Annotated in this window: 61 protein-coding genes and 1 pseudogene (2 of these 62 cut by a window edge); 43 read left to right on the top strand and 19 right to left on the bottom strand. The window is 59.0% G+C overall.

What is annotated here, in order from left to right; translation table 11 throughout:
• The 3 genes from RR_RS01750 to RR_RS01760 all read right to left on the bottom strand — a co-directional run.
• Nucleotides 1-100, bottom strand: partial view of a disulfide bond formation protein B gene (locus RR_RS01750; RefSeq protein WP_049909643.1) — the 5' portion only. The gene continues 317 nt to the left of window position 1, outside the view; the window shows 100 of its 417 coding nt (coding positions 1-100); the start codon lies at nt 98-100; its stop codon lies beyond the left edge, outside the window.
• A gap of 7 nt (nt 101-107) precedes the next feature.
• Nucleotides 108-1,094, bottom strand: coding sequence for a thioredoxin domain-containing protein (locus RR_RS01755; protein WP_004594568.1), 987 nt, complete (start codon nt 1,092-1,094; stop codon nt 108-110).
• A 104-nt stretch (nt 1,095-1,198) separates the two neighbouring features.
• On the bottom strand, nt 1,199-1,816 hold the full coding sequence (locus tag RR_RS01760; RefSeq protein ID WP_011222430.1) for a COX15/CtaA family protein: 618 nt from the start codon (nt 1,814-1,816) through the stop codon (nt 1,199-1,201).
• 70 nt (nt 1,817-1,886) lie between these two features.
• Between RR_RS01760 and RR_RS01765 the strand changes: the two genes are divergently transcribed.
• From RR_RS01765 to RR_RS01785, 5 genes are all read left to right on the top strand, one after another.
• Entirely contained in the window at nt 1,887-2,849 is a 963-nt protein-coding gene (locus RR_RS01765; RefSeq protein ID WP_004594566.1) for a transcription initiation factor IIB, read from the top strand.
• 60 nt (nt 2,850-2,909) lie between these two features.
• Nucleotides 2,910-3,137: a hypothetical protein gene (locus RR_RS01770; RefSeq protein ID WP_004594565.1), complete on the top strand. Its 228-nt coding sequence runs from the start codon at nt 2,910-2,912 to the stop codon at nt 3,135-3,137.
• 140 nt (nt 3,138-3,277) lie between these two features.
• Entirely contained in the window at nt 3,278-3,655 is a 378-nt protein-coding gene (locus RR_RS01775) for a winged helix-turn-helix domain-containing protein (RefSeq protein WP_004594564.1), read from the top strand.
• Nucleotides 3,652-3,930 (top strand): DUF7521 family protein, encoded by a 279-nt coding sequence (locus RR_RS01780; RefSeq protein WP_004594563.1) that lies wholly within the window; start codon nt 3,652-3,654, stop codon nt 3,928-3,930. The genes RR_RS01775 and RR_RS01780 overlap by 4 nt, the downstream gene beginning before the upstream one ends.
• Nucleotides 3,927-5,249, top strand: coding sequence for an arylsulfotransferase family protein (locus tag RR_RS01785; RefSeq protein ID WP_004594562.1), 1,323 nt, complete (start codon nt 3,927-3,929; stop codon nt 5,247-5,249). Before RR_RS01780 ends, RR_RS01785 begins: the two co-directional genes overlap by 4 nt.
• Here RR_RS01785 and RR_RS01790 read toward each other — a convergent pair.
• The 6 genes from RR_RS01790 to RR_RS01815 all read right to left on the bottom strand — a co-directional run bounded on the left by RR_RS01790 (nt 5,246) and on the right by RR_RS01815 (nt 10,476).
• Entirely contained in the window at nt 5,246-5,629 is a 384-nt protein-coding gene (locus RR_RS01790) for an STAS/SEC14 domain-containing protein (RefSeq protein WP_004594561.1), read from the bottom strand. The genes RR_RS01785 and RR_RS01790 overlap by 4 nt on opposite strands.
• A gap of 26 nt (nt 5,630-5,655) precedes the next feature.
• The gene (locus tag RR_RS01795; RefSeq protein WP_004594560.1) at nt 5,656-6,591 is read right to left on the bottom strand and encodes a cation diffusion facilitator family transporter; all 936 of its coding nucleotides are present in this window, start codon (nt 6,589-6,591) and stop codon (nt 5,656-5,658) included.
• Between the two features lie 21 nt (nt 6,592-6,612).
• On the bottom strand, nt 6,613-7,050 hold the full coding sequence (locus tag RR_RS01800) for a hypothetical protein (protein ID WP_004594559.1): 438 nt from the start codon (nt 7,048-7,050) through the stop codon (nt 6,613-6,615).
• A 1-nt stretch (nt 7,051) separates the two neighbouring features.
• Nucleotides 7,052-9,736: a heavy metal translocating P-type ATPase gene (locus RR_RS01805; RefSeq protein ID WP_004594558.1), complete on the bottom strand. Its 2,685-nt coding sequence runs from the start codon at nt 9,734-9,736 to the stop codon at nt 7,052-7,054.
• A gap of 126 nt (nt 9,737-9,862) precedes the next feature.
• Nucleotides 9,863-10,051, bottom strand: coding sequence for a DUF7333 family protein (locus RR_RS01810; RefSeq protein WP_004594557.1), 189 nt, complete (start codon nt 10,049-10,051; stop codon nt 9,863-9,865).
• Nucleotides 10,052-10,071: 20 nt separating this feature from the next.
• Nucleotides 10,072-10,476, bottom strand: a complete 405-nt coding sequence (locus tag RR_RS01815) for a DUF7541 family protein (RefSeq protein WP_004594556.1) — start codon at nt 10,474-10,476, stop codon at nt 10,072-10,074.
• A 481-nt stretch (nt 10,477-10,957) separates the two neighbouring features.
• On the opposite strand from RR_RS01815, the gene RR_RS01820 reads away from it, so the two are divergent.
• Complete coding sequence (locus RR_RS01820; RefSeq protein ID WP_004594555.1) at nt 10,958-11,224, top strand: hypothetical protein; 267 nt, start codon at nt 10,958-10,960, stop codon at nt 11,222-11,224.
• Complete coding sequence (locus tag RR_RS01825) at nt 11,208-12,719, top strand: hypothetical protein (protein ID WP_004594554.1); 1,512 nt, start codon at nt 11,208-11,210, stop codon at nt 12,717-12,719. The genes RR_RS01820 and RR_RS01825 overlap by 17 nt, the downstream gene beginning before the upstream one ends.
• 60 nt (nt 12,720-12,779) lie before the next feature.
• On the opposite strand, the gene RR_RS01830 is transcribed toward RR_RS01825, so the two are convergent.
• The 4 genes from RR_RS01830 to RR_RS01845 all read right to left on the bottom strand — a co-directional run bounded on the left by RR_RS01830 (nt 12,780) and on the right by RR_RS01845 (nt 17,099).
• Nucleotides 12,780-13,850 carry an iron transporter gene (locus RR_RS01830; RefSeq protein ID WP_011222433.1) on the bottom strand — a complete coding sequence of 357 codons (1,071 nt, stop codon included), beginning with the start codon at nt 13,848-13,850 and terminating at the stop codon, nt 12,780-12,782.
• 229 nt (nt 13,851-14,079) lie between these two features.
• Nucleotides 14,080-15,141, bottom strand: a complete 1,062-nt coding sequence (locus RR_RS01835; RefSeq protein ID WP_004594552.1) for an iron transporter — start codon at nt 15,139-15,141, stop codon at nt 14,080-14,082.
• The gene (locus tag RR_RS01840) at nt 15,128-16,435 is read right to left on the bottom strand and encodes a twin-arginine translocation signal domain-containing protein (protein ID WP_011222434.1); all 1,308 of its coding nucleotides are present in this window, start codon (nt 16,433-16,435) and stop codon (nt 15,128-15,130) included. Before RR_RS01840 ends, RR_RS01835 begins: the two co-directional genes overlap by 14 nt.
• 76 nt (nt 16,436-16,511) lie before the next feature.
• Nucleotides 16,512-17,099, bottom strand: a complete 588-nt coding sequence (locus RR_RS01845) for a methyltransferase family protein (RefSeq protein WP_004594550.1) — start codon at nt 17,097-17,099, stop codon at nt 16,512-16,514.
• Nucleotides 17,100-17,329: 230 nt separating this feature from the next.
• On the opposite strand from RR_RS01845, the gene RR_RS01850 reads away from it, so the two are divergent.
• Nucleotides 17,330-17,608: a DUF7471 family protein gene (locus RR_RS01850; protein ID WP_225935279.1), complete on the top strand. Its 279-nt coding sequence runs from the start codon at nt 17,330-17,332 to the stop codon at nt 17,606-17,608.
• The gene (locus RR_RS01855; RefSeq protein WP_004594548.1) at nt 17,605-18,123 is read left to right on the top strand and encodes a winged helix-turn-helix transcriptional regulator; all 519 of its coding nucleotides are present in this window, start codon (nt 17,605-17,607) and stop codon (nt 18,121-18,123) included. Before RR_RS01850 ends, RR_RS01855 begins: the two co-directional genes overlap by 4 nt.
• Before the next feature lie 71 nt (nt 18,124-18,194).
• Here the strand turns inward: RR_RS01855 and RR_RS01860 are convergent, their stop codons facing one another.
• Nucleotides 18,195-18,488: a PadR family transcriptional regulator gene (locus RR_RS01860; RefSeq protein WP_004594547.1), complete on the bottom strand. Its 294-nt coding sequence runs from the start codon at nt 18,486-18,488 to the stop codon at nt 18,195-18,197.
• Nucleotides 18,489-18,621: 133 nt separating this feature from the next.
• Between RR_RS01860 and RR_RS01865 the strand changes: the two genes are divergently transcribed.
• The 4 genes from RR_RS01865 (at nt 18,622) to RR_RS01885 (ending at nt 21,033) form a co-directional block, all read left to right on the top strand.
• Entirely contained in the window at nt 18,622-18,789 is a 168-nt protein-coding gene (locus tag RR_RS01865; protein WP_004594546.1) for a DNA-binding protein, read from the top strand.
• 75 nt (nt 18,790-18,864) lie between these two features.
• Nucleotides 18,865-19,917: an exodeoxyribonuclease VII large subunit gene (xseA, locus tag RR_RS01870; RefSeq protein ID WP_004594545.1), complete on the top strand. Its 1,053-nt coding sequence runs from the start codon at nt 18,865-18,867 to the stop codon at nt 19,915-19,917.
• Nucleotides 19,918-19,920: 3 nt separating this feature from the next.
• Nucleotides 19,921-20,103: an exodeoxyribonuclease VII small subunit gene (gene xseB / locus RR_RS01875; RefSeq protein ID WP_011222436.1), complete on the top strand. Its 183-nt coding sequence runs from the start codon at nt 19,921-19,923 to the stop codon at nt 20,101-20,103.
• Between the two features lie 645 nt (nt 20,104-20,748).
• Nucleotides 20,749-21,033: a hypothetical protein gene (locus tag RR_RS01885; protein ID WP_049909612.1), complete on the top strand. Its 285-nt coding sequence runs from the start codon at nt 20,749-20,751 to the stop codon at nt 21,031-21,033.
• Nucleotides 21,034-21,053: 20 nt separating this feature from the next.
• Here RR_RS01885 and RR_RS01890 read toward each other — a convergent pair whose 3' ends face one another.
• Complete coding sequence (locus RR_RS01890) at nt 21,054-21,257, bottom strand: hypothetical protein (RefSeq protein ID WP_004594541.1); 204 nt, start codon at nt 21,255-21,257, stop codon at nt 21,054-21,056.
• Nucleotides 21,258-21,396: 139 nt separating this feature from the next.
• On the opposite strand from RR_RS01890, the gene RR_RS01895 reads away from it, so the two are divergent.
• The 8 genes from RR_RS01895 to RR_RS01930 all read left to right on the top strand — a co-directional run bounded on the left by RR_RS01895 (nt 21,397) and on the right by RR_RS01930 (nt 35,287).
• On the top strand, nt 21,397-21,819 hold the full coding sequence (locus RR_RS01895; protein ID WP_004594540.1) for a hypothetical protein: 423 nt from the start codon (nt 21,397-21,399) through the stop codon (nt 21,817-21,819).
• The gene (locus RR_RS01900; protein WP_004594539.1) at nt 21,809-23,500 is read left to right on the top strand and encodes a hypothetical protein; all 1,692 of its coding nucleotides are present in this window, start codon (nt 21,809-21,811) and stop codon (nt 23,498-23,500) included. Before RR_RS01895 ends, RR_RS01900 begins: the two co-directional genes overlap by 11 nt.
• 224 nt (nt 23,501-23,724) lie before the next feature.
• Nucleotides 23,725-24,402, top strand: a complete 678-nt coding sequence (locus RR_RS01905; protein ID WP_232508509.1) for a hypothetical protein — start codon at nt 23,725-23,727, stop codon at nt 24,400-24,402.
• Nucleotides 24,395-25,768, top strand: coding sequence for a hypothetical protein (locus RR_RS01910; protein ID WP_004594537.1), 1,374 nt, complete (start codon nt 24,395-24,397; stop codon nt 25,766-25,768). The genes RR_RS01905 and RR_RS01910 overlap by 8 nt, the downstream gene beginning before the upstream one ends.
• Before the next feature lie 6 nt (nt 25,769-25,774).
• Complete coding sequence (locus tag RR_RS01915) at nt 25,775-26,788, top strand: hypothetical protein (RefSeq protein ID WP_004594536.1); 1,014 nt, start codon at nt 25,775-25,777, stop codon at nt 26,786-26,788.
• Nucleotides 26,785-28,869 carry a VirB4 family type IV secretion system protein gene (locus RR_RS01920; protein ID WP_004594535.1) on the top strand — a complete coding sequence of 695 codons (2,085 nt, stop codon included), beginning with the start codon at nt 26,785-26,787 and terminating at the stop codon, nt 28,867-28,869. Before RR_RS01915 ends, RR_RS01920 begins: the two co-directional genes overlap by 4 nt.
• Nucleotides 28,862-33,232: a type IV secretory system conjugative DNA transfer family protein gene (locus RR_RS01925; protein WP_004594534.1), complete on the top strand. Its 4,371-nt coding sequence runs from the start codon at nt 28,862-28,864 to the stop codon at nt 33,230-33,232. Before RR_RS01920 ends, RR_RS01925 begins: the two co-directional genes overlap by 8 nt.
• Before the next feature lie 39 nt (nt 33,233-33,271).
• Nucleotides 33,272-35,287, top strand: a complete 2,016-nt coding sequence (locus tag RR_RS01930; RefSeq protein ID WP_011222440.1) for a hypothetical protein — start codon at nt 33,272-33,274, stop codon at nt 35,285-35,287.
• Nucleotides 35,288-35,330: 43 nt separating this feature from the next.
• Here RR_RS01930 and RR_RS01935 read toward each other — a convergent pair whose 3' ends face one another.
• Complete coding sequence (locus RR_RS01935) at nt 35,331-37,310, bottom strand: hypothetical protein (protein ID WP_004594522.1); 1,980 nt, start codon at nt 37,308-37,310, stop codon at nt 35,331-35,333.
• A 525-nt stretch (nt 37,311-37,835) separates the two neighbouring features.
• Here RR_RS01935 and RR_RS01940 point away from each other — a divergent pair.
• From RR_RS01940 to RR_RS21395, 7 genes are all read left to right on the top strand, one after another.
• A complete protein-coding gene (locus tag RR_RS01940; RefSeq protein ID WP_004594521.1) occupies nt 37,836-38,126 on the top strand; it encodes a hypothetical protein in 291 nt (96 codons plus the stop codon).
• Nucleotides 38,126-38,452: a DUF7558 family protein gene (locus RR_RS01945; protein ID WP_011222441.1), complete on the top strand. Its 327-nt coding sequence runs from the start codon at nt 38,126-38,128 to the stop codon at nt 38,450-38,452. Before RR_RS01940 ends, RR_RS01945 begins: the two co-directional genes overlap by 1 nt.
• Before the next feature lie 156 nt (nt 38,453-38,608).
• Nucleotides 38,609-38,959, top strand: a complete 351-nt coding sequence (locus RR_RS01950; RefSeq protein WP_004594520.1) for a hypothetical protein — start codon at nt 38,609-38,611, stop codon at nt 38,957-38,959.
• A gap of 6 nt (nt 38,960-38,965) precedes the next feature.
• The gene (locus RR_RS01955; RefSeq protein ID WP_004594519.1) at nt 38,966-39,295 is read left to right on the top strand and encodes a hypothetical protein; all 330 of its coding nucleotides are present in this window, start codon (nt 38,966-38,968) and stop codon (nt 39,293-39,295) included.
• 84 nt (nt 39,296-39,379) lie between these two features.
• A complete protein-coding gene (locus RR_RS01960; RefSeq protein ID WP_004594518.1) occupies nt 39,380-39,637 on the top strand; it encodes a HalOD1 output domain-containing protein in 258 nt (85 codons plus the stop codon).
• Between the two features lie 587 nt (nt 39,638-40,224).
• Nucleotides 40,225-41,085 (top strand): hypothetical protein, encoded by an 861-nt coding sequence (locus RR_RS01965; protein ID WP_004594516.1) that lies wholly within the window; start codon nt 40,225-40,227, stop codon nt 41,083-41,085.
• A gap of 231 nt (nt 41,086-41,316) precedes the next feature.
• Nucleotides 41,317-42,654 carry an AlbA family DNA-binding domain-containing protein gene (locus tag RR_RS21395; RefSeq protein WP_011222445.1) on the top strand — a complete coding sequence of 446 codons (1,338 nt, stop codon included), beginning with the start codon at nt 41,317-41,319 and terminating at the stop codon, nt 42,652-42,654.
• 5 nt (nt 42,655-42,659) lie between these two features.
• Here RR_RS21395 and RR_RS22015 read toward each other — a convergent pair whose 3' ends face one another.
• On the bottom strand, nt 42,660-43,409 hold the full coding sequence (locus tag RR_RS22015; protein ID WP_011222446.1) for a hypothetical protein: 750 nt from the start codon (nt 43,407-43,409) through the stop codon (nt 42,660-42,662).
• 221 nt (nt 43,410-43,630) lie between these two features.
• Here RR_RS22015 and RR_RS01990 point away from each other — a divergent pair, with 221 nt between their 5' ends.
• The 3 genes and pseudogenes from RR_RS01990 to RR_RS22760 form a co-directional block, all read left to right on the top strand.
• Nucleotides 43,631-44,551, top strand: a complete 921-nt coding sequence (locus RR_RS01990) for a transcription initiation factor IIB (RefSeq protein WP_049938512.1) — start codon at nt 43,631-43,633, stop codon at nt 44,549-44,551.
• Nucleotides 44,552-44,814: 263 nt separating this feature from the next.
• Complete coding sequence (locus RR_RS01995; RefSeq protein WP_011222448.1) at nt 44,815-45,684, top strand: hypothetical protein; 870 nt, start codon at nt 44,815-44,817, stop codon at nt 45,682-45,684.
• Nucleotides 45,685-45,777: 93 nt separating this feature from the next.
• Nucleotides 45,778-45,938 (top strand): annotated as a pseudogene (locus tag RR_RS22760) (transcription initiation factor IIB family protein); the annotation flags it as partial.
• On the opposite strand, the gene RR_RS02000 reads toward RR_RS22760, so the two are convergent.
• On the bottom strand, nt 45,935-46,423 hold the full coding sequence (locus RR_RS02000; RefSeq protein WP_011222449.1) for a hypothetical protein: 489 nt from the start codon (nt 46,421-46,423) through the stop codon (nt 45,935-45,937). The pseudogene RR_RS22760 and the gene RR_RS02000 sit on opposite strands and share 4 nt — an antisense overlap.
• 17 nt (nt 46,424-46,440) lie before the next feature.
• Nucleotides 46,441-46,992, bottom strand: coding sequence for a DUF7342 family protein (locus RR_RS02005; RefSeq protein ID WP_049938513.1), 552 nt, complete (start codon nt 46,990-46,992; stop codon nt 46,441-46,443).
• A 335-nt stretch (nt 46,993-47,327) separates the two neighbouring features.
• Here RR_RS02005 and RR_RS02015 point away from each other — a divergent pair, with 335 nt between their 5' ends.
• From RR_RS02015 to RR_RS02070, 12 genes are all read left to right on the top strand, one after another.
• Entirely contained in the window at nt 47,328-47,516 is a 189-nt protein-coding gene (locus RR_RS02015) for a hypothetical protein (protein WP_004594506.1), read from the top strand.
• 86 nt (nt 47,517-47,602) lie between these two features.
• Nucleotides 47,603-47,983, top strand: a complete 381-nt coding sequence (locus RR_RS02020) for a hypothetical protein (protein WP_004594505.1) — start codon at nt 47,603-47,605, stop codon at nt 47,981-47,983.
• A gap of 67 nt (nt 47,984-48,050) precedes the next feature.
• Nucleotides 48,051-48,713, top strand: a complete 663-nt coding sequence (locus RR_RS02025) for a DUF6735 family protein (RefSeq protein ID WP_004594504.1) — start codon at nt 48,051-48,053, stop codon at nt 48,711-48,713.
• A 37-nt stretch (nt 48,714-48,750) separates the two neighbouring features.
• Entirely contained in the window at nt 48,751-49,035 is a 285-nt protein-coding gene (locus RR_RS02030; RefSeq protein WP_004594503.1) for a hypothetical protein, read from the top strand.
• A gap of 61 nt (nt 49,036-49,096) precedes the next feature.
• Nucleotides 49,097-49,846 carry a helix-turn-helix domain-containing protein gene (locus RR_RS02035; protein WP_004594502.1) on the top strand — a complete coding sequence of 250 codons (750 nt, stop codon included), beginning with the start codon at nt 49,097-49,099 and terminating at the stop codon, nt 49,844-49,846.
• Between the two features lie 59 nt (nt 49,847-49,905).
• Nucleotides 49,906-52,269 carry a heavy metal translocating P-type ATPase gene (locus tag RR_RS02040; RefSeq protein WP_011222451.1) on the top strand — a complete coding sequence of 788 codons (2,364 nt, stop codon included), beginning with the start codon at nt 49,906-49,908 and terminating at the stop codon, nt 52,267-52,269.
• A 120-nt stretch (nt 52,270-52,389) separates the two neighbouring features.
• Entirely contained in the window at nt 52,390-52,812 is a 423-nt protein-coding gene (locus RR_RS02045; protein WP_011222452.1) for a hypothetical protein, read from the top strand.
• Between the two features lie 108 nt (nt 52,813-52,920).
• Nucleotides 52,921-53,421 carry a hypothetical protein gene (locus tag RR_RS02050; protein WP_011222453.1) on the top strand — a complete coding sequence of 167 codons (501 nt, stop codon included), beginning with the start codon at nt 52,921-52,923 and terminating at the stop codon, nt 53,419-53,421.
• 6 nt (nt 53,422-53,427) lie between these two features.
• Nucleotides 53,428-53,793 (top strand): DUF7568 family protein, encoded by a 366-nt coding sequence (locus RR_RS02055; RefSeq protein WP_011222454.1) that lies wholly within the window; start codon nt 53,428-53,430, stop codon nt 53,791-53,793.
• 72 nt (nt 53,794-53,865) lie between these two features.
• Entirely contained in the window at nt 53,866-54,261 is a 396-nt protein-coding gene (locus RR_RS02060; protein WP_011222455.1) for a DUF7567 family protein, read from the top strand.
• Between the two features lie 82 nt (nt 54,262-54,343).
• Nucleotides 54,344-54,928 carry a hypothetical protein gene (locus tag RR_RS02065; protein WP_011222456.1) on the top strand — a complete coding sequence of 195 codons (585 nt, stop codon included), beginning with the start codon at nt 54,344-54,346 and terminating at the stop codon, nt 54,926-54,928.
• A 44-nt stretch (nt 54,929-54,972) separates the two neighbouring features.
• Nucleotides 54,973-55,847 carry the 5' portion of a hypothetical protein gene (locus RR_RS02070; protein ID WP_011222457.1) on the top strand. The gene runs 76 nt beyond the window's last position, so the window shows 875 of its 951 coding nt (coding positions 1-875); its start codon is at nt 54,973-54,975; its stop codon lies beyond the right edge, outside the window.

Consider the following 55,847-nt stretch of genomic DNA (forward strand, 5'->3'; position numbering starts at 1 on the left):
ACGGAACGAGACCGAGGCCGAGACTGAACCAGAGGCTTCCCAGGGTTGCAATCGCCGCGACGCCTGCCCCGCCTGCAAGCCAGAATCGTCCGTCGGACATCCATGACTCAGTTTGATCCAGCTGCATCTTCGATCAGCTGTCTTACTCGCTCTTCGTTTCCGAGTGGATTGACCGTCATGCCATCGATGAGGAGCGTGGGTGTGGCATCGACACCGACATCGCTCGCAGCCCTGTCAGTCGCCCGCAGCGCGTCGTCATACTGATTTTCTTGGATGGCCGTGCGGACCGACGCTGTCTCGGAGACGCCTGCGGCCTGAGCAAACTCGACCAATCTCTCGGCGGTCGCCCACTGGTCGCTCTCGGGTGGTTGATTCCCGAACACGTATTCGTGAAACGCCCAGTATGAGGCTGGGTCGGTGTTCCAGACGGCTAATCCGGCCTGACCGGCTGCCGGTGCATCGGGGCCCAAAAATGGGTCGCCACCGATATATGCCAGATTGCGGAACTCGAGCGCAATTGTTCCTGGTTCCACGTAGTCCGTCACGAGTTGTGAAAGCATCTCCGTACTGAACTGGGCGCAGTACGGACACTTCCAGCTCCCGAAGTATGTGACCATGACATCGGCATCAGCAGACCCCATCGTCGCATAGCGGAAGTCTCCAGGCGAGTCGGGAATCGGGGCAGTGGTAACGGCACCCGTATCACCTCCAGCAGTCGCGCCGTCATCCGGCTCAGTGCTCGTATTGTTAGAGAGAGCGGTGGCGCCGATCACGAGACCGGCAGTGGCGGCACCACCACCGCCGAGGAGAAGCTGTCGGCGGGTTAGTCCTCCGACAGCAGCTCCAACACCTCCCTCGGAGAGCCGCTCTGAGAACGTGAGTGAATCAACGGCTGTCTCAGCCCGTTTGTAATCCACACCTGAGAGGTCGTCGGGGTGCGCGACGAGCCAGTGTCTGTAGAGCTGCTCGTCAGTCTCGTCACCGAGTTGTTCGCCACAATAATGGCAGGCGCTGTGAACGTTCCATGTGTGGTCACGCGCTGCTCCAGCTGTTTCGAATTGATCTGTACAGATCGGGCAGGTATGGGCAGTCATTCGTGATCACTACTCCAAGTGTAGATTTCATAGGCTCCGTGTTCTGCTCTCATAGTGAGCTGAATCGTCGGTATCTGTGGCATTGTGTTATACGCAAGGGGTCATCAGCGGCGGAGATATGCGACGAGGCAGGTCGTCAGGAGACAGAGGAGAATGAGAATTGCCACGCCCAGATGCGTCGTCACGATGGTCGGTTGGAGATCTTCCGTGACGGTCAATCCTCCGAGGATAACCTGTAACGGAAGGAGGACGAGAGCGGCCGTGGCCGACCATTTGACAATCGGGGTATTACGGTGTGTCACCCACGCTCCAAGGGTCGTGCCGACGATCAGAACCCCGGCCGTCATCGCCAGTCCACGGTGAGCCCACTCAGCGAAGATTTGGAGTGCAGAGTATGGCGAGTTAGCAATGATCTCGGGTTGAAGGAAGGGGACCCACGTCCCGTAGCAGGTCGGCCAATCGGGACAGGAAAGTCCAGCACCGATTGCACTGGTGTAGGCTCCAAGAAGCATCACAATATACGTCACTAGTAGCGTCAAACTGGCGATATGCCTGTACTCGACCGGAATCCTTGAAATCGCGGTTCGTATATCGTGCCTGCGGAGTCGGGCTTGAGACATAATATTGGGTAGGGACGTTGACTTGCGGTGTGACGAGTTGATGTCTTGGAGACAAAGTGTTAAGCCGGATTCCCAGCGAGTGGGACACCGCCTGCTATTCATTGAGGAGCCGTCTCATGATACTGTTAAGAAGACACACGGTTTGTAGGGAAAACCCCTATATGCCAATAGTATGATGGCTCAAGAACATACCCAGGAACGGTCAATAGATGAACGCGACCGCGAGGTGAAGTCTGCCAACGACAACATCTGTCCCGAGTGTCAGGGTCATATTACACGGACTAGCGACAGCGGTGAGGCGACCTGCGAAAGCTGTGGGTTGGTTTTTGAAGATAATCCAATCGACCACGGTCCTGAGTGGCGTGCGTTCACTTCAGAGGAACGCGATGAAAAGAGTCGGGTCGGGGCTCCGACGACGCAGCTGATGCACGATAAGGGTCTGAGTACGACTATCGGCTGGCAGGACAAGGATGCCTACGGACAGGCTGTCTCTGGTCGCAAACGTGCTCAATTACAGCGCCTCCGGACGTGGGACGAGCGGTTCCGTACGAAGGATGCTCACGAGCGGAATCTCAAGCAAGCGCTCGGGGAGATCAGCCGCATGGCGTCCGCTCTGGGACTTCCTGAATCGGTTCGGGAAACTGCAGGCGTCCTGTACCGGCGTGCTGTGGAGCAGAACCTGCTCCCCGGTCGCTCGATCGAGGGTATGTCGACGGCGTCGTTGTATGCGGCTGCTCGACAGCACGGAATGCCACGGCCGCTGACGGAGTTCGCCGATGTCAGCCGTGTCGAGAAAATCCGGATCCAGCGAGCGTACCGATATCTGTCCCGAGAACTTGGGCTGGAGATCGAGCCGGAGGATCCCATGCAATATATTCCACAATTCGCGTCATCGCTCGACGTGAGCGACGAAGCAGAACGGCGCTCTCGAGAACTGCTTGAGGTAGCTACAGATAATGCCGTCCACAGTGGAAAGAGTCCAGCCGGGTTGGCGGCTGCCGCTCTGTATGCTGCGACCCACCTCACGAACGAACAGCTCACACAGGAGACGGTGAGTGAGGTCGCCCACGTCAGTCGAGTCACGATCCGAAATCGATACCAAGAGCTTCTCGAGGTGTACGCGCAGTATGACTGACCGGATAGCCCCTGCCGGGCGAAATCCAGCTACTGAGTGGGTCATGATACGATATTTACCATGAGCGAGTTCTCAATACAGACCGAGGTCGAGATATTGGAGCTGCTCGTTGATGAGTCACCGTGCCATGTGATGGAGATCACTAACGCCGTCGATGGACACCCGATCACCATTGACCAAACGTGTGCTCACCTCCATAGTGAGGGCTGTATTGTTCCACTGGGGAGGGGTCTCTACGAGATCACAGACGCAGGCGAACAACGACTCGAAATTCAGCACGATTCATAATTGTGTCACCATGTCTCCCCTCTTTCGATGGATCGACCGTCATGACTCTGGAACCACGATCCCGACTGAGTTCGTGGGACCAATGGGATGCCTCTCCAGCAATCGGACACCATATCCCGAGGACCACGTATTATCGAATAATGGGAGATGATTCAGTGTCGTCCGAGGACACTCCGGAGGTACAGGATGTCCTTGATGCGCTGGATGATCCCGCGTGTCGGGCTATTCTCCAGGAAACTATCGAACCAATGACTGCGAACGAACTCCTCGACGCATGTGACATCCCCAAGTCGACGCTGTATCGAAAATTAGAACTCCTCAGTTCCGCTTCCCTCGTTCGAGAACAGGAGACGATCAACCCCGGAGGTGGACGGGTTACCTACTACGAGCGGTCGTTCGAGGACGTCACGATCTCTATGGACGACACAGGTACGTTTTCGGTGAGCGTCGATCGGCCGCCGAAATCTACAGACGAACGGCTTGCAGATATCTGGTCGATGATGGGGGACGAAGTATGAACGGCGTCATCACGGCGATTGCAGTCGTCAAGTTCGTAATCCTGCTTCTCGGTGGCGGGATTACCTATATTGCATTTAAAGCCTATCGACGTACGGGTGCGGATTCGCTACGTGTCCTTGGTGTCGGGTTCGGTATCATCACACTCGGGGCAATTCTAACTGGCGTGGCCAACCAGTTCTTTTCTGTCGGATTGGCCCTCGGCGTGCTCATCAACAGCCTGTTCGTCGCCCTTGGCCTCGCGGTCATCATGTACTCGCTGTATATCCAGAAATGAACCCCGTTCCGAATGTTGCCGTTCCTGATCTCCGTCGGGGTAGCTACCTAATCCTTTTCGGCGTTGTTCTGTTCGTTCTCACGCTTGTTAGCAGTGCAATGCTCGCCCCTGCGATTGGGACGGCTTCGGAGACAGACCAGACGTCCCGAACCTTGGTCGGGTCTCAGGGGGGTGGCCCAGGCTGGCACGAATACGGCAGCGTCTATCTTCTCAACGGGACGAACACTACCTGGCGTGAATCGAGTGCTGATAGCTATTTTGACGTCACACAAACGGAGAACGGAACAGTGTTAGCCGGGTTCATGGACAGCGGGTACGCTTCGTGCGGACCGTACGAGTCTCCCTGTACCCGAACGGGATTCCGAGTCATTGACCCCGGGAAAGACCTGCAGGTGGTTTCGGAGTATAGCTTCCCGGTGCGAACGAACAAGAACAGCGAAGTCCACGATGTCGAACGACTCGAATCGGGAGAATACTTGGTCACCGATATGGAGTACGAGCGTATCTTTACTGTCAAGAACGGCGAAGTCACGTGGCAGTGGAATGCGAGTTCGTTCTACGACGCCCCACAAGATCCGACGACGACCGACTGGCTGCACATCAACGACGTGGACGTCATCGGCTCTGGGCGCTATCTCGTCTCAGTACGGAATGCCAACCAGCTACTCGTTATCGAGCGCGGCGAGGGCGTCGTTGAGGTTATCAATGAGGATACGACCGATTCGAACGATGCCAATTGCCGGAAATCCGGCCAGTTGAACGACTATGACAATGATGGCGATATTCGATGCGGTGACCCCGACGTGCTCAACCACCAGCACAACCCCCAGTGGCTCGGGGATGGTGCCGTCCTCGTTGCCGACAGCGAGAACGACCGAGTCGTGGAACTGCATCGAACGGAGGGCGGTAAATGGGAGCCAGCGTGGGCTCTTGATCGGGCAGCGGGTGTCGAGCTCGATTGGCCCCGGGATGCGGATCGCCTCCCGAACGGAAACACGCTTATCACCGACACGCTCAACCGGCGACTCGTAGAGGTCGACGAATCCGGGACTGTCGTCTGGAGCGTTCGAACAGAGCGTATCCCATACGAAGCCGACCGACTGCCCTACGGTGAGTCTGTCGGAGCCCCGAAGTACACGACTAACGGAAGCAGCGTCGACAGCCCTGACGCCGGCGTGCCGGTTCTCTCACTACTGCTGGTCGGGCTTCGGGCAGTCGTTCCGTCAACGCCATTCTGGTTCCGGGAACCACAACTTGGACTGACGCTTGTCTCTACACTCCTCATTGTCGTCGGCGGAGTTGATCGTATTCGTAACTAAATTTCCTCTCGAAGCCAGTCGAGAGCTCGCTCGCGTTTCTTGATGTCGAAATATCGCATTTCGTTGGGGGCGACTGGCCAGATCGGTCGGATTGCATACCACCAGTCGAACAGGAGTTTTGCCCATCGTGTATCGCCGACTGCGGCGTACCGGTCGATATCGAACTCAGGGCCGTACCGGAGATCGGGAACCACCCCGTGGAGGTGTGTGAGAAACGCCCTGAACGTCCAGTTCGGAACTTCCTCGTACACGTGGATGTACCCGTGCTTATCGCTCTTTTCGACGAGGAGTGAGTACAGCTCTTGATAGCCTGTTCGCGTGCCCTTCCCGACGCGAATCGCAATGAGGTTCTCGTTCGTCTCGTCCAACACCTCGAACATTTGATCGGGTGCTGTGTGGGACATCGTTAGTGGGAGTGATTCGTCGTACCGACAGGGTCAGTATCGGGATCGGTACGCCCGACGAGCTCCACGGTTGCGTGGTCGATTCCTCGATTCGTGAGATAGTCGTGAACCCGTGACTGGATTCTCCGTTGCTCCTCGAGTGTGGTCGACGTATCTGTCAGTCGGACGGTTGCGACGGTGAGTTGACTACAGACTTGCCAGACGTGGAGATCCTCAATCTGGTCGACGCCATCGAGTGTCGTCAATTCATCCCGGAGTTCTTCGGACGACACCGGGCTCCGTTCCAACAGGATCGAGGTGCTTTCCCGGAGGACGTTCCCGGCCGACGCGAGCACCAGCAGCCCAATGAGTACGGCCGCCACAGGGTCTGCGATGGGGAGATCGAACACTGCGACGGCGGCGGTCGAGACGATTACCGCAACAGAGCCACCGGCGTCACCGAGCAGGTGGTAGAACGCCCCGCGCTCGTTGAGACTCATCTCACCACCCTGCAACACGTACACGGAGCCGATGTTTACCAGCAGGCCACCCGTAGCGATGATCAGCGTCAACTCGGGATTGATCGCCACTGGCTCAAGGAACCGCTGGTAGGACTCCCAGACGATGTATCCGACCATTGGAAGGAGCAAGACGCCGTTCAGGAAGGCCGCAACCGGCTCCAGTCGGTGGAGACCGTACGACCACGCCTCGCCACCCTCGAACCGTTCGGCGGTGTAGCTCGCGCCGAACGCCATCGCGTACGCCAGCATATCGAACAGCATGTGGAGTGCGTCGCTGATAAGCGCGACCGACCCGAACAGGAGTCCACCAGCCAGTTCGATGACGAATCCAAAGAAATTGACGACCGCGACGAGCGCAAGCCGACGCGTACTGCCACTTGATTTAGACGGGAGGTTGTGCTCTGCGGTCTCCTCATCAGTATGCTCGTGAAGGGTCATAAGTTCACATTAGAGGGGGTTCTATTTCGAATCTGAGGATTCCGGTTGTTCCTGGGTAGATTCCTGGGCCCCGTCTTCACTCGTCACCATCGAATCCTGCGCCGTTGATTCAGTGCTATCCGAAGAGGTAATCTCCTCATCGGCTCCCTCCGGTTCTGGTTTGGACCGCTCCGATTCTTCGGAGAGTGATGTATCTTGGGCGGAGGAGCCCGCGAAATCGAGCGGACGAAGCCAGATGAACCAAACCACAAATACGGTTGTGCCATAGCCGACGATCCACACGAGGTCAGCAACTGCAGAGAGGTTCGCCTGTTCGAAGGTGTATACCAACAAACCGGGCCCGATGAGCCCAATGAGCACAACGAGGACGGCAAACTGCGGAGACGAGAGTCCGAACGGGTATCGTTGCTGATCTGCCTCCGTATGGGATGTTGCGTTTCCCTCATTCTCTGCACCCATCTTACCCCTCCGAAGCGCTGGTTTCGGTGTCTGTCTCCGGCGTGATTCGAGAGAGTCGCATCGCGTTCCCGGTGACGGCCGTCGTCATTCCGGCATCGCCAGCGAGGACGGCGAGCCAGATCGGGACGTATCCGAACGGGACTGCGACTGCCAGCCCGGCTTTGACAGCGAGACTCGACCAGATGTTCTGTCGGATGACCCCGTTCGCATCGTGTGCGAGTTCGTAGAGGTACGGGAGCTTTGCGAGGTCATCACCCATCAAGGCGATGTCGGCGGTCTCCAATGCGGTATCAGTCCCGGCAGCCCCCATCGCCACGCCGACTGTGGCGGTGGCGAGCGCCGGTGCGTCGTTGATGCCGTCACCGACCATCGCAACGCCGTCGTACTCCTCGACGAGCTCCTCGATCGCCGTCACCTTGTCCTCGGGGAGTAATTCGGCCTGGTACTCGTCGACGCCGACCTGTTCGGCGATCGCGCGGGCAGTCCGCTCATTGTCACCCGTCAGCATCACCGTTCGGGAGACGCCGAGTTGCTTGAGTCGCGTCACTGTTCGCTTCGCTTCGGGTCGGATCTCGTCGGCGACTGCGATGACGCCTTCGAGTTCGTCTTCGGTTCCAACGAGGACAACGGTCTTCCCTTCTGCTTGGAGTTCGGGAACGGTCTCGTCGAGAAGGTCGAGGCAGTTGTTCCGGTCGCATATCTGCCGAGCTGTCTGGGTGACGACACCGCCGTCAGTGGTCGCGTGGACGTGTGATAGGTCGAATCCCAGCTCCTCGAACAGCCCCGGCTTGCCAGCGAAGTGGGGCGTCCCGTCGAGGTCGGCCCGGACGCCCTTGCCGGTGATGCTCTCGAAATCATCGATCTCGCGCTCGGCGACTCCCATGCTGCCGGCCTCAGCGACGATCGCCTCGCCGATGGGATGTTCGCTCCGTTGTTCGAGCCCGCGGGCACACCGGAGGACGTCTTCCTCCGAATTTTCGTTTAATGGAACGACGTCAGTGACGGTGAGCTCACCTTTCGTGAGCGTCCCCGTTTTGTCGAAGGCGACGACGTCGACGGCCCCCATCGCTTCGAGGTGGTTGCCGCCCTTGATCAGGACGCCGTTCTTCGCGGCGCTCGTAATTCCCGACACGACGGACACGGGTGTCGAGATGACGAACGCACACGGGCAGGCCAGTACCAGTAACGTCAACCCGTAGACGACGGCCGTGGGCCAGGTCGTGCCGAGAACGTACGGGCTTCCCACCGTCGTCAAAATGGCGAAGGCAACGACGACTGGCGTGTAGTACGTTGAGAAGCGTTCGACGAATTGCTCGCGCTCGGTCTTGTTCGACTGGGCATCCTCGACCATCTCCACGATTCGCGAGAGCGTGTTATCACCGGCTTCAGAGGTAACCTCTACCTCAAGATAGCCCTCTTCGTTGATCGTGCCGGCGTATACCTCATCTCCCATCGTCTTGTCGACGGGTACGCTTTCGCCTGTGATGGGTGCCTGATTGACGGCGCTTTCACCGTCGACGACGGTTCCGTCCATCGGGATCTTCTCCCCCGGTTTGACGACGACCACGTCGCCGACAGCGACCTCGTCGACAGGAACTGTCTCCGTGGTATCGTCCCGTTTGACGGTTGCCTCATCCGGTGAGAGGTCCATCAACTCCCGGAGCGAGTTCCGAGCGCGATCCATCGAGTACCGCTCCAGCAGCTCGGCGATACTGAACAGGAACGCGAGGGTGGCCGCCTCGAAGTAGAGCGCCTCACCGAAGGCGAGGCTCGCAACGAGTGCTCCGAGGATAGCCACCGACATCAGGAAGTCGATATCGAGGTTCAGATTCCGAGCGGAGTAGTAGCCGTTGCGGAAGATCTCCTGACCACCGGACGCGACGGCAACGAGGAACAGTACGTCGGCGACGAGCAGCTCCGTTCCGAGAAGGCTTGCAAGCTGTACATTCTGCCCGGTCAGGAAGAACTCGAAGAGCAAGCCGAGAGCGACGAATCCACCGCTGATCCACGTCTTGAGTGCTCGTGGACTCGTCCAGATGCTCTCGCGTTCCTCAGTCGGGTCCTGCCGTCCTGATTCGTCGCTCGACGTGTCTGTAACCTTGTACCCGGCACGTTCGATAGCGCCGATGATATCGGCTTCTCCAGTCCTCGAAGAATCGTACGTGACGACGACGGTTCCGGTCGTCGGCTGGGTTTCGAATGTTGTAATTCCCTCGACCCTCTCGAGAGCGTTCTCGATTTTGCCAGCACACGACGGGCAATCCATTTCCGGAACCGTGAATTTCGAGGACACTTCGCCGGTGTCCTCCACGGTGTACCCGGCCTTTTCGACCCGATTAGCAATCGCGGTGGCACTCGTTTGTTCGCCGTCGTATGAAACGGTCAGCGTCCCTTTCGTCACTTGCGGGTCGACGCTGCGGATTCCGTCCAGTTTTTCGACGCTGTTCTCTACCTTTCCTGCACAGGATGGACAATCCATCTCCGGGACCGCGAATTGTGCAACGTCCCCTTGGTCTATGGGTGGAGAAACGTCGTCGACGCCCTGTTCTGTGTGTTGGGCGTGTTCGTGATCACTGTGGTCGTGGTCATGCGTGTGACTATGCTCGTGGGACCCTTCTTCGTGTTCGTGGGCGCGATCCGGTGGCTCACCACTCCTGTTGTGGGAATCGTCGTCGGGGGAGGTCATCACTCTCCCCTAGCCACTACACATTTATTAAATCGACTGCTATAAAACACCCATTTTCTGCCAATACCTAATAAATACTTTGCCCTATATTATTAACTCGGCCGTTGTCTCATCTCAAATGCAGACCTAAGTATGGTTTGCTCGATACTCACCGTGTTTGACCTCGAGGAAGAGCGTAAAGACTCCAAACACGACGAGGCCGACGCTCACCATCATGACTGTACTTTTGCTCGTCGGACTCATCATCGTCCCACCAATTATGAGGGTGAGCAGGACCCCGAACGCGATTACCGTTTTCGTGTTATCGAATTCCATCGATAGTTTGTTACTGAAACTCAATCAGATGTTGTTTCCGACGTCTCTGCTGTCGATACCGTTGCGCGGGTCTTCCTTCGAACGAAGCCTACCCAGACAAGTGCACCAACGAGACACAGGATACCAGCGATCGCAATCGATTGACCGCGGATTGTCGTCCCGGTCTGGTTCTGTGTGATCAGCAAGATACCGATGCCGAAGAGGACGAATCCTTGAACACCTGCTGCTTTCGCTGGTTCAGTAATATACTCCGCCTCTGTGAGAATGCCAGCAACAGATCCGACGAACAACAACAGTCCCGCAACAGAGACAGGACGAAGGCCGAGAACGACACCGACCTCCGAGAGAGCAAATCCAATAGCGACAAAGAGTGGCCATGGACTCGCTCCCGTGAAGGTTGAATCCGTGTCTTCGGAATCGCTCATTATCTCGAGTTGAGCTTCACGATATAATAAATCGGCTGTTATTGATACCCCTATAGTTAATAGAAAATGGCTGTAATTCAGCCGTTAGTTAATATTGGTGCGGTATAACCTCACAGTCTGAAGCTGGTAATACTGCTTAGTCCCGATTCTCCGCGCTATCCCATCTTACGGTCAAATGGTTTTATAGAGACGCTCTGCCTACTCTTTTTTATGTGCATCTACTGCGACGCCTACGAAGAAGAGCGAGAAACGGAGAGTCAGTCTCCAGTCGAAGACAACCACTCTGAACAAAAGACTACTTCCACGCTGTCAAAGGGAGCGTTTGGACAACTTCGTTCTTCGCTAGCAGATCTGTTGTAACCGACCATTCTGGCCATTGATGACGCCACGTAGGTCGATACGCGAGCGGAGAAGTTCGAACGTCGAACCAGAACGGTTTCAACGCTGACTGGCCTACGGCCGAATAACAGCTTTCGAGAGTATGTCATACGAAGGCACTACGGTTCCACGGCGTGACTCACCTGCAGGGGAGTGTGATTACTGTGGGCATCCGTTCCCGACGACCGACCGCCTCGTCCTCCACAAAGGCTTAGAACATCCCCAAGAGCTGGATGACGACGAGGAGGACGCATTCCTCTCTGCCCGAGCAGACGAAGAAGACGAGTTGCGTACACTCCGTCTGAAAGCGCTTGGAGCCCTCGTGCTCCTGTACTTCGGTCTTCTATTCATGTATGCTATCTTTGCCTGACTCAGATACGAACACCGGGGCAAGCGAAGAGGTACACATAGAGTCAGGTCCAGGGTCGAGGCTTCGTCATTGGGTCGTCTCGAACACGAAGCTCAGACTCTTCGTACAGTTTGTACTCTGGGTCTCGATACTGACGCTGTTTACCGAAACAGTCGCTGCCGGTAACGGGATGACGCTCTCGAAGCAGCCTCGGGATACCCTTGCCGTTCCCCGATGGCTGTATCTTGCCACTGGCGGCGCCACGATCGGCGCCTCTGCCCTACTTGCGAGCTTCGTTACTGATCGAGCCTTTATCCGCTATCTCCACAACTGGTCACTCCCCGGTCCGACGGTCGACGACTGGTGGACACCGATTCGATGGATCGGACGTAGTTTTGGGATTGTCGTCCTTGGACTGGCAGTGTATCTCGGACTGACCGGACCGCAGCTCCCGACAGCAAGCTTCACCATTCTCGTCACATTTGTCGTCGTTCGAGCGGGCTTGCCGATGCTTACGTATCTTGGAGGGAACGTTTGGCCAGCACTGAACCCCTGGCGAGGGATCGTCTCGCTTCTCCCAGCTGGACACAGAACGTATCCAAGAGAATTAGCCCGATGGCCAGCTGTCGGTGGCCTATTACTCCTTGTGTGGATTGAGGTGATTTTCCCTGTCAGCACGATTCCGTCAATTCTTTCGCTTGCGATCCTCGGCTACAGTGCCGTCACAATCGCAGGCGCAGTACTCTTCGGTCCTGACGCGTGGTTCGAGAACGCAGATCCGTTATCCGTCCTGTTCCGATTTTTCGGGGCTGTCGCCCCTGTAAAACGGCGGGACGGGAAGCTCACTGTAAAACTGCCCGGTAGCGACCTGACTGACTCAGACTTAATCACGGACACCTCCGATGTTGCGTTCGTCATTGCGCTGATTTGGGAGCTCACGTACAGCGGCTTCATCACGACGCAGACGGGCGCAGCAACTACCGAGGCACTCGTCAGCCTCTCCAATATTGGAGTGGGAGCCGTACAGATTCGTGCGATCCTCATCTACACACTCCTTTTCGTCAGTGGCTACGTCGTTTTCTTCGCCGCGTATTGGTATGCGGGCGTACTCTCTCGGCGACGGACCGGGACATACATCACAGCGAAACGTATCGCCTTTCGGTTTGCACCCTCGCTATTGGCCATCGCAGCGGGATATCACCTCGCCCACTACACCGGACTGGCTGTATCCCTCAGTCCGGCTCTAGGCATGGCAATTCTCTCTCCACTGTCGCCCCCAGCGAATCCCCTGACATTGTCTCCACCTGGGTGGTTCGAGGGTTTGAGTATCGCCTACGTGCTCATCGGGCATCTCCTCGCTATCTGGGCAGCGCACGCGACCGCCTACGAACTCTTCTCGAGTCGTCTCGTCGCAATCCGGAGCCAGTACCCGTTCATCGGTGTGATGATCGGGTACACCGTTATTAGCCTCTGGATTCTCTCACTTCCAGGAGCGACGCCCCCATATCTACCCTGATTCTGGTGGTTTCGAGAGAACAACGGATCGCACACTAAGGTCAGAACTCAACCAGAAAGATCACTCGGCAGTGAACTCAATCGGGTCCATGTCGAGAAACGCGGTTTCGTAGCCGTCGTGGCGCGCCAGTTGGGGTGGTGTCTCTACAGTGATTCTGACCGTATCGCCAGTCTTGAGTTCATCAATACCCATCCCATAGAAACTCCCGAGGTCAGGATCAAGGGACGCTTGGAGTGTCCCTTGTGTGATTGTATCCCCTCCACGGTCGAGTGTTGCTGAAAGAGCCATCCTCGGAAGCATCACGCGATTGTAGGGTGTGCGTGGAGAAACGATTAGGAAGGGTCCTTCAGTATCACTAAACCGATGGTCACCGTCAACGAGAGCAACCAGCATCGTTGCGTCACCGGATTGCCCTTCGTGGAGTAGTCGACCGGGAAGCTCGGATTTTGTCGGCACGACCGGTTCAGGAATCATTTCCATATCCATTAGATCGACTGTCCCACGGGTGCCTGCTTTGTCCCCTAACCGGCGAATCTCCAAATTGTACGTCTCATCCGTATCGAACGTGAACTGCATCGTGGCAGACTGTCCCTCTGTAAATCGCCCGTTGAATGGACTCGTACGAGCTGTCTGCAACGGGCCAACCTGGAGCGTCACATCGTACTGTCCTTCCCCCGGGAGAGCGATATTGTCGCCGTAGTGGAACCCCATATTCGGCGAGATCATCGGCCAGAGGTTGGTCGAGGACACTCGACCGTCGCTGTTACTGATTTCGACAGAGACGTCGACCGGGAGGATCGTCTCCGTCTCGGTGTCCCAGACACTCGCCATCAGATGCACCGAATCATCCGACTGAACGACGACTTTCGTCTTTCGTGAGCCAGTGAGGTTCCAGAAACGGTGCGGGAAGGAGTGCATCAGTGCAAATCCGAGACTGCCTGCCGTCGTCGTTCCGTACATTCCCATCCCTTCGATGATTGCCGGATAGTAGACCGCGTCAGGTCGATCCTCCACGATCGGTGGATCACGCCATGCAGACTGCGTCTCGAATCCGAGCCGCCCCAGGCAACCAGACAGTACCAGGCCCCCCGAGAGAGCAGTCCCCTGTTTGAGAAACGTTCTCCGATTCATGTTCTCCTCTGAGATACTATGTTTGGTAGATTCATTGAGTCGACCTCGCTGTCGTCAACCGGGGGTTTCTGTAACTGCCAGCCTCGGCCATTCTGTGACTGTCTACGCTAAGCGAACGACGAATCCGGTGAGTACCAGGAGTGAGACAACGCCAAGTAACGTCGCCAGTAGGAGGTGCTTCTCTTCCATAGATTTGGCTTCGGTTGGAATTCTAAAGACACCTTTGGAACTACAACGTCACCTGCACATCTGGCATATCAACGAAGGCTGTCTCGTATCCTTCATGGCGAGCTGTTTGTGGGGGCGAATCGACCGTGATCGTCAGCTCATCTCCCGTCTGTACATCTGCGACCGTCGCTCCGTAGTGATAGCGGAGCTCTGGATCGATGGTTGCCTGTAGAATTCCGTCGAACACTGACATCCCGTCACGGTGCAGTGTTCCCGAAAGCGACATCATCGGCAGCATCGTTCGATTGTAGGGTGTGCGCGGAGAAACAGCGAGATACCTCTGCTCCTCGTCCCCACCGAAACGTGACGCGTCTTCGAGGATCGTAACCACGAACTTCGCGTCCCCACTCGTCCCCGAGCCACGAACGTCCCCCGGGAGCGCGTCCGGTGTCGGCACTTGCGAACTCGGTAACATCTCCATGTCCATCAGGTCGACAGCACCCTTCGTGCCTTCTCTGTCGTCGGGAATGTCCGTATACGAGATCTCGTTGAGCGTCGATTCGCTGAATTCGAACTCGAACGTGAACGAGGCGTTCCCCTGATTCTCGGCCAGCGACCCCGTCCGTCGCGTCGACGGCCCGCCGATGCTGACCTCGACAGTGTATGTGCCGTCGCCCTGGAGCTGTGCGTTATCGCCGAAGTGAAACCCCATCGGCTGGGAGAGCATCGGCCACGGTGCGAACTGGTCGACCTGCTCGCCGTCCTGTGTAATCGTGAGCTGTGGATTGATATCGGGTGGGATGATCCCCGTCTGTGTCTCCCAAACGACCGGCATCAGGTGAATCGAATCTTCGGATTGAATCTCGACCTTCGTGATCCCATTCGGCTTCATCAGCCAGAACCGGTGCGCATACGAGTACGTGAGCGCACAACTGTACCCGCCCTGTTCCTTCATTCCGGGCATTTTCATGCCCTCGTAGTGGGTCGGATAGTAGACTGCGTCCGGGCGGTTCTCGGGGAGCGGTGGTGCCCGCGCTGACCGCGTCTCAAACAGGCCGGTACACCCCGCGAGCCCCACGAGTGACGTGCCCCCGACCGCCCGAAGCACGTCACGACGATTCATGCGTCACCTCCTGTGCGTTCTCGACCGGTCGCGCAGGCGGCAGCGAACGCAACGACCGTGGGGGGACGAGGAAATTACCGCGACGCTCCGTTCGGATGTACTGCAGGATGCCGTTGTTGTTTCGCTGACCGACGGCCGACTGCTCGGTGACGTCAGTGCCATTCATCGCTTCTCTCGTGTCGACGAAGTCGGTGATCCGTCGCTGGAGCGCAAGGAAGTGGAGGCTGGCGGTTTCACCGTCGGTAGAATCGAAGTCGCGCCGAAGGATGAGAGGCGAGTCATCGTCATCGCGAGCGCGGGCGGATTTCTGGGAGTGACCGACGACGCCCATCTCGCGGGCCGTCTCATCCGTTGGCTGACAGTCGTCGATTTTGCTGCTGGTTCCGAGATTGTCTCCAGCGCCCTCGATTACGTCGTTCTCGGCGTGGTACGGACAGAACATCTTCGCCTCACGCTGCCAGCGATCGTCCTGATTGTACCACTGATTGAGATTGAGCTGGAGCTTGGAGATGTGCTGGGTCGTTCCACCGGCGAACGGCCCCGACTGGATTGTCACGCGATCTTCACTGGCCTGGTTCTTTTTGAATCCCGATTTGAATCCCATAAACAGCGGCGCGTCCTCTGGGACCTTATCTGCCGGAACACCCTCTGCATCGTCAGCATTCTCCGCCGGCAACCCGTCCCCAATAAAGCCCGTCCGCCGGTCGGCGATTGAGAAAACATCGGTCAGTGTAGCGTCAGGCTGATCGACACCGTTGAGGGTTGATTTGTTCCCTTTGAGGGCTTCTTCGGCACCGAGCACCACCTGTGCCGTGTTACTCGCGAGATGGACGACTGCATCGGGCGTATCGAACTCGGGATCCTCAAACGGCGCAAGTGCTTCTGGATCAGGGAGGTCAACGTCTTCGGGAAGCGATTCGTCGAATCGGTCGAAGTATGCCGGAGAATAACTCACCGTGAGCAATAACCCGCCCCCGCTTCGCTCGTAGGCGTGTTCGATCCCACGGAGAGCTGTTTCAACTTGGTCACGGTCGTCTTCGTTCGGGGGCCCGTCTCGTCGGTAATTTAGATAGAGGAGCACACGATGGCTCGGAGCGACGACGTTCCCGTGGTCGTCCCGTGGGAGGGCCTCATTCCAAGCGTGCTGACGTTGTGGATACGACGAGAGATCATCCGGCCCTGTTGGGACGTCAACATCTTCACGGCCTAAACAGGCACTGAATGCCGCTGCGCCTCCGATAGCGACGGCCGACTTGAGGAATTCTCTGCGAGGGATACCTCTCTCATCAGTCATTGACGACAGTTAGGAAGCCAACGGAAAAGGCGGTTCTGGTAGAGTTCTTGAATCCCCGCTCAAGGTCGGTAGTAGACTATCTGGTGATGAGCTTCTTCACCAAGTTCCACCCGATAAATCGGGGGGCCCGCTTGCGGTATTGCTCGTATTCCTGGCCATACTGCTCTCGCAGCCACGGTTCTTCGGCAAACGGGAACAGTGCGTACACGAGGATGGTCAAGATGCCGTGTACAGCCAGTTTCCGGGAGTTCACTGCAATGATCGCGCCGACGATGAACGTAATGAATCCCACGCTCTGAGGGTTGCGCGTGTACTGGTAGATACCGTTCGTCCGAAGTTCCCCTTCTCTTCCACTGCTTTCCATCCACCCAAGTTCGAAGAGTGCTGAGAGGGCAAATCCCATCCCGAGTGCGGCGATACCGCTACCCGTGAGTTTGCTCCAACGTTCGGTGAAAATGAAGGAGTCCCGATCGAGCGCGCCCAGCACGGGAAACCCAGCGAACACGACGGAGAGCGCTGACCAATTGAACCACCACCGCCAAGAGCTGTCACCGATGGGCCACACTCGACGGTCAGGATGAACCGCACTGATGGCGTACCCGAGAATCAGCGTGACATCCGCGACGACCGCCGTCAGGAGCGCACGATCTGAGAACGAGGACATACGTGTATGTCGTGATAGTGAAGGACAAAAAAGTGAGACAATCTTGGGTTCGCATCTGGGTACTGCTCCCTCTGAAGAGGTTTGGAACCACCAACCACTCTCTACAATTCTAACATCCGGAGTAACTCGAATCGACGTTCTCAGGTAACTGCGTTTCAAATTCAGCCCACATGGCGGGATTTGTCCCACTCCATAGCGGGTTTACCGGTTCGCAGTCCCTTCCGTTGCTCGTGGTGATCACCGCCGCGGCTGCGGGTACAGCGGTACTTCTGGGACTTGCGATCGGCGCGTTCGTTCAACGCCAATCCCGTCCATATCTGTTAATCGTCGCTGCATTGGCTGCCCTTCTTGGACGCTCTGCGGTTGCGGGGATCTCCATCGTAGGCCTGTTTTCACAAGCCGAGCATCACCTCCTCGAACACGGGCTTGATGTCATTCTTGTAGCGCTCGTTATTGCTGCAGTCTATCACTCCCGAACCATTTCGAACGAGACCAACTTCGATACATGACACACCAACGTGACCGAATTCACGAGTATATTGCCACCCACCCTGGAGAACACTTCAACGCGCTCACGCGGAGACTCGACCTCGCACCAGGACAGGTACAGTACCATCTCAGGAAACTCCAGAATCAAGAGAGAGTGGTCAACCTACCTCTCTATGGCCGGACCCACTATTACACACCGGAATATGATGCGTGGGAGCGGGGAGCAATCGCTGTCCTTCGCCGGGAAACAGCACGCGACATCTTATTCTGTGTTCTCGAACAGGGAACATCCAGCCCGAACGCTGTCACAGAGTCCCTCGGGATTGCTCGGGGAACCCTTGAGTGGCACTTGGATCATTTGACGGAACAGAATCTCATCGAGAAACACCGAGATGTCAATAATCACGTGACGCTGGTCGCAGCCGAGCGGACTGAGACCGCTCGCCTCCTCGAAGAGATCTCCCCCTCGCTGTCCGATCGGATGATCGACCGGTTCACCCGCCTCGTCGATAACCTATTGGCGGATGGATCGTAACGAGCCCTCGGATGTATTTCGTTGAAACGAGAACTTGATTGTTCGATTACTGCACCCACTTGGATAGAACGCTATGCAGTCCCTGAGTCCACGGTTCCCAGATACTGGGTTTCCCACTCACGACGTGCCTCTATTTCACGCTGACCGCGCTGTGTAACTGTGTATACGTTCGTCCGCCTGTCGAGTTCACCCTTCTCGAGCAGTCCTTTGTCGACGAGGTCGTCGAGATTCGGATAGAGGCGCCCGTGGTTGATCTCCTGTTCGTAGTAGTCGTCGAGTTCGTCTTTGATTGCGAGCCCGTGTGGTTCCTTGAGCCCGGCCGTTACATACAAGATGTCCCGCTGGAACCCAGTTAGATCGTGCATCCGTCTGTTCTCTATTTTGAGGGGTGGCATATGTTCTCTCTGGTACCCCGAGGCGATTTTGGCTTGACTGGGTCGGGATATCGCGTGAAAACTTCGAACCTTTATATAGTGGACAGGTGAATTCCGCGATGGAATGTCTGACCTAATCGTCAAAGCAGCCGTGAAGGACGCACTCTCGGACAACAACGTCTCGGCAGATTTCTACGACACGCTCAACGAGGAGGTCGCCGAACTGCTCGACGACGCCGCAGAGCGTGCCGAGTCCAACGACCGGAAGACGGTCCAGCCCCGCGACCTGTAGGCCTGCGTAACGCAGCCAAGCCCGTCACTCGAACGTAGCTTTTTGAGGTTCCTGTACAGAAGTTAGGAAACGAAGATGGCGGACGCACCGGATACTGAACGGCAGGCGGTCGAGCCTGAGGCAGGAGACGTCCTCAGCGTGTCACAGCTGAACGACCGAATCGCCTCGGTCGTCGAGGATGCGCCTGCCCTCGACGGTGTCCGCTGTATTGGCGAAGTCACGGATCTCCATCAGAACAGTACAGCGCTCTACTTCACGCTTACCGATGGCGACGCCGAGCTCCCCTGTATGATCTGGGCAAACCGCTATCGGAAGATGGACGCCGAGCTCGAGGACGGGACTGAGGTCATCCTGGAAGGCGATATCGACTACTGGACTGAAGGCGGGAAAATCGACCTCAAGCCGTGGGAAGTGATCGTCGTCGGCGACGGCGACCAAGCGGCCGCGGTCGAGCGACTGCGCAGCGAGCTCGAAGAGCGTGGCTGGTTCGACGACGAGCAGAAACAGCGCCCGCCAGCGTTTCCGGAACGGGTCGGTGTTGTGACCTCACTCCGAGGGGATGCTCGGTACGACATCCAGAGCGCGATCCACGAGCAAGACCCTACAGTCGACATCCTGGTGAAGGATGCGACCGTCCAAGGGTCAGAGGCACCGACGTCTATCGCGAACGGGATTCACCATCTGGACCGCTCCGAGGACGTCGATTCAATTATCGTCGGCCGCGGCGGTGGGAGCGATTCGAACCTTCAGGCGTTCAACACCGAGCGGGTCGCGGAAGCGATCTTCACCGCGAACACCCCGATCGTCACGGCAATTGGCCATACTGACGACCGGCTAATCGCGGATCGGGTAGCGGATATGGCCGCGATCACACCGACAGCGGCCGGCGAGTACATCGCGAAGTCTCGGAATGACTTCCTGGCTAGCGACATTGGCCCGCTTGAGCAACAGCTTGAGGCCGCGTACGAGACCTTTGAACAGGAGCACGAACACGAACAGGAACTGGCCGAGGCAGTCGAAGAGGCGACCGCGCCTGAGGGCCTGTCGCCAGTTTACTACAAGGTTGCAATTGTCGTGCTCCTAGTGCTGTTGCTGCTCATTACTGCACTCTGGCTGGGGGTGATCTAATCGATGGCAAAAGACACGGACATCAGGAGTCGGATGAACCGAATCGAAGAGATTATCGACCAACTCGACGCGGATGAGGTGTCACTTGATGAAGGGAGTGAGCTGTACGAGGAAGGGCAGGAGTTACTAACTGAAATCCGCGAGCGACTCCACGAAGGCCAGGGCGAGGTCATCGAGATCAAATGAGGAACGGCAGCGGTATCGACTGTCTCTCCGCGTTAACCAACAGCCTGCCGTTGTTCACGAGCTTGTTGGTTAAGGTCGCTAGCCACGGTTACCCTTCAGGCTTATCTGCGATGTCCTCCCATTTCGAACCGTTCGACGGTAGTTCCAATGTTCCATGAGACGGTTCTGATATTCGGCGTCTACCTACTCGCGTGTGGTGTAGCGTGGATCCTCCATGAGTCCGCACACTACGCCGTCCACAGGCTCTATGCGGAATCAGTCTCGTTCGGTGTCAATCGACGTGGCCCATACGTTGACGCCGTTTACGCCCCGTCTGCTCCGACGGTCGCTATCCGACTCGGTTCGATCGCGCCGACTCTCCTCTATACCCCTATTGTCGTACTCGGAATTGGAGCCTATCTCTCGTCGAATCCGGTTCCACAGTTGGATCCAGTCGGGTGGTCGCTTGTCGCCGTTCCTCTCGTGATTTTGACTTTTCCGACTGGTGCTGATATCCAAGCGTGTCTCAACGCCTCAGAATAGCGTTTCTTAACGTGTATTCGGTCGGCGTCAGACAAACACTTCATTAGTTACATAGTCAGATTTTAAGAAAGTCATTGGCCGTCAGTATTTAGTAGATAAGACGCAAGTATGTGCAAATGTATCATGGCACAAGCCAGTCCCCGCAGTACCCCCCGTGAAACTGATACGGACGAGCGGTCCTCCGTGTCAGTTGAAGCGTGGTTGGAGGCGGTCAGTAGAGAACTGGATCCCGCCGAGTGTGAGGACCTCTCCGAACTCGGCATCTACTCGATCCACGAACACAGCAGCGCCCGCACGATCACCCTTCCTGAGGATGCGGACGAGTTCGAGGACGCGACGACGGTAAAGCAGTACTATTTCGAGGGCGAGGATTGCCCGCTTCTCATCGTTGCTCCGCTGCAGGTCTAAGTCGCCCTGTGGGTCGCAGATCAGCAGTCGGTGTCATCTTCTTTGTGGTCGGAATAGAACTGGATGAGGTACTGGAATCGGCCTGTATCACTCGTGAATGAGTCGAGTTCTTCCTGTAACCACTCGTATTTGTCCTGCGGGATTCGCATATTGATTCGGGCCACATCGTCGCTAACATCCGAGTCGGAGTTGCTGGCGCTGGTTGCTGTGTCCGCGTCTGACATTAGTTCGACCCAGGCTATGCGGTCGCATATATCCCAGTAGAATGAGAACTTCTCTAGAGAACTTGGAGAACTTTGAAGATCTACAAATTCATTCAAATTTTCTGACCTCTTTTGGTCGTGCTATCCTTTCCCACAAACGATGTGTGCTAAGGTCCCCTCCGGCGAGACGCCGGCCAGTACTGAGGAATCGACGTCCGTCATTCGGATCATCCACAGGTCCATCGGCCCGATTCTGCTGGCGCTCCTCCCGCTGATCCTGTTCGTGGGGACGGCGGCCGCACAGTCGGATCCGGGGAGCGCATTCTGCGACTCGAACATGGCCGACACCATCCAGAACATCTTCACCATCATCCAGTTCGGTGGGCCGCTCATCGGCGGCGTCCTCGCGCTCGGCGCGACGGTGGCGATCCCGTTCACCCGTCGCTCGGACTGGAAGAAGGAGATGAAATCTGTCCGGAATCAGGGCCTGCTCTGGGGCGTGATCGTCGCCCCCCTCGGGACGGAGATCGTCCAGTTCATCCTGAACAACATCGTGGTCGGTGGCACGAGTTGTGGATTCTAACCACGCACCAGGATTCGCACTCGTCATGTCCGCCGTCCTCGTCGCATCGACAGCCGCCGTTCCAGTGGGCGCCCATCCCCCGAATAGTACTGACCACGGCGTTCCGGAGGAGACCTTTCACAAACTGTGGTCGGGGGATCAAGACGGTGCGACCGACGGTGCGAATCTGAGTAACGGGTCGGCGGTCGAGCAGCTTGGCGAGGGGACCGATGTCCCGTTCGATTCGCCCCCGCGTGCAGTTGAGCGATGGAACCGTGGCGACCACTCGGAGTTCCCGGCGACCAACAGCTCCGTGTCGATCCATCCACCAGATGCGGACCTCACCAGCGACCAGTTCATCAAGGAAGCCTATACTGAGGTGTTCGCCGTTCAGCCGTCCACCCGAGCGCGCCTCTCGTCGTCTAGACAGCCGCTTTACGTCGCTCCAGACGGGACGCTCCGCGGGACCGTCGATTACCGGGTGGCGGTGCCGCCTGACGACACCTCCGGCGATCGACGTGTCTACTGGAGTCTGGAGAGCCATCAGGTTGAGGAGACGAGACTCCTCGTCGACGGCGACGAGGAGACGACGGCTGGTGGTTCCCACACGCCGGCACTGTCGTACTCCTTGGATGGATACGCCGGCGAGGACCACCAGCTCACGCTCCAGGCGAATATCTCGGTCCGACTTCGGAAGGAGGTCGAAGTTTGTACCGCTCACAACGACGAAGGCGATTGTACCAACTGGGAGAGTTCCGTTTCATACCCGACCGAGACCGTCACGGTAACCGATTCCATCGAGGTCACGAAGTATGACCTCGCGGTATCAGGGTTCATCGCGGAGTATCCGAACGGTGATCTCGGCCTCGTCGTTTACAAGAACCAGCCGTGGCTCGGCTACCAGTTGCCCAACGGTGATGTCCGAGGTGTCTGGCGGTTCTACTCAGCCCGAGACAAGGACTGGGATACGCTGGTCTACAGCTCGGACGACGGACAGCGGACCGCCCACTCACCGCTCCATCCACTCCAGGTGAACGCGTACCCCATCGAGACGGGGCCGACGCCGTCGCCCCGCCGGAACGTGACGATACTGGATGTGTACGGGACGTCGACGTCGCCGCCGACGCTCCCGTCGAACGTTCACCTGGATGTTCTCACGGAGTCGTACACGGCCAGCTACGGCATCGCGACGCGGGCCACGACCGACGAACAGCCCGAGACTGTCCGTGCGTGGGGGCTCGTCAGAGGGGTTGAGGCAGAACGGCCCGCCGATGAGTTCGCTCGAATCCAGATCGACGAGAGCAACCTCTCTCTGGAGGTGGTGAACCAGACCGAAGATACGGTCACCGTCCGGGTGACCCTCCAGAACGCGAACACCGGCGCACCAATCAATACCGACGAACGGGACGGCTACGTCGTCGTCAACGGGCAGCGGGTGAACACGACCGGGAACGGAACCGTCACGACGACGATTGAACGTTCCCCTGGCGGTGTGTCGGCCCGATACGAACCCGGCCACTGGTGGCTCAATCCTCCCGGCTATACCGGCGACTCGGATACTGTCCTGCTGCAAGGCTCAGTGCTCCAGTTGGTGTCGACGCTGTTCCGGATCGGCGTTCCCGTCTCGCTGTTCCTCCTTGCAGTGTTCTTCATCGATCGGATTACAGGGTGGCGTATCTGGCCCCCGTGGAGGTCACTATAATGATCAGAGAACATTCAGAATCCCATGACCGGAATTCGGAACGGTGGATTAGTCGACGCCGTCTTTTGGCTTCGTCTGGAACAGCCCTGCTTGCAGGAGTAGCAGGGTGTTCCGGAACCGATGGTCCCGGCAACCAGACTGAATCCCCAACAGGTTCGTCCTCTACGTCGCCGTCTACAGATTCGGTATTTGAGGAAATCAGCTTCGCGGGACCCAACCTTGTGGTGACGCTGGCTGATGATCACGATGTCGACCAACTCAATCTGATTGGTCCAGATGGTACTACGTTCGAACAGTCAACCGTTGCACAGGGAGCTACAAGAGTCGAAATACAGATTGTCTTCAAGACTGGTGGGACGTACTCTGCCGGCGAGTACGAGTTAGTCGCCGTTTCGGGCGAGACATCTGAGTCGATGTCCCTGGAGCTTCGGCCCGATATCCAGATCGTCGATGTCGAACCGGAGTTCGATGAAGATGATGGCTACAGTAGCGGTCGGCTCTTTGTGACGGTCGAGAACGTCGGTACTGGTCCCTCTTGGGTGTATAATATTGGCTTCCGGAATGCGCCGTATCGGAACGCACCTGAGGTAATCGAAGGAGACGGCGTTGCTGATACCACGTTCGAGCGTCCGGAGGCGAGCGAAGAATTCCTCAGCCCCGGTACTGAACGGGAATTCCTGAAACAACGGGGTGTTCTCGTCATCGATGACAACGACGATGTCTCATGTGAGAGTGATACTGCAGAATTAACCGTTGTTGTTCAGACCCCACACGGAGATATTGAGCAACCGATTCGGGCGGAACTGTCCGGTGGATACCACATCGACGATCAAGGCGCAATCCAACACCCGTGTAAAGACGTCCAGATTGAACTACTGGACGGGGGTGGAGACAATGCGTAGTCCCGTCCGATTCCTAGTTCGCTCTATCTTCGTCTTTTTCGGGCTACTGACTACGGGCACTGCTCCGGTTTTAGCTCAAAGTGACGGAGGCAGCGATGGAGGTGCTCTTGGAGACATTATCATCAGCGCTATCCAAGAACTCCTTGAGATACTCTTCAGCCCTATAGAGACCGTCATAGAGAATCACGGTGATGCAGTCTTGCGGACAGTGGTGGGTACTCCCCATCCAGATTCGGTGTTCAATCAGCCGACGAACGCAGCGTGGCCCGGAATTTATGACTACTACTGGGAGATGATTATCCCGCTTTCGCTATCGCTGTACGGCCTCTCGATTGGAATCGTCATTTTCCTTGAATCGACGAGCCACTTGTTCAACGGATACCATCGCTCGAAGCTCAAGAAACGCGCCTTCGCTGGACTGCTCGGTATCTTGTCGTGGTGGTGGATCTCAGCGCTATCGTTGCGGTTTATGGATGCATTGGCTGGGTTCCTCGTCCCCTCGGTGTCAGAAATCTCGCTATTCCAGACGCTGTCGTTCACTGGGATGGGCGTGCTCGGCACGGTCGTCGCTCTCTCAACGAATTTGCTCCTATTCGTGTTGATCGGCCTGATTTACCTAGCGAGACAACTGGCACTCTACCTATTTGTGTTCCTGATGCCACTACTCATTGTATTCTGGATCCCTGGCGTCGGGCCGTTCGCCCTAGTCTCGAAATTCATGAAGAAGTTGGCCGGGTTCTACGTCCCTTTCCTGTTTATGACGGTTCCAGTTGCTCTCCTGTTCCGTCTCGGGGACATCTTGGGGACGAGCTTCGGCCCCTCAGCCGGTGAGTTCGGGGCTTGGTTGACGGCACTCGTTATCCCGCTTCTCGCCGTTGCCTCTCCGTTTGTTTTGTTCTGGCAGGCCGGGGCGTTGTTCTTCATCGCCGACAGGGCGGCCAGGCATATGTCTGCTGAGAAGGCCCGTAGTCGGTTGTCTAGAGGGCGTGAACAAGTCCAATCGGCCAAACAGGGTGGGAGAAACTTCGTTCGAGGAGTGCGCGATGAGCCCGCAGTCAAGAGCGGTGGCCAATACGTCTTGAACTCTGGTGATTCGAGAGCCCACTCTACCGGCCAACGACTCAATACGACTGGCTCTCGCCTCCGTGAAGCGATCACCGACGGCAGCGGTGGAGGGGGAGGAAACAGCGGAGGCGGAAACCTCGGCGGCGGAAATGATGATTCTACGGCCGGCTCCACCACCAGCGAGGATAGTAGTGGGAACGACGGAGGCGAGGAATTCGATCGAGACGATGCGTTCCGGGACCCCCAGACTCGGAACCGGAATCCAGATTCAGCAGATGACCCGCCACGCTATATCCACTAACAACCCATGAGCTCCGCAACTGACCCCGCGAAACGAATTCCGAAGTCACTCGGTACCGACACCCAGTTCCTCGGGAAGTACTCGCTGACGGACCTCGCCGTCGCCGGTCTTCCCGGTGTACTGGTAGTCCTGGTGACGCAGGTCGTTATCCCACCGTCACTCACCGTTCGTGGCATTCCGGTGTCCGCCCTCACGATCCCCCTCGCAGCGATTGCGATCGCCTTCGGTGGGCTGTTCGTCTACCTCACGCCCGGCTACACCAACAGTCTCGACTGGCTCGGTCTGTTCGTGAACTTCCACCGCAGCGAGACGGAGATCGCCCACGAGGAGGCGAAGGAGTACACTCACGTCGAGCGCGTCTACCCGCGACAAGACGCCATCGAGCGGACGGACCGGGCTCTTGTCGGAGCCGTTCAGGTGTCGCCACCGACGATGGCGCTCGCGACCGACGAGGAGTGGGCCCAGAAGGCGGAGGCCTTCCAGGACTTCGTCAATACGACCGTCGAGTTCCCGATCCAGATTTACTCGACGACGCAGGCGTTCCCCGCCGACGAGTACGTCGGGCGGTACGAAGACCGGTTGAGCGACCCGGACGTCAAATCGAACGAGAAACTCCAGGCGCTCATCGAACACTACGTCGACTGGTACGACCGGGAGCTGGCGCAGCGTCAGATGACCATTCGCGACCACTACGTCCTGATTCCGGTACGACCTGAGGAGGTCCGATACGAACGGGCCAGCCTCCTCGAAAAGCTCGCTAGGATCCCCGTACTGGGCATCCTCATCCAGATTGTCACGGCGCCGCCGGAGGAGGAAGAGCGAGCCGCGATGCTCGAGGAACTGGACGAGCGGCGCCGGCGGGTCGAGCGCGGCCTCCGCGGCATCGAGGGGTGTGACACGCGCCCCGTTGATGCGGCCGAACTCACCCGCCTCATCGCGGAATACTGGACCGGCACGGAAATCGAGTACGGCGACCCCGAACAGGTGCTTCGAACGTCCCCCGTCATCAACAAGTCATGATTGGAAACCTGCTGCCCTTCACCGGCTCGGATAGTTCAGAAACTGACGACGAGGCGACCGCAGACGAGGCCCCCGACGAAGAGGGGGAAGATGCTGAATCACAGTTTACCGTGGACTACGAGGCCGACGGTGAGGCAGTCGACGGCATCCCCGAGATCCATCAGACCGTCGTCTCGCCGTCGAGTATCGAGCGAACGCCCAGCGCCCTCCGGACTGACACCCAGTGGGCGCAGAGTCTGTGGGTCGGTGAGTATCCCGATGCTCCGATGGATGGCTTCCTCGAAAAACTGTACGCGGCCGCCGAGACCCAACAGACAGATGTCAGCATCCACATCGATCCTCGTGATACGCGAGAGACGTTGGATTCGCTGGAGAACAAGATCGAGGACCTCGAAGCCGACTACGAGTACCTGACCGAGAAGCATCGTGCGAGCGCCCGGGGCGTCGAGAAAGACCTCGAGGACCACCAGGAGATGTACGACGTCCTTCGGAACACGACGATGCAGGCGTTCGACGTCTCGATGTATCTCACGGTCAGGGGCAACGATCGCGAGAACATCGACGCCGAGTCGGTGTCGACGACAGCCCGACAAGCGCCTGCGAATCTGACGCCGGTGACGCCCCGGTGGTCACAGCTGAAGACGTTCACCTCAGCGAGCCCGATCGCCCTGGATCAGTTCAACGAGACGCTCGACAGCAAGACGCCGATGCTCGGCGGGGCAGTCGGCGCGATGTTCCCCTTCGTTTCCGGTGCGTTTGCGGAACCCGGTATCGAATACGGGACGTACGCGCTGAATTCGAGTCCACTCATCCTCGACCGATTCAAACGGCAAACCGGCTACTGTATGATGGTTATCGGCCGGCTCGGCGCAGGCAAATCCTTCGCGACGAAGCTCCGGCTCGTGCGGCGGGCGATGTTCGACGAGGATACGGTCGTCATTATGCTCGACCCGATGCGGGGGTTCGCCGGCGTCAACGAGGCGCTCGATGGCGAGCGGATCACGGTCGGTGGCCGGCGGGGGCTGAACCCGCTGGAAATCAAACCGACGCCCGACCACGTCCTGCAGGAGGTCGACGACATCGACCCGTGGGGCGAGCAGATCAACTGGGTGATGACCTTCTTCGCGACGTTCTTCGAGCACGTCGCAGACCATCCACTCGGCGAGCGCAACCAGACGCTCCGGCGGGCCGTCCAAGAAGCCTACGAGAAGCGCGGGATCACCCGCGATCCAGAGACGCACACCCGGGACTCGCCCACCATCCACGACGTCATCACGGTCCTCGAAGAGATGGTCGAAGACCCCGAGGAGTACGGCTACGTCACGGATGGGGAGCAGGAAGCCGTCCAGTCCGATGCTCAGTCGCTACTCAAGGACCTCCGACCGTCATTCCGCGAGGGCGGTGAACTCGAGAATCTGGCTCGCCCCTCCGAGTTCGACCTCGATTCGAAGGTCATCTACCTCGATCTCCACCAGGAGGAGGGGACCCGTGGCCGGGCGGAGACCAGCCTGATGATGCAGGTGCTGTTCAACAGCGTCTACGAGCGGGTCAAACAGACCGACAAGCGCGTCGTCTTCTGTATCGACGAGGCGCACTACCTGATGAACGACGCCGTCTCGTTGGACTTCCTGGAGACAGCCGTCCGGCACAGCCGCCACTTCGATCTGAGCCTCGAATTCATCACGCAAACGGGGGGTGAATTCGCGCTGACGCCGGAGGCACGCACCATCGCGAACCTCTGTTCGTTGACCGTCCTCCACCGCGTCAATGAGGAGAAAGAGAAGATCGCCAAGTGGTTCGACCTCAGCGAGCGGCAGGTGAACTGGGTTACCTCCGCGAAGGCCGGGGAAGACGAGGACGGCTACTCTGAGGCGCTCGTCGGTATCGACCAGGAGGGATGGTTCCCACTCCGAATTCGGGCAAGTGACTACGAGGCTCACGTTATCGACGGCGGCGCTGCGGACGTGGCCGAGCTTGAACCCGAGCCGACGACGAGCGTGACGAATCCAGATAGCCGACCCGCCGGAACGCGTGCCGACGGCGGTGAACCAACTAGCACTACCACTCAGGAGGATGACTGAACAGACCCCGTCAGAAATCCCGTCAGTGGCTAACGGCGACGAGTACATCCGGATCACTCCCTCCCGGAGCGATCTCGCGCCGGAGACCGTAGTCCGTCAACTGGCCGGCCTCCACGGCCTTGACGCTGGCAACGACGGACTTCTCGCAAGTATCGGTCCCTTCGGCGATCCGCCACCGGTGTTCGAGTTCCTCGCAGTGAGTGAGGGGGCAGACGAGCCGGTCGAGTTCTATTACGGGGCCGACCGCCGGTTAGATGCCTTCGAAGAACGCCTCCGGACGCTGTATCCTCCGACCGTCACGTTCGAGCGGGTCACCCTTGACTTGGAAACGAAGCTACTCCCATCGACAGCAGACCCGTCTCAGGACCACAGTGCCGGAGGTGACGATAGCCACGGAATGAACCCCAGGACAGCTGAGGAATTCTCCGGAGACCCGAATTCGGATTCAGAGCCCGTGACTCTCTTCGATTCGACGGGGCAGGAACCGGTCGGTGATGGCGGAAGTGTGCTGTCGGAGAGCACTATGTCGCAGGACGAGGACGAAGTCTTGTTCGAGGCCGATTCGAGTGACGAGTCCACAGCGGCTGGTCCGTCCGACTCCGAACTCGATGCCGATCACCAGCCGGCTCATACGCAACCGACCGTCGATGAGACGACCCCACTCGGAATCAGTTGGCACGGGCAGGCTACCCGGCGGGAAGACTGGATGACGACACTACCCCAATTCACGAATACGGAAGACGACGATGACGATCACGCTCGGGCCCCGCTCGCGTCACTCATCGATCAGCTGACCCGGGCCGAACACCCGATCGCGTTCCAGGTACTCTTTCAGCGGAAATCGGACTGGACGCACGAGGCACGAGAGCGCCAGCGGAAGCTCCGTGAAGGCGAAGACCGGGTCGTCGACTGGTTCTTCGGAGAACTCCTCGGAAACACAGAGAACGAACCACAGAGTCCGTCGAACACCGGGCGACAGCGTCGGTATCTCGACATCGGTGGGCGAGAGCGGGTCGAGGCTATCGACGAGAAGGAGCCACAGCACACGTTCACGGTGAATATGCGGGCACTTTCGCTCGTGACCTCCGACCGACAACGAGAGCGGGTTGACCATCGTCTCGATGATATCGGGTCGGTATTCGATCACCTGAACGGGCCGCACTATCGGCTCCGACCGAAGCGCATCCGCCGTGGGCTTCGAAAGGGGCGGCGAGCCAAGAAGCACGCCGACCGGGTACTCAACGCTACGTTGGCTACCAAGAGCGACTGGCGGAAGACCCGCCCCGATCTCGTCCTCGGGCCGGCTGAGTTGGCGAACTTCGTGGTCGTTCCGCCGGCAACTGACCTCACGACCGAGGGCGGGCGGGGGTCCGACGCCGAACCCGAGAGCCGGACGCCCCTGCCACTCCCGGCGCAGGACCACATGGATGCGTTCACGGACGCCGGGATGGCGATCGGCCGCGGTCTTGGGGAAGACGGTACGCCCACGTCGGAGCCGATGCGGATTCCCCCGCATCTACTTCCGTTCCACGTCGGCCGGTTCGCGAAGAGCGGCGCCGGCAAATCGGTCGCGCTTGAAAACGACGCCCTCTCGCTGTACGACCAGACGAACGGGCCAGTGTTCATCATCGACTCCAAGGGCGGGAATTTCCCCGAGAACTATATGCGGGCTCACGCGAAGCGCTTCGGCACCGACGACCTCGAGGAGAACGTCCTCCACTTCTCGGTGCCCGACATCCTGCCTGGCTTCGCGTTCTTCGACATCACGCCGGCATTGGAGGACGGCGTCCGACGCGTCGACGCGATTCAGGACAAGGCCGACCACTACGAGGAGCTCATCAAGCTCGTGATGGGGCCGGAGCGGTACGAGGACGCCATCGCCTCGCCGACGCTCATCAAGTACCTCATCAAGGCGATGTACGACGAGGAGTACGGCCTCGAAAACGGACACTTCCGGCAGGATACAAACTACTTCACCCACGACCAGTTTGAGCAGGCGGTGACCCAGTTCCACGCCGCCGGGCCACCAGATTCGACACCCGAAGATGCACCGCGAGCCAGCGACCCGCAGGTCGCCGAGAAACTGGAGCGACACCTGCGCTCGAACCCGGCGACGTTCTCGAACGTCGTGAGCGGCATCAGCAACCGGATGGACTACATCACGCAGGACGCCCATCTCCGGCGGATCTTCAACAATACCGAGTCACAGTTCGACTTCCGCGACCTCCTCGACGAGGACAAAGTAGTCATCTTCGACCTCGGCGATCTCCGCGACGAGGCCGCCCGTGTGATGACCGGCGTCATTCTGACGCAGCTCTACGATGCTGTCAAGCGTCGCGACGGCGACGAGCTGGCCCGCAAGCCAGACGACTACGTGGCGAACCTGCTCATCGACGAAGCGTCGTCGGTCGTCGTCTCTGATACGCTGACGACGCTGCTCGAAAAGGGGCGGGAGTTCCGGCTATCCATCGAACTCGTGACGCAGTTCCCTGAGCAGATGAAGGAGGCCGGCAACCGCGAGGTCTACCTGAACGTCCTGAACAACATCGGCAGTCCGCTCGTCGGGAAGATCGCCGTCGACGCCGACATCGCCGAGGCACTCTCACACGAGGCAATGGATCCCGTCGAGTTCAAGAATCGGATCAGTTCCCTCCCGCGTGGCGAGTGGATCGCACAGCTCCCGAGCCCAGAGTTCGGCGAAACCGGCCCCGACCCGTTCAGTATCGAACCCCTTCCGATTCCACCCGGTCATCCCGATAGCGAGCAGCCACTGACCGGGACGCAAGAAGAGCGATTCCAAGACGCCTTGGACGCCGTCCACGAGCATACCCGCGAGGAGTACGGGGTCGCCGGCGGGACGACCGTGGAGAGCCGTGACGCTGCGACTGACGTCGCTCTGGAGAACGCGGATGACCTACCGTTGGAAGTCGCGATGGCCCGTGCGATTCGCGCCGTCCAGCTGTCGAACGACGTACGTGAGACGAACGGCTGGGTCTCCGTCGAGGACGTCGATGAGGAACTGCTCTCGCGCATCGAGGAAGACACCATCGAGGCGCAGGGCTACGAGACACTACCAGAAGTGAGGGAGGCGTCCTCGCTCATCGAGGTCGATCTCCCGGACGGTGGTTCGTCGGTGCAGTGTCGGCTCACAGACGAGGGTGAGCAAGCAGCCGCGCCCGACACGTCGACATCACCGACCGGCGGGGGCGAGCACCACGATGCAGTCCTTGAAACGGTCGAGCAATCCCTCGCAACTGCGGGGTTCTCCGTGGAGGTCCTCGATCAGAACGGGGAGTCCCGCCCCGATGCCATCGCGACGCATCCGGATCTCGACCGGGAGCTCCAGGTGGAGGTCGAAACCACCACCCACGTCCGGCCGGCGAAGGTCCTCACGAACCTCCGGAAGGCCCAGGAACAGGAGCGAATCCCGCTGTTCGTCGTCGCAGACCACGACGATCAGCCGGCTGACGAGATTGCCGACCGGCTTGCGAAAATCCTCAGCGAGCCGCGAAATCAGCTCTCCTCCGGGGAAACACGGCTGTATACGATGAACCACAACGTCACATTCAACGGTGGTGCGCGAGCCGCGGATGGAGTGACGGCCGTCCGACCGGCCACTGGTGGTAGTCGCCACACCCGCTGGTTCGAGCGGGACGGTGCGTTCGTCCTCGAGGATAGTGCCGGAGACCAGCACGCCCGGATCGACTCCTTCGACGCTGTGTCGAAAGATCAGTTCCCGGCGACGTACAGCTACGACGCCGAGAGCGAGTCATACACCGTCTTTAGGCCGGGAGAACTTCCCGAGTCCTACGAGTCACGTGAGGCGTTCGAAGCGGATTGGGTACCTGTCAAGCGCCCGTTCGTGCCCAGTACCGACCTACCCGTTCCGGAGTACACGGATGATTCGTATGCGATAGGTGTCATCGAGGATGAGCAGAATCTCGAGCTCTACACTCGAGACTCTGACGCGACCAAAGACCTTGCTGGGCTCATTGAGGCGATCGAAAACAATGAACTCCATCTGGCAGGTGTGGAGCCAGACGAACCTGCCGATAAGCAATCTATGAAGCAGGAAGACCACGAGAACGATCCGTTCGGCATCCAAGCATTCGTCCGCGATAGCATCGTTAAATCCGGCGACGGGGTCGTCGCGGTCGCTGAGGTCTACGATGCGTACGAGCAATATGCGACGGCCGAGGAGTACGAGGTGAAGCCAAAAAACCGGTTCACACGTACGCTTCGCGACCACGTTGCGTTCGAGCGTGACAAGAAGTGGTTGGACGGTCAGACGCGACGCTGTTACGTCGGAATCGAGCTGGACGACGCCGGCGACCAGGAGGAACCGAATGATGCCAGTGCGTAGTCGTTTCGCTCCCGCTCAGGAGGTGCAGGAGCACACGAAATGACGCTCTCCGAGGCAGCCATCCGCGAGCACTACCGTCGTGCCAAACCCATCTACGAGGCGCTGGCGACTGTCAAGAACTATCCAACCATCGGGTTGAACGACTTCGTCGGATGGTACATCAAACGCGACCACGACGACGTCGAGGCGATTAAGGCCGGGTATCCGCAGCGCGGACGGGTTGCCCGCCTCGATCGTGACTACGACGAGATTCACGACCGCCTCAACCGGACCCTCTATGCCGTCACCACCTACAAGACACCGACCGCCTTCCAACAGTGGGAACCCTGTCGCTACGACGAGTCTGAGGGGACGACCGTTTGGCAGGATGAGCCCCCAACCCCCGGGTATGCCGACCTCCGGGCAGTTCCCACCTGGGGCGATATTGACCTCGCCGACGACATCAAGCCGCAGCGAGGCGACCTGGATGGCGAGACGCGTACCCTCGTCGAGCGTACCCTCGACGCCTACATCGACGAGTATGCAACGCTCTACGGCACGCGGAAGGCGGTGTATGCGCTGGACTCCGTCGGGGGCGCGTACGTCTTTGGGGCCCCGGAGGCCACACTACCAATTGCGGACCACTTCAATGACGATCCGGATGCGCTCGAACGGGTGTTCAACGAGTTCCTCGACCGCTCGAACGCATGGCTCCAGAAGGCAGAGGCCCGCGTGAACGAGCGCGTCGACGGCGCCGGCGACGTCATTCAGCCCGATTGGGTGAACAACAAGAACCGCCAGTACAAGCCGCCACTCTCGATCCACGCCGACCACGATGCCGTCGTCACGCCCATCGCGACCGACAACGTCCGCTACGAACTCCGTCCGTTCGAGGGTGTCGACGACGCACTCCTCGAGCAGGCGGTCAGTTGGGCCGATGACCTCACGCGAGTCGAGCACACGGACTGCGTCGACTCGCTTGTCGCGACGCTCTGGCCGGACCTGTACGAGGACCACGGGGGGTGGCAGGCCACGCTGGAGGAATGGGTGGAAGCGGAGCGTGAGCGGGAACGGGAGCGCCAGCGACAGCGTGAGGCAGCGCTCCAGCGACGCGAAGAGCGAATGGCAGAACTCGACGGTACCCTCGAAGGCCGTCCCGTTACGCCGTTCAAAGAGGACGTCTACGAGGCTGTCGAGGATATCGACATCACCGAGATTGCCCGTCACTACGCGAGCGATGCCTACGATACGGATCCGAACCAGCCGCGGCCGCAGTTCGACCCGTGCTGGCGCCACAGTGAGAGCGGGCAATCCTGTTTCGTCGACGAGCAGGCCAATACCTTCGGCGATTCGAAGGTTAACGCCGGGGGCGGGCCGGCGAAGCTGATGGCGCTCGCGACGGGGATTATCTCCGCCGCCGATGCGGACCTCGACGGGGAGGACTACTGGGCTGCCGTCGACGAACTGCGGAGCGCCGGCTACGACATTCCGGTGTGGGTTCCAGAGGCCGGATCGGACCGCGTCGACGGCGGGACCTACGACCAGATGCCGTTCTGGGCCGTTCGGAAAGCGGCTGTCGCGCTCGAGATTTGTCCGGAGAATGCGTTCGTCGATCGTGAGGGCGAGGAAGGAACCTACGAGGGATTCCCCGGGTACGAAACCTACAACGAGACGCTAGAAGCCATCGAAGACACGGACCTGAACCACGGGCGCGAGCGGGTCACGCCCGAGGAGAACGCAGCTGACGATGAATCGAAGTCACCCCCCGAATCTCCTACGAGTGACGATCGACCTGGTGACTTGGACCGGGCTCACCTTCGCGAAAAGAACCGTCTGTTGACAGCGAAAATCAAGCGTCTCGAATCTGAACTGGAGGAGAAATCGGAGCAAATCGAGGGGCTGGAAACAAAGGTCAACCATCTCCAATCGGAGCTCGCTACCGTCCGCTCTGAACGTGATCGGCTAGAGGCTGCTCTCGAAGAACGTGAGTTCGAGCAAGAGCCAAATCAGGGAAACCAGGACGAGAATCGATCCCCACTTGACAGGGCGAGAAGGTTCATTTCATCCAATCGGTAGACATCTCACTCACTCAGCATCAAATCTTAAACTACCTCAACAGTCACGTCTCCGGCGAATCCTCTCTATCAAACGCCCCCTCAGACACTGGGAAGATATCGATAACGTGCTTATCAAAGGTTCCCCACATAGTCTCGTGCCCGAAACGAATCCGATGACTAAACTCCGATTCAGCCTCCTCCCTATCAACCTCCGAACGCTGGAGCTCACCGACCGTCTCCCCATACCCTTCTCGCAGCTTATCAAGTAACTCATCAGGTGTATACTTCGTCGACTCAGGGTGTGTCCAGCGTACTTCCCCAGGAAAACGTTCCATATCATCCGCATCCTGAGATTCGCTCAAACCCATTATAGCACGGAGCTCGCCTAAATCCTCAGCGTGTGCCGGCTCATCCTCATCAACATCTACATCCGAGAAATCACCCTCCCAGACAGCAACACCCACTAATGACCGCCGAACCTTTTCACCTCGCTCCTGAAGCTCAGAAAGAATCTCCTCTGCTGTATCAGAGTCCAAATCGGAATCCTTGTAGTCATCGTACACCTCCCGATGCTTCTCCGTGATAAACTCCGGAAGAGGAATCCGAGTATCCGTCGCCAACCCCACACGTTTCACAAACTCGAGGATATCACGATCCTCGGGCTCAGGTAAATCGATACCTTCGAAAGGCTCCTCAAGCCGCTGCTGATACGTCTTATCCGAATCTGGGAATTCAAATTCTACCCTCCGGATATCATCCTTATCCTGGATTTTGAGCATCTCAAAGTATTGCTCAACACTCAGATCATCAGGATCAACATTAAAATTGAACTGGCCTTCTCCGAATTCGTGGATATCATCGGCAGTCTTCTCCCAATTAATCTCAACGTGGATTGGATGCTCAGGTGTAGGCTCCGAACCAAACTCTACCTCAAACTCCAGCGTGTCGCCGGCAAGAGACCAATTACCGATCCACTCTACTGTTGACTTTTCTGGAACCTGCAAATCCTCAATTACATCCGGCATTACATTTCTCGGCAATAGAATCCGAGAATCAGGATTAGCGATATGTATCAAATCATTCTCATCCTGGCCACCACCACCGGTGGACTTCCAGAAGCTGAGATTAATCTCTTCACCCTCATCTAAAGTCGCCACATCATATGCCTGGGTATAGAGAGTATACACATCTTCGACGACATTCAGAGTCTTCTCTTCCAGAATCGATCGAGGAATAGTCAGCAGATACGGCTCACCATCCTGTGAATCAGCAGAGTACTTACACAGGAACTGAATGACTTCATCATCGAGAACAATTCGATCATCGAGTAACTCGTCATTCCCGAGCTCAAACCCAGTACTGTCACCAACCGTAACCCGATTGCCGTGTTTAACGGCGTTGTACGCCTCTCGGAAATTCAAATAGAAGACAGCAATATTCTTGAGTTTATTTCTCAGATTCTCAATCGAATCCTCGACTAACAACTCCATCTCCATCGACTCAGGGATATCCTCACCCTCACCTTCGTGAATCTCTATATCAGCCAACCCAACATCAACTGGAACATCTTCCAGTTCTTCCTCTGAGAAACTAATCGCTCCCTCTCGCACCGCCTGATACCCAAAGATCAAACTCAGAACCTCATTCGAGTCAGCCTCAACATCTCGTTTATCAAGATACCCATCAAGTTCCTCCTCCAGAATAGCCTCAAAGAGTGGCCGTATATCTCCGCTTGAAGTCCGGATAATCTCATTAATATAGGATTCCTTATTCAAAATGAGATATCTGAAATAGGATCCAAACTCCTCGATATACTGCATCGTTGCTCGGAAAAGATCCACGACCGAGTACACCTTTACAGTATCCCGCTGGTCCTCAGGTACCGCATCCAACCCTGCGTTGATTGTCCCTGCGATTTTACATATGTGAGCGTACGCTATCTCCGGGTCTTGACGATCCTGAATAACCTCTTCGGGATCCTGAGTCTCTGAGTCAGAATAAAACTCGGTATACTCGAAGAAGCTTTTCTCATTTTCAGACATACTATACAGTATATAAAAGAGGGTGAAAAGCGTTTGTCACCAGAATTTCTTTCACTTTCTTCAGAGTTCGACAGGGCCATTTCGGTTAAATCGTCCGAACAGTTAACCTGACACCAGCGACGACCTCCCCTAGACACCAGGTATGCTGAGAGTCGTGCTGAGTCAACAAATCGTAGGACGGCAGCACTAGACACCAGACTCACCGACGAGGGAGTTCCCGGACAGCCCCCGAAATCTGGTGTCAGGTATTGCTGTCTTGCGATTTGGAGGCGAATTGTGCCACTAGACAGCAGGAAAATCAACCGATATGTGGTGGGGGTGGCGGCCCAAAGTTATGTTCGCGGCCACCAGGGCCGAGATGCCAGGCCGCTGGCCAAGCGAGAGTAGGCTGCCACCCGGACGATGGCGTGGGGCGTGGAGGGTGAAGGAGCAGATCGACATCGTGACTGAGAATGGTGACTGTGGCGACTGTTTATTGTGCCCCCGAGTGGGTGCGGGGCGGTTCCTGTGCTGCCCCTGATTTGTATGTCTGGTCCGGATAGATACGACGATACGGCAGACGATCACGAACGGTTCGAAGCGGAATTGCTCGCTCAGGATCGGGATGCGCGGTCACCATCGACGGCGGATCTTGACGACGAGACGGCCCGCCAGCTGGTTCGAGAGCTACTCGATGCCGGGACAGTCACACCGGTCGTCGACCAGCGGCTCCTCGTTCACGAGCCCAGCAACACAGCGTTCGAATCGATGCAGCAGCTCGCCGTCTTCCACACAGGCTGGACGGCCGCCCGGGACGCCGGCGAGGGTGATGGGTGATGCAGCAGACGCTGGCCGGCTGTGCCTTCTGCGAGGCTCCATCCGGGATAGAGACTGGGATCGCCTACACGTGGGGGAAGGAAGAGCGGGTCAACCACCCGATTTGCGTCGACTGTGCGATCCAAGAGACGCCGGATCCCGATGATCGTGATCACTACGCCTGTGACAGCTGTGGCCTCGTCGTCAACGCGCTCGCAGCGCTCACACGGTTTCGAATCGAACTCGGCCATCTCGAAGGCCCGATACAGGTCTGTGCGCGGTGTAGTCCAGGCGGGCCAGCAACGTACTGGACACGCGACCTCGAGGCACACATCGTCTCTGACTGACCCGCCGAGCGGTCGTCGACGCGAGTGGTACGGCGACCACTGCGGGAGGGTCACAGTTGTCCGTAGCTGTCCCACCCCGCGAACTCAGCAGCGCTGGTTGTGTCGCTGTCTCGTTGCTCCGCTATCTTCAACAGACGGGCGCTCCTCGGGATGACTATGGACTGCCCCGCGTGCGGGTCCCCCGTCACCCTCGAGGTCGGACCAGACCGGCCCCTGTCGACGTCGCTGTCCGACGCCGTCCTCGCAGCGGAAGAGGACGAGCAGATCGAGGTGACCCGCGATTGTTGGGACTGTGGCTGGCACGAAACGCGGGCGCTTCGCGTCGCATCGATCGACAGGACCGCCGGCGACGAGACTGCCGTCGAGCGAGCCGCACTCATCGACGAGATTGCCGATGAGCTCGCAGCGATCGGCTGTGTGGGTACGCTTGAGGAGACGCTGGCTGCAATCCGTGAGCAACGAGAAACCGACTCGGCGACGACCGATACGGACGACGCGGCGGAGTGACTCGCAATGCCTGATACAGAGGCCAACTATAATGTTCGTGAGCAAACCGGGAATCCCGAGCACGCATCGGTCGACGATGTGGTTGACCTCGTGATCTACCGGGCGCAGAACCCGCGAACCGAGCACGAGGATGCACATTTCGATACGGCGGTCGCGGCTCTCGTCGACAGATACGGAACGGAGTCGGTCCGGACAGTCATCAACCGCATCCTCGTCGACGACGAGCCGTTCCGGACCGCCACGAACGGCCTTGAGATGCGCAACGTCGACGGCGTTCGGATCGGAACCGCAGCCAGCTGGTTTCTCGAGGAGCTAAACGCACAGGACGACCACTGAGGGACCGGTTGAAAGGCCGCAGCGACAGGCCGTCGAGCCCCCATTTTTAACTCCTGTTCGTCCTATCTACCCGTCGAGGCCATAATGGCACCCTCCACCCCGAGAGACTCAGATCCATCCCCCGATCTACTCGTTGAAATCGTCGAGACACTGGAAGCCCACGGGCTCCCCACCGACTCGTATCAGCTCCACGACGCTGTTGACGTCGAGGCACTCGAGCAGCTTCTCGCATCCTCAGCCGGGGACGTGGAAGTCCGGTTCACCGTGGAGGGGATCCAACTCGCCGTCACCCACGACGGCGTCGATGTCCTTCTCGACGAGCCAGCCGGGGCACCGGATTAGTAGCGCGATCGAATTCGTCGACAGCGACACTCCCTGAAAGCCCTCGGCCGCTCGGCATCCCGCGACCACCGCTGCGCTCCTCGTCCCTGCGGTGCTTGCGGGGTCGGGGGACGACCGAGGCGGCCTCGCCCTTTCTGAGTCCGCCAGGACGGTGAATGACCATCCGAGCGGCGCAGCCGGGTGGACAGGTGTGTCCGTACCGGCCCGCCCCGCTCGCCGCTGCCGCCCTCCGCGTCGCTCGCGACCGACCATTCCGGGCTGCCTGCCTGCGGTAGCGGGCGGGCTGCCGGGCTAAAGTGAATGTGCCCTCGGCGCCAGCGGGAAAGCGCGGGGGGTTGCGCGGCGTGGCTGCTCACCCCCCACGCTTTCTCCGCTGGCCGCTCGCTCCGGGCGGGTCGGCGCGCGGTGCTGGTTGGGGTCGCCGCACTCGGGCGCGCTCTCGCTCGCGCCCGGTAGGGCGCTCGCGAAGGCGCGAGCGAGAGCGCGCAGTCGGTGCTATCGGTCGTCGACGTCGTCGGAAAACCGCGATGTTAGGGGCATCGCGGTGGCGGCGCACGAGCGCCTTCAGTGGTATCTGGAGGATACCAATGTCAAGTAACAACTCGAGTCGCAAGGTCGTTACGGTGGATGAACAGGCATTCGAACGAACCGAAGACGCCGGCGTCGACGAGGACGGCTTCAAGGTCGTCGACGACAAACCGGAGTTCCGAGCGACGGTTCAGCAGGAAAAGCAGGCGAAGGTGGATTCCAACCACCCAGACGGCATCGTCCAGGACTTCTCGCACCTGCCCCTCGCGCAGGAAGAGAAGATTCGCGCCCGGGAGGCCGAACTGGACCACATCAGCGCCCAGGCGGAACTCGGCACCCAAGACGGGCGGGCGAAGCGAACTCGCAAGGTCGTCACCGAACGGCGACAGCGTAAGCGGGCGGAACGCACCCCGGACCGGACGGATCCGCGAGAGCGTCTCTCCCGGATGGAGCTGGCGAAGGTGAACCAGGAAGCAGACCGGATGGCACAGCGGCTTCGCACCGGTCACAGTCGGGCGGCCGTCTCGCGGGCGCTCGCAAAGCGGGTCGCCAAGGGGCAAGACATCACCAAAGCAGTGTTCGACACGATGGATGCACTCAAGGCGGCCCCCGGCGCCATCTGCCCGATCGAGGACGTCCCGGACGTGCAGACGGATGAGGTGAGCATCGAAGGAGAAGTCGTTCAGCTCTGGGATGCTTCCAGCCGGAAGATCGCTCAAGTGGGCTTGGTCGCGGACGACACCGGGAAAATCAAGTTCACCTCGTGGCGAAAATCGGAGCCTGCCTTCGTCCAAGAAGGGGACACCGTCCGAATGCGGGCGGTTAAGAAGAACTGGTACGAGGGACGATGTTCACTCGCCGTGACCTACGACAGTATGATCGTCTTCCCAGAACGCGACCGCCGCTGGTGGGAGGAGTAGGGGCAACGCCCTTTCTTTTTTCGTGAGTGCCGGACCGGCCCAGGCCCCACCGCCCCACCCACCGCTCCGTGCTCGCTCCCGCTGGTCGCTGCGCGCGCAGCCACAACCTCAAGAACCGAGCTGAGATGTATGTCAGAATTCGGGAATTCGCTAACCGCGTGTATCCGTCCGAAATAAAAAGCAACTACCGCCTAGAGAGGTTTTTAGGCTGACTAGAAACATAGAGGGAATATGGTTAAATCGGGAGACGTGGATCAGCGGTGGCAGGATCTATTGCGTAATCCACGAGAAGAGGTCCATCGTGAAATCAAAAGCTGGCTTGATCTGTCTGATAATGTGGACAAGGCAAACGTAGCAAAAGCGATGCTCGCATTAGCGAATTCTGGTGGGGGTCAGATTTTGATTGGATATGAGGAGGTCGGTGAATCATGGGAACCGGATCCATCTCGACCACATCCGATTGACCACTACGATCAAGATACGATTAATGGGATCGTTGAGAAGTTTGCTGAGCCCCAGTTTCACTGTGAAGTATACCATATTGAACATCCAGAATCTGGTGAAGTCTTTCCAATTATCGATGTACCGGGAGACCATCGGGTGCCGATTCGATCAGACAGTGCTGGCCCTGAAGACCAACACGTTACCTACAACACATATTATATTAGGCGGCCAGGGCCAGAAAGTGCAGCACCGAAGACAGGACGTGAGTGGGACGAATTGATTCGGCGGTGTGTCACTGCCTCACGTGATGATCTGTTAGATCGAATGCGAACCGTACTGACGGGGTTCGAAAAAGGAGCAAGTGAAGAAGAGATTGATCCGCTGGATCAGCTTGCTTCGTGGACTGAGGCTATGCGGGAAGACTGGGAAGCCAACGTGATGGACGAGTACGGAAATATGGATAATTCACCCTATCGTCACGGGTACTGGTCATTTGCTTACAGTCTGGATTCTGAGTTTGATCAGCCATCTCTCTCTGAGTTCTTAGATCTACTACGGGAGGTGAAAGGTCATGAAACGGGGTGGCCGGCGTGGCTGATCAGCGAGGATCAGGTACATCCCCGCGATGAGACAATCGAAGGGTGGTATACCGGCGGAACATTCGATGACCCAGCGCACGCAGACTACTGGCGTGCATCCCCAGACGGGATGCTGTTCTTGCTTCGTGGCTATCAGGAAGACAGCAAAGATGAACTTGAGCCAGGTACAGTTTTGGATTATATTCTCCCAATCTGGCGAGTCGGTGAATGCTTGCTACATGCGAAGCGGTTGGGGCGAGAACTCGGTGAGGAAAACACGTCGGTCACCGTGCAAGCCCGATGGACGGGACTAGAGGGACGAACACTGGGCTCAATTGAAAATCGCCGTGGACTTTTCCCTCCGATTGAAAGAGAATCACATCAAGCGACAGTTACGGCCAGTCAACGCTTCACTGTTCAAGATTTTGAAGACGCTCTACCGGAAGTGGTTGAGACCTTGACCCAACCGCTATACCAGATCTTTGATTTCTACGAGCCGCCATCCGATCTAATCCAGAATGAGCTGGACCGGATGCAAAGCCAGTAACAACGCTACTCTAGATGTTCATCCAATTCCCACGCACCTTCATCATCGTAATAGAAACCGGGATGATATCCGAACTGAGAGTTTGATAATGGTCGGAAAAGCGGTGTGAGTTGGTCACGGATACCGTCTTCATCGGACAGACTGAGAGGTGTGAGGCGCGAGGTGCGGTTAGGTTCAGGAAATGCTTCAACCCGGTCAACCTGCCGATGTTGGTCTATTGTCGCGTTCGTGAGATTTGTCCCACTGAGGATTGCATACACCTTCTCGCTGTGTTCATCAGGAAGGACGTCACGATAGAACTGGAGGACGGTGACGAGACTTAATTCAAGATCCTGTGAACTGACTGCATAGTCACAGTCGTATGAATGACCGGTTGGATAGCAGAGCCCGCTCCCCCGGGCCTCATATATGCCAGTATCATACAGAGTTGCCACTGAACTCAGGTCTTTTCGATTCTCGTAGCGAGCGACAATATGGTTCCATGTCGGATCCGCGTGTTCAAACAGTCTATCGGGCCGAAACGATGGTCGACACGTCGCGGGAACAGGCAGTTCCTCAAGTTCTGTGATATCGACAAGACGCGATCCATCAAGAGCACTTTCAGGAACAATATGGAACAAGAGCTGTGGAATTGCATCCTCTGAATTAAGCATATCGAAGCGCTGAAGGTGGTATTCGCGATATAATGTCGACCGATCAACCGCCGGATATTCACGGTTGAGTTCATGGAGACGCCGAAGATGTGAATCACTCATATGCTCCCCCTCTCACCTTAGATAAATATGTATTCGGTCCCCTGTTGTGGCCTTGAGTGCCGCCCCAGTTCCTGCATAGCCAGTTCATTGGTATAAGAATCAGACTCGGTCGCTGTACGCCATCGGTTCCGAGATATCTGAACCGTCTTGTAGAGGTTTATTCCACCCATAATGGGTGAAGGATTCGCTGTACTGGCGAGTTCCTGAACATGGTGAGAACGATGACTACCAGAGACATCTACGAAACTGGCTTCGACGAAGACGTCCAAACAGAGTCGAGCGCTACCCAGTGTCCAGAGTGTGACGGCCGGGTCACTACGAATGCGGTCGAAACGATCTGCGAGGACTGTGGACTTGTTATCGAGGAACAACGTATCGATCACGGGCCGGAGTGGCGGGCGTACGATGCAGACGAGCGCGAGCGAACAGGCGCACCACTCACTACAGCCCGTCACGATCGAGGCATCTCGACCGAGATCGGCCACGGAACCGACGCACACGGGAACGAACTCTCTGGTCAGAAACGCCGGCAGCTGGCCCGGATGCGACGTGAGCAGACCCGTGGTCGCTGGCGGTCCAAAGCGGAACGGAATCTCGCACACGGGTTGGGCGAGGTACGCCGGCTGGCGAGTGCGCTCGAGCTCTCTGAGTCGATTCGTGACCAGGCGTGCCAGCTCTTCCGGAGCGCTCAGAGCGAGGATCTGCTTCGAGGCAGATCCATCGAAGCCATCGGTGCAGCGAGTATCTACGGTACCTGTCGATGTAACCAACACCCGCTTCTCCTCGAGGATGTCGTCGACGCCGCCCGAGTCGAGTCCGCTCGTGTCACCAACGCCTACCGAACACTGAATCGCGAATTAGAGCTCCCAGCACCACCAATGCGCCCGACGTCGTTCATTCCACGCCTGATCTCGGCGCTGGAGTTAGACCACGACATTCGTCGGCGCGCGAACGAACTCGCAGAACGCGCCGAGGGGACAACCCTCACGAACGGCTGTCAGCCATCGGGCGTCGCGGCCGCCTGTGTCTATCTGGCTGCCCAAGAGCAGGGCGCGTTGATTACCCAATCCACCGTCGCGTCGGCAGCAGAGGTGTCAGTCGTGACGCTCCGAAGCCGGCGAGACGAACTCCAAGCGATCTGAGACGCCTCCGGTAGAGGAATACCTACATACAGGCAGAGAGTCTACAAGGGGGTATGGATCTGGACGAGACTGTCGAGTATCTGTCGACAGAACTCGATATCGAGCGGAGTGAGCACGTTCGCGAGGTCGGTCGAGCGGTCGCCGAGCTCCGTGACTGAATCGGTCTCAGGCGGTCAGATTTATCCCGTCGTCGCCGAATCCGTCCCCGCATTTTCTCACCCCTGAGTTTAAATACCAAACCGGGGGAAACGCGGAGCGAATCGATGACTGACCACAACTCAGACCGAGAGGCGTTCCAACCTGTCGGGGAGGGCGCTCTGGTGCCGGACCCAGCGCTGGATCAGCCAGCAGACGGCCAGCCAAGCCGCCAGCGTGAAGCCTCGCATTCGGGTGGGTATCCGGACGGAACAACCGACACAGACCGATCCTGTGTCTCCTGTGGCGCATCGATCCCGGCGTCGCAACGAAAATGCCGGTTCTGTCTCGAACACGAACTTGACGGCGCGTCGGAGTCGGGTGCTGCGAGTTCCGAGCAGACACTGCGTGGTGTGATCCACTTCCTCGTCGAATCGGGGACGTTCTACGGCGCCGTGGCAAGGGGAGCAGCAGCAGCGACACTTCTCTCGTCAGGTCACGACCAGCCCATCGACGACTGTACGCTCATCTACGATCTCGACGACGAGCCCGCACCCCAGCTAACCGAGCGCTGGCCTACGCTCCCCGCTGCTACTGAGGTGACCGCAGCGGCTGGCGACGCGTTACTAACAGCGGCCCGTGAGCGGACAGCGTGGAACGAGAGGAGCGATCGTTCTCAGACGGAGATTCCACGCGTCTATGACGAGCGTGGCCAGGGAATTCGCGATGAGTCGTCCCTCGAGCACACGCTCGACGACAGCGATCAGCTGTGGATCGTCCCAGCAATCGCTGTGGAAACAGTACCCCGCGAAACGAAATCCTCCAGTACCAGAGCTGAAATCCCGACCGTAACAGCCCTCGAGTGCCAGCACTGTACGAAAGAAACAGAACATCGCTTCAGTACACGCGAGTCGCTCCCTGACGAGACCTGGACGGGCCAACCAATCTGGGAGTGCCAAGTGTGTGGCACAGGTCGCTACGGGCCTGCTCCCGAATAGGGCAGTAGGAATCTCACCGTTTAACCAACAGTCTCCGATGGAGATGGCTTCTGTTGGTTAACACGGTGAGTACCCGCAAGTCCGACGTCAGTCATAGCGGGCGTTCATTCGGCAGGTTCGCAGCGGCCTGTCTCTACAAAGCGGGGCGGGAACAGGGGGTGTGGGTAACGCACCGTGACATCGCCAAGTCCGGAAACGTCACGCCGACCACGGCCTGGACGCATCACCAGAGGTTCGATGAACTCGCTGTCTAGACGGGCCAGGTAGGGAGCGAGGGCGCTCCATTCTTCCAGTGGATCGCATCTAGCGCGGGCGGGAACTGCTGTAGTCGGTCATCGAGGACGGCGAGTGGGTGCGCATCGAGAAACGTCGCCTTGTGCCGATCAACCGGCGTGTCTTCGTGATTGAGTTGGATATGACAGGGCCCAAGGTCCGGATGGTCGGCATCTTGGTGGAATCCGAGCATCAGATTTCGGTCCGGTTCGACCCAGTTTATGCGGTAGTATTCGTGGTCGACGCCGGCGGGGTACCAGAAGCGAATCTCCAGTCGTGCTGTCGCCGCGTCGTACGAGTCACTCAGGAACGTCGTCGGATCGACACCCGCGATGACGTACCGGGGTCGGCGTCGAGACGGGCGATAGCGGACCTCTTCACACCCTGGCTGGTTCGTCAATCGGTCGTGAACGTCGCGGAGGAGGGTCCGCTGTGTATAGCGGTCGCGACCGGCAAGAAAGATCATTCTGTGAGAGAGGAGGGTTAGCTCGTGGCGCGGTCAGCCACGTCGGTCATCTGCTCGCGGGCAGCTTCGACGTCGGAGTAGAGTTCCAGTGCGTGCTTGATGAGGCGGCGATCCTCCTCGTTCTCACGCCAGAACGCGATGACGTCGCGGCGGTCCCGGAGCTCCGCACTTGTGAGGTCGCCGTCGGCGAGCGACTGTTCAAGCTCTTCCCACGTCTCGACGTCGTAGGTCGCCTGCCACTCCTCGATCTCCTCGGTAATCGCGGCCAATTCACTCCGCAGCTCCTCGCGGGTATTTTCCTCGATGAGCGTGCGGATCTCCTCGAAGAGCAGTCGCGTGTAGTCCGGTTGGTAGCGCGTCGTCTCGCCGGCCTCGACGCGACGCAACTGGCCCTGGTCGACGAGGTCCTGAAGTTCCTCGTTGGTCGTGCTCCAGGCGGCGTCGGCCTGCTCGCTGATCCAGTTAACTGAGCGGGGTTCGCGAAGTGACTCGGCGACCGCCCGAATGCGGTCGCGGGCGCTCATCGACTCAGTCCACGATTGGACCCCATCTCGCGAGGATTCGGTCATGGTTGGCACCTCTTGGGACAGTGTTCGCGCCCTACTCCCATATATGTTTGTACTGTCTCGCATAATCAAGAATGCCTTGCGGGCGAAGGCGTCCGGACGTTGAAATGCGATACCGACAGAAGGTATGGCCAACCGATGTACGACCGATATTCTGACGTTGAGGAACTACGGCCGACCGGCGAGGCATCCCACAGCCCGGACACAATGTTGGACGACGGGTGTGAGAGTGACCTCCTGGCGGCAACGCGTCGCGACGAGCACTGGTGGCGACCTGATGCGACGACGACAGTCACGTGGAGTGTCTATCCGCGCCGGCGAGTGGTGAGGCGCTACCGATGAATCAGCAAGTCGAACAGGGCTACTGGATGCATCGTGTACTCAGCAATCTCAGCCGCCTCGACGTCGAGCGGTTGGACGACGCGGATCGAGAGCGAGTCGAGACTGCAAGAGACCTCCTGGAAGAAGTGAGCCTACTCACGGGACCAGAGGACGGGAGCGGACCAGACGCCCCAACAGACGACTGATCGTCATCGCCGTCGACGCCAGGGGCACTTCCAGTGTCGGTTTATCGCCCCCCAAGAGGGGTGCGGGGCTTCCCGCGAGTCCAGACATGGCGACACTACAAGCTGCGACGACGTCAACCGGCGCGATCGTATCGGATCCACAGGCTGTCCGCGAACTCTGTGAGAGCTACTGCTTCGGGACGCTCGACTGGGAGGTCACCGACAAGGGCGAACTCACCATCTGGGGGTACGATGACTTCGAAGTGTACGAGGCGCGGGAGAACGGCCTCCCGGACTACGAGGGCGGCATCGTGACCCACGAATTCTTGCGAGAACTTGCCGACCACCTCGAAGCTGACGAGGAACTCGACATCCAGACAGCGGGGTTCACGAAGTGTCGCTTCCCAGTGCTGGCGAAGCGGTACGTCGTTCGCGACGGCGAAGTCCTCTACGCGGATCTCAGTTCCCCCGAACCAATCGAGGAGTAGCGTTGTTCGTCCCCCGAGAGGGGTGCGGGGCGATCCAGTAGCGGTCGCCCCGTGAGGTGATTGCTCGATGGGCCACCGCGCACTCGTTGCGTACGAACGCACAGACGGACAGTACACGCTCCACTACAGCCATTGGGGCGCAGCGAACCTCAAGCTCAAGCACCGAATTTCGGCTGAGTCGCCGTTCGGTGGCGACGACACCAACTCCAAGTGGGCGAAACAGCTGCTGGCTGAACTGGCCGATGGCCTCGAGGCAGATGCGGTCGACGGCTACCTCGCTGACGAGGATCGACCGTCGACGGTCGTCGAGCCGAAGCCCCGCGCCACCGGGCTCACCCTCGACGAGATCATCGCTGACCATCTCGACTACCTCCACCACGAGGCGTTCTACGTGGTGTCACCGACCTTCGAGGTGACCGCCTACCGGACGCTGTGGTTCGGCCTGCAGTACGATTCAGAGACAATCGACAACGGTGAGACGGTCGGGAACGGGGCGCTCGCGACCGTTCGGTGGCACGACGGCGAGCCGGTCGGCGACGGCCATCTGAAGGGGCAGTTCCGGGCGCTGAAGGACGTCGTCGGCGATATGGTCGACAAGGGGGTGTTCACGCCGTCGACGGCGAGGCAGTACCTCAAGCAGAAACTCGGCGAGTGGGTCGGCGAGCGCCAGGAACTGCGCATCCCTGGTGGTGAATCACCGTCGAAAACTGCGTCAGTCGACCGATTATAACGCCAATCCCTTTCTGAGTCCCCACGAACGTCTGGATATGTCAGATCGGGCTGATGACGAGGTGCGAGTATGGCTCGTCGAACGTACCTACTCCGATGATGAACAGAACCTAATCATCCTCACCTACGCGACACCCGACGGCAAACAGTATTATCGGAAAGAGCGGGCACTCACGTCCTTCACCGATATTCGAGATACGACAGCGGCAGTCGATGCGGGGCCCGGCAATCTCGGCACGGTTGATGACCCCGATCTCCAGGACCAATACGCGGCCGAAGCGCAGCGAATGCAGGAGGTCCACGACCCGAACGACGTGATCTGATGCTCACCAGTAGACGTAGTCCCGTGCCATTGGTTATGTCGGAGGAGGCCGTAGACGGGGTATGCGCGAACTCGTCTTCGCCCTCGAATACGAGCCGGGGTGCAATAGGGTGGCGGATGCCCTTGCCGACTACCCCGACGCCCGTGTCCGCTCGCTTTCGTTGCACGCGACTGCCGACCAACTTTGGCGAGTCGACCATGCCACCGGCACTCCGGACGCACTCGACGCCATCGAGGACGCGTTTCGAAACAGCGACTACTACGCCGACTGTCTCGCCACCGAGGACTGCGGCGCCACCCAGACCACCCGCGTCCTTGACCGCACGGACGACACGCTCGTCCTCTACTCCGACTGGGAGCGAACCCCCACCTGCGCCTCGGTTCCCCACATCGCCCGCGACCATCTCGGGGACGGCGTGCTGTTCGAGACCCGTCATGAGGGCCGCCACTACACGTGGCGACTCATCCACTCGGGCGACGGCGACGTGGCGGCATTCTTCGACTCCCTCGAGGTTGCCGTCGAAGAATGCGCTCAGATGGAGATGCTCCGCACCGCGGACACGACGACAGCAGCTGGAGGAAGCGACGAAACACCGAGCGGATTACCCCCGGCGCAGGAAGCCGCCCTCCAAGCCGCCGTCGAACACGGCTACTACGAGTCGCCCCGCGAGGTCGATGTCGGCGAGTTGGCCGAGCATCTCGACGTGCCTCGGTCAACACTTACCTACCGGCTCCGTCGGGCGGAAGAACATTTGGCGAAGCAACACGTCGCCGGCGAGCGGGTAGCGGAAGAACGGCTGGCATCGCACTGACACCGCGGTTGGAATATTCCAACAAAGACATATCGAACTCCCGCTCCTACCGTGAGGTGATGACAGAGAATTCCGATGTGGATACAGCGGGACCACCGAACGGCGGCGGGCAGCGGGAGTTGACTGCCCGTCTCACGGTCCCCGAGATGGACTGTCCGTCGTGTGCGCAAAAAGTCGACAAGAGCCTCCAGCGCGTCGACGGCGTCGTTGAGGCCACGCTCCAGCCGACCACCGGGACAGCTACCATCAAGTACGATCCGGACCGGACTACCAAAGCCGACGTCGTCGCGGCGATCGAAGCCGCCGGCTATGACGTGATCGGCGGAGCAGACGACGAAACCGACGAGTCTGCCGACGGCGTCGATATCGCGCCACCTTCGGAGGTCTGGACGAGTTCTCGCGCGAAGAAGACGTGGCTCGGCGCAGCGTTCGTCATCCTTGGTCTAGTCTTCGAGTTCCTTCTCACCGGCCAGAACGTCGCGATAGCGAGCATCCTCGACTACCCGCTACACATCGCAGATGTCCTGTTCCTCGGTGCCGTCGCGGCCAGTGGCATCCCGGTCGTCCGCAGCGGGTACTACTCCGCGAAGAACCGAAGCCTCGACATCGACCTCCTGATGGGGACAGCGATCATCGCCGCAACCGGCATCGGCTACTTCGTCGAGGCCGCGACGCTGGCCGTCCTGTTCAGCATCGCCGAACTGCTCGAGGACTATGCGATGGACAGGGCACGGGATTCTCTGCGCGAGCTGATGGAACTCTCGCCCGACGAGGCGACCGTCCGTCGCGATGGTGAGGAAGTGACCGTTTCCGTCGAGGAGGTCGACGTTGGCGAGACCGTCGTCGTCCGCCCTGGCGACAAGATTCCGCTCGACGGGACGGTCATCGAAGGCGAGAGTGCAGTCGACCAGTCGCCGATCACGGGCGAGAGCGTCCCCGTCGACAAGACCACCGGCGACGAGGTGTACGCCGGCGCGATCAACGAAGAGGGGTACCTCGAGGTAGAGGTCACCTCGACCGCTGGCGATTCGACGCTCTCGCGTATTATCGAAATGGTACAGGGCGCACAGGCGAAGAAGACCGAGTCTGAGCAGTTCGTCGACAGCTTCTCCGGCTACTACACACCCCTCGTCGTCGTGCTGGCAATCCTGACCGCCGCTATCCCGCCGCTGGTTATCGCTGATCCGGTGGCGGTGGACCTAGCCGGTTACGGGTTCACCTTCGCGGGCGACTGGCAGACGTGGTTCATCCGTGGGCTCACGCTGCTGGTGATCGCCTGCCCGTGTGCGTTCGTCATCTCCACACCCGTCTCGGTGGTGTCGGGCATCACGAGCGCCGCGAAGAACGGCGTCCTGATCAAGGGCGGAAATTACCTGGAAGCGATGGGCGAGGTCGACGCCGTCGCCGTCGACAAGACCGGGACGCTCACCAAGGGCGAACTCGCCGTCACCGACGTCGTTCCGGTGGGTGACACTACGGAGGACGATCTGCTCCGTCGCGCCGCTGGGCTGGAGCAGCGCAGTGAGCATCCCATTGCTACGGCGATTCTCGCCCGTGCTGAGGAGGCGGGCGTGGGCAACCTGCCCGACCCGACGGGTTTCGAGAGCCTCACTGGGAAGGGCATCCGCGGCGAGATCGGCGGCGAGACGTACTATGCGGGCAAGCCCGCGCTCTTCGAGGAACTGGGCTTCGACCTCGCTCGGGCACGCCGCGAGACGGACGGCGGCGTTATGACGGAAGAGGCGACCGAGGGCGAGAACGGGGCGTTCGCCGAGGATGCCCTCTCCGCGCTGGAGCGGGAGGGCAAGACTGTCGTTATCGTCGGGACGGAGTCGAAACTGCTGGGTGCGATCGCCATCGCCGACGAGGTTCGCCCGGCCTCGAAGCGGGCCGTCGAACGCCTGCACGAGCTGGGCGTCGAGCGCGTGGTGATGCTCACCGGCGACAACGAGGGCACCGCCCGCGCAATCGCCGAGCAGGTCGGGGTCGACGAGTATCGCGCAGAACTCCTGCCCGACGAGAAGGTCGACGCTGTCGAGGAGTTACAGGCAGAGTACGGTGATGTCGCGATGGTCGGTGACGGCATCAACGACGCGCCCGCGCTCGCCACCGCGGAGGTCGGCATCGCGATGGGCGCGGCCGGCACCGACACCGCTCTCGAGACGGCCGATATTGCGTTGATGGGCGACGACGTCGGGAAACTCCCGTACCTGTACGACCTGTCGCATACGGCCAACGGGGTGATCCGGCAGAACATCTGGGCGAGTCTCGGCGTGAAGTTCCTGCTCGCGCTGGGCGTGCCACTGGGGCTGGTCAGCGTTGCGTTGGCGGTCGTTGTCGGTGATATGGGGATGAGCCTCGGTGTCACCGGGAACGCGATGCGGTTGTCGCGAATCGAGCCCGATCGGTTCTCCGACACCTGACTCTGCGGCGGGAAGTGCGGGCAGGACGCTCCTCTTTCGCGACTTTCCTGCGCTCTATCGAGACAATTTGCAGTTTGTCTGGGGCAGTAGAGACTGAGCCCCACCGCAGGCTCTGATTTGATGCCCGAGAATCCAGACGACGATCCACTCCACGATTGCGAGTTAAGTCCCGACGCAGTCCTCGGGACGCGCACCTTCCACGATGTCCTGTTCACTGACGATACCGAGACGCCGGTAAACGTGCTCACCGGCGAGACACCCGCACATTCGCAGGCGACCGTCGAGGAAGCGAAGGCGTTCGCTACGAGTATCGATACGGACACACCACAAATCGCGCTCCCGGCCTCTGTCGAGACGCAGATCGAAACCCAGAGCCAACCCTACACGGCGGCCGCGTTCTTCCACTTCAAGGCGACCGGGTCGCTCGAACTGCACCGTGCCTACCACGCCGCCTACGACTCCGACGCGTTCAGCACCGACTTCGAGGCCGACTACGAGTCGGGCGACCTGACGATCACCGTCGAGCAGACTGCCGATTCCTGAACGCGGTCTCCCGAAGCGAGGTTTTTCGAGCGCCGGCGATGGGTGCCGGCGCACCGAGCAGACAGCGCCGAGCGGCGCCCGGTGAGTCGGCACTCCGAGGTGAACCAGATGCATATGGTCATCTACGCGCTGGTGGAAGCACCGACACAGCACGACGCCCTGGTCGAGGGGAAAGCAGTCTTCGACCGTCTCGTCGGCGCGAATCCCCACGGCTGCGCCGTGTTTGATTACTACGTCACGTTCGATGAAGACGACACGACGGTCGCCGGGAAGGCCCGCTGGGGTGACCTGCCGACGGCGGCCCCCATCAACTCAGAGGAGGGCGGTGAACTGCTCGACCGGGCTTGGAAGGCCACGAAAGAGGAGTTTCAGCGGAATCTCGACCGCGTGAAGGAGGCGCTCGACGAGCTCAGCGACGAGGCGATCATGCGCGACGAGGACCTCGCCCGCCACGCGTTCCACCAGGTCGGCGCGTACGAAGGGCCCTCAATCCCGATGTACGACCAGCACGCCCAGGGGATTCGGCATCGAGGCCAGCTCGACCGAGTCCTCGAGGAAGACGAGGACAGCCAGACGCTCTGGATCGTCCCCGCAGACGTTCATTTCTGACCAACGATGCCACGAATCACCAACTGGTCACGAGAGAGTCGCTCACCAACACTCGCGTATCGAAACACCGAGACTGGAGCGCGAGCTGTTCTACACCGGGCGCCGGATTCATACCGGTACAAGTGGCGCGGAGCGATCCTCGTCGACGGCTACCCGATCTGGTCGCGAGGCTTCGAGACGAAGGAGGCGACAACGTTCCGGGATGCGCTTCGGGAGCGGCCAGCGCCCGAACTGAACTGTCCGGAGTGTCCAAACGACGACGTCCTCGTCGGTGAGAAGACAGCTGATGGAGCGACGGTACAGCGCTGGTACGACTGTCCGGACTGTGGGTACGAAGCCCCCTCGCGCATCGTCTACGGCCCTGAACGCTGAGGACGTACACACGCAGGGTGTTTTTCGGCCGGGGCGGAGAGAGTGACCCGGTCGAACCGGGTCGGTCCAACAATGAGTCTCGAAGTACTCGACCGACACAGCGAGGCACTGTTCGAGTTCCTCTGGTGTCCCGTCTGCGGGCAGGAAGTGTTCACCCACATTCCCTTCGAGGGAGTGTTCTGCAAGAACTGTAACACGCAGGTCGTCCTCCAAGAGTCTCGAGAAGACCGTGGCTACGAGGAGGCTGTGCTCGCGTGCTTCGACACCGACTCAACGTGGAACCTTCACGTCGACGAGAAGCTCCGCCGCGACCTGCCTGACGGCTCGGCACGGGCAAAAATCCTCGGTGCACCGGGTGCCTATGAGATCGACTGGTGGAGTCCAGCACCTGGGGAGGATTGGGAGCCGGTCGAGCGTGGTGAATTCGACGACGTGGAGGAACCAGACGAGGTGTCACATCTCGCGTAGCGGATTGCAATCCCGCTACGACTGTGTGGTGTTGTTTCAGCGCCGGCGATGGGTGCCGGCGCACACGCGCCGGCGAGTACCGATGTCGACACGGAGCCAACTCCGATTCGTCCAACGAGTCGAACAGACCGGTGAGACAGATGGCAGCGCCGACCGCGTCGCGCAGGTGTACCGGCATTCGGACGGGTATCCCGGGAGCGTCCTCCGGGATCTCGCACAACTGAAAGAGCTGCTCGATGCGACCCGCGCAGAGCGTGGCCCGGGCTACACGGCGGCGACCTTCGTGTTCCTCGACAAGCTCTCGACGGTCGACCTCTACCTGGATGGCGACCCAGAGCGAACGATCGACGCGGCTCAGCCAGCGGATCTCCTCGAGCCGTCCAATATGGAGCACCTGGACCAGCCGCTGTTCCTGCTGGGCCACGGCGTCGAGAATCCGGCCGACGGCATCCACGGCGACGAGGAGTACCTCTACGTCGTCGAACTCCCGACGGAGAACCCGTTCGACGAGCCGACCGAGTGGACAGTCAAAGTGAGCGGTCACTCCGCGTTCCCCCGCTGGGACGGCCCGACCGACGAGGCCTTCGAGCAGGCGAGCTGGCAGTTCCACGGGTCGCTCGAGGACGCGCTCGCAGAACTGGTCCGGGACGAAGCAGTCGTCAAGTAAAATCCCAAATCGTATTTATACAGTTAGGGTTTAGAAAGACCCAGATGATTTCGAAGGCCGGACTCGCCGTGCTTGACGCGCTGAGTACCGGCCGTGAAGCAACACCGGCGGAACTCGCGGCCGAAACCGGATATTCACGAGACCATCTGTACGACGTACTCAACGAATTGCTCGCAGCGGGATTGCTCACAGAAACCCGTGGGTCCAGCAATCAGCGTCGTGTCCGCATCGCGGAACATCCAGTTACCGAAGCGTATCGAACGCTGCAGTCGGAGTTCAGCCACGTAGACTGGACGGAACTGCTCTCCCCAGCCACACTCCGCGTGTGTTGGTATCTCGATAGACCACGACACATCGCTGATATCGCAGACCGGCTCGGAATCACTCGACAAGGTGTCCACAGCGCGTTATCACCGCTCAAGCACCGAGCACTACTCTCCAGATCTGATTCGAAGTACGCCCTTCATGACGAAGTCTCGCCGCTGTTGGCGTTCGCCCGGGCTACTGTAGAGCACGAACATCGAGCCCGAGTCCGGGAAATCGCTCCCAGTGCCACGATCGCGTGGTGCGATCCGAAGCGAGCACTCGTTCGCCTGCAGACCGACGAGGATACGGACGCACTCCAAGCAGCTCCGGACTGGGAGATGACCGGACTGGGTCGGTTTACAGCGTATGGTCTACAGTTTTTCCTCGCCGGCGAGCCTCCGTTCTGGTATGCTCCGGACGAAGACCTAACGCCTGCTGAAGTCGTATGCCATACGCTCCTTCTGGATAGCGGATCTAGGCGGGTCAGCTATTCGATGCTGCTGATCGAGGCGGAGGATATCGATCAGGAGACACTCGTCGAGACCGCACAGTGGTACGACCTGGAACCCACTGTGAAAGCGTTGTATCGGCCACTTCAGGGCGACTTCGACAG

Source organism: Haloarcula marismortui ATCC 43049, from assembly GCF_000011085.1.
Classification (GTDB): domain Archaea; phylum Halobacteriota; class Halobacteria; order Halobacteriales; family Haloarculaceae; genus Haloarcula; species Haloarcula marismortui.

Bases quoted from the DNA above. Each gene is read 5' to 3' on its own strand.
- RR_RS01755 (WP_004594568.1), bottom strand. From the start codon at position 1,094: ATGACTGCCCATACCTGCCCGATCTGTACAGATCAATTCGAAACAGCT.
- RR_RS01760 (WP_011222430.1), bottom strand. From the start codon at position 1,816: ATGAATAGCAGGCGGTGTCCCACTCGCTGGGAATCCGGCTTAACACTT.
- RR_RS01765 (WP_004594566.1), top strand. From the start codon at position 1,887: ATGATGGCTCAAGAACATACCCAGGAACGGTCAATAGATGAACGCGAC.
- RR_RS01770 (WP_004594565.1), top strand. From the start codon at position 2,910: ATGAGCGAGTTCTCAATACAGACCGAGGTCGAGATATTGGAGCTGCTC.
- RR_RS01775 (WP_004594564.1), top strand. From the start codon at position 3,278: ATGGGAGATGATTCAGTGTCGTCCGAGGACACTCCGGAGGTACAGGAT.
- RR_RS01780 (WP_004594563.1), top strand. From the start codon at position 3,652: ATGAACGGCGTCATCACGGCGATTGCAGTCGTCAAGTTCGTAATCCTG.
- RR_RS01785 (WP_004594562.1), top strand. From the start codon at position 3,927: ATGAACCCCGTTCCGAATGTTGCCGTTCCTGATCTCCGTCGGGGTAGC.
- RR_RS01790 (WP_004594561.1), bottom strand. From the start codon at position 5,629: ATGTTCGAGGTGTTGGACGAGACGAACGAGAACCTCATTGCGATTCGC.
- RR_RS01795 (WP_004594560.1), bottom strand. From the start codon at position 6,591: ATGACCCTTCACGAGCATACTGATGAGGAGACCGCAGAGCACAACCTC.
- RR_RS01800 (WP_004594559.1), bottom strand. From the start codon at position 7,050: ATGGGTGCAGAGAATGAGGGAAACGCAACATCCCATACGGAGGCAGAT.
- RR_RS01805 (WP_004594558.1), bottom strand. From the start codon at position 9,736: ATGACCTCCCCCGACGACGATTCCCACAACAGGAGTGGTGAGCCACCG.
- RR_RS01810 (WP_004594557.1), bottom strand. From the start codon at position 10,051: ATGGAATTCGATAACACGAAAACGGTAATCGCGTTCGGGGTCCTGCTC.
- RR_RS01815 (WP_004594556.1), bottom strand. From the start codon at position 10,476: ATGAGCGATTCCGAAGACACGGATTCAACCTTCACGGGAGCGAGTCCA.
- RR_RS01820 (WP_004594555.1), top strand. From the start codon at position 10,958: ATGTCATACGAAGGCACTACGGTTCCACGGCGTGACTCACCTGCAGGG.
- RR_RS01825 (WP_004594554.1), top strand. From the start codon at position 11,208: ATGCTATCTTTGCCTGACTCAGATACGAACACCGGGGCAAGCGAAGAG.
- RR_RS01830 (WP_011222433.1), bottom strand. From the start codon at position 13,850: ATGAATCGGAGAACGTTTCTCAAACAGGGGACTGCTCTCTCGGGGGGC.
- RR_RS01835 (WP_004594552.1), bottom strand. From the start codon at position 15,141: ATGAATCGTCGTGACGTGCTTCGGGCGGTCGGGGGCACGTCACTCGTG.
- RR_RS01840 (WP_011222434.1), bottom strand. From the start codon at position 16,435: ATGACTGATGAGAGAGGTATCCCTCGCAGAGAATTCCTCAAGTCGGCC.
- RR_RS01845 (WP_004594550.1), bottom strand. From the start codon at position 17,099: ATGTCCTCGTTCTCAGATCGTGCGCTCCTGACGGCGGTCGTCGCGGAT.
- RR_RS01855 (WP_004594548.1), top strand. From the start codon at position 17,605: ATGACACACCAACGTGACCGAATTCACGAGTATATTGCCACCCACCCT.
- RR_RS01860 (WP_004594547.1), bottom strand. From the start codon at position 18,488: ATGCACGATCTAACTGGGTTCCAGCGGGACATCTTGTATGTAACGGCC.
- RR_RS01865 (WP_004594546.1), top strand. From the start codon at position 18,622: ATGTCTGACCTAATCGTCAAAGCAGCCGTGAAGGACGCACTCTCGGAC.
- xseA (WP_004594545.1), top strand. From the start codon at position 18,865: ATGGCGGACGCACCGGATACTGAACGGCAGGCGGTCGAGCCTGAGGCA.
- xseB (WP_011222436.1), top strand. From the start codon at position 19,921: ATGGCAAAAGACACGGACATCAGGAGTCGGATGAACCGAATCGAAGAG.
- RR_RS01885 (WP_049909612.1), top strand. From the start codon at position 20,749: ATGGCACAAGCCAGTCCCCGCAGTACCCCCCGTGAAACTGATACGGAC.
- RR_RS01890 (WP_004594541.1), bottom strand. From the start codon at position 21,257: ATGTCAGACGCGGACACAGCAACCAGCGCCAGCAACTCCGACTCGGAT.
- RR_RS01895 (WP_004594540.1), top strand. From the start codon at position 21,397: ATGTGTGCTAAGGTCCCCTCCGGCGAGACGCCGGCCAGTACTGAGGAA.
- RR_RS01910 (WP_004594537.1), top strand. From the start codon at position 24,395: ATGCGTAGTCCCGTCCGATTCCTAGTTCGCTCTATCTTCGTCTTTTTC.
- RR_RS01915 (WP_004594536.1), top strand. From the start codon at position 25,775: ATGAGCTCCGCAACTGACCCCGCGAAACGAATTCCGAAGTCACTCGGT.
- RR_RS01920 (WP_004594535.1), top strand. From the start codon at position 26,785: ATGATTGGAAACCTGCTGCCCTTCACCGGCTCGGATAGTTCAGAAACT.
- RR_RS01925 (WP_004594534.1), top strand. From the start codon at position 28,862: ATGACTGAACAGACCCCGTCAGAAATCCCGTCAGTGGCTAACGGCGAC.
- RR_RS01930 (WP_011222440.1), top strand. From the start codon at position 33,272: ATGACGCTCTCCGAGGCAGCCATCCGCGAGCACTACCGTCGTGCCAAA.
- RR_RS01935 (WP_004594522.1), bottom strand. From the start codon at position 37,310: ATGTCTGAAAATGAGAAAAGCTTCTTCGAGTATACCGAGTTTTATTCT.
- RR_RS01940 (WP_004594521.1), top strand. From the start codon at position 37,836: ATGTCTGGTCCGGATAGATACGACGATACGGCAGACGATCACGAACGG.
- RR_RS01945 (WP_011222441.1), top strand. From the start codon at position 38,126: ATGCAGCAGACGCTGGCCGGCTGTGCCTTCTGCGAGGCTCCATCCGGG.
- RR_RS01950 (WP_004594520.1), top strand. From the start codon at position 38,609: ATGGACTGCCCCGCGTGCGGGTCCCCCGTCACCCTCGAGGTCGGACCA.
- RR_RS01955 (WP_004594519.1), top strand. From the start codon at position 38,966: ATGCCTGATACAGAGGCCAACTATAATGTTCGTGAGCAAACCGGGAAT.
- RR_RS01960 (WP_004594518.1), top strand. From the start codon at position 39,380: ATGGCACCCTCCACCCCGAGAGACTCAGATCCATCCCCCGATCTACTC.
- RR_RS01965 (WP_004594516.1), top strand. From the start codon at position 40,225: ATGTCAAGTAACAACTCGAGTCGCAAGGTCGTTACGGTGGATGAACAG.
- RR_RS21395 (WP_011222445.1), top strand. From the start codon at position 41,317: ATGGTTAAATCGGGAGACGTGGATCAGCGGTGGCAGGATCTATTGCGT.
- RR_RS22015 (WP_011222446.1), bottom strand. From the start codon at position 43,409: ATGAGTGATTCACATCTTCGGCGTCTCCATGAACTCAACCGTGAATAT.
- RR_RS01990 (WP_049938512.1), top strand. From the start codon at position 43,631: ATGACTACCAGAGACATCTACGAAACTGGCTTCGACGAAGACGTCCAA.
- RR_RS01995 (WP_011222448.1), top strand. From the start codon at position 44,815: ATGACTGACCACAACTCAGACCGAGAGGCGTTCCAACCTGTCGGGGAG.
- RR_RS02000 (WP_011222449.1), bottom strand. From the start codon at position 46,423: ATGATCTTTCTTGCCGGTCGCGACCGCTATACACAGCGGACCCTCCTC.
- RR_RS02005 (WP_049938513.1), bottom strand. From the start codon at position 46,992: ATGACCGAATCCTCGCGAGATGGGGTCCAATCGTGGACTGAGTCGATG.
- RR_RS02015 (WP_004594506.1), top strand. From the start codon at position 47,328: ATGAATCAGCAAGTCGAACAGGGCTACTGGATGCATCGTGTACTCAGC.
- RR_RS02020 (WP_004594505.1), top strand. From the start codon at position 47,603: ATGGCGACACTACAAGCTGCGACGACGTCAACCGGCGCGATCGTATCG.
- RR_RS02025 (WP_004594504.1), top strand. From the start codon at position 48,051: ATGGGCCACCGCGCACTCGTTGCGTACGAACGCACAGACGGACAGTAC.
- RR_RS02030 (WP_004594503.1), top strand. From the start codon at position 48,751: ATGTCAGATCGGGCTGATGACGAGGTGCGAGTATGGCTCGTCGAACGT.
- RR_RS02035 (WP_004594502.1), top strand. From the start codon at position 49,097: ATGCGCGAACTCGTCTTCGCCCTCGAATACGAGCCGGGGTGCAATAGG.
- RR_RS02040 (WP_011222451.1), top strand. From the start codon at position 49,906: ATGACAGAGAATTCCGATGTGGATACAGCGGGACCACCGAACGGCGGC.
- RR_RS02045 (WP_011222452.1), top strand. From the start codon at position 52,390: ATGCCCGAGAATCCAGACGACGATCCACTCCACGATTGCGAGTTAAGT.
- RR_RS02050 (WP_011222453.1), top strand. From the start codon at position 52,921: ATGCATATGGTCATCTACGCGCTGGTGGAAGCACCGACACAGCACGAC.
- RR_RS02055 (WP_011222454.1), top strand. From the start codon at position 53,428: ATGCCACGAATCACCAACTGGTCACGAGAGAGTCGCTCACCAACACTC.
- RR_RS02060 (WP_011222455.1), top strand. From the start codon at position 53,866: ATGAGTCTCGAAGTACTCGACCGACACAGCGAGGCACTGTTCGAGTTC.
- RR_RS02065 (WP_011222456.1), top strand. From the start codon at position 54,344: ATGTCGACACGGAGCCAACTCCGATTCGTCCAACGAGTCGAACAGACC.